This window comes from Volucribacter psittacicida (assembly GCF_004339025.1).
GTDB classification, from domain to species: domain Bacteria; phylum Pseudomonadota; class Gammaproteobacteria; order Enterobacterales; family Pasteurellaceae; genus Volucribacter; species Volucribacter psittacicida.
Window position 1 is genome coordinate 1 of the sequence record NZ_SMFT01000005.1, and the last position, 57,671, is coordinate 57,671.

49 protein-coding genes and 1 pseudogene (1 of these 50 running past the window's edge) are annotated in these 57,671 nt (G+C 39.4%); 20 read left to right on the top strand and 30 right to left on the bottom strand.

Annotation, left to right across the window (positions count from 1 at the left end; all coding sequences use genetic code 11):
* Positions 1 to 169: 169 nt before the first annotated feature.
* From serA to metN, 7 genes are all read right to left on the bottom strand, one after another.
* The gene (serA, locus tag EV694_RS08845) at positions 170 to 1,402 is read right to left on the bottom strand and encodes a phosphoglycerate dehydrogenase (RefSeq protein ID WP_132691650.1); all 1,233 of its coding nucleotides are present in this window, start codon (positions 1,400 to 1,402) and stop codon (positions 170 to 172) included.
* Positions 1,403 to 1,420: 18 nt separating this feature from the next.
* A complete protein-coding gene (rpiA, locus tag EV694_RS08850; protein WP_132691652.1) occupies positions 1,421 to 2,080 on the bottom strand; it encodes a ribose-5-phosphate isomerase RpiA in 660 nt (219 codons plus the stop codon).
* Between the two features lie 325 nt (positions 2,081 to 2,405).
* Entirely contained in the window at positions 2,406 to 2,987 is a 582-nt protein-coding gene (gene nfuA, locus EV694_RS08855) for a Fe-S biogenesis protein NfuA (protein WP_132691654.1), read from the bottom strand.
* Positions 2,988 to 3,127: 140 nt separating this feature from the next.
* Positions 3,128 to 3,814 (bottom strand): amidophosphoribosyltransferase, encoded by a 687-nt coding sequence (locus EV694_RS08860; protein WP_132691656.1) that lies wholly within the window; start codon positions 3,812 to 3,814, stop codon positions 3,128 to 3,130.
* Between the two features lie 224 nt (positions 3,815 to 4,038).
* Complete coding sequence (locus EV694_RS08865; protein WP_132691658.1) at positions 4,039 to 4,824, bottom strand: MetQ/NlpA family lipoprotein; 786 nt, start codon at positions 4,822 to 4,824, stop codon at positions 4,039 to 4,041.
* A gap of 24 nt (positions 4,825 to 4,848) precedes the next feature.
* Complete coding sequence (locus tag EV694_RS08870) at positions 4,849 to 5,526, bottom strand: methionine ABC transporter permease (protein ID WP_132691660.1); 678 nt, start codon at positions 5,524 to 5,526, stop codon at positions 4,849 to 4,851.
* Entirely contained in the window at positions 5,516 to 6,553 is a 1,038-nt protein-coding gene (gene metN, locus EV694_RS08875; RefSeq protein ID WP_132691662.1) for a methionine ABC transporter ATP-binding protein MetN, read from the bottom strand. Before metN ends, EV694_RS08870 begins: the two co-directional genes overlap by 11 nt.
* Positions 6,554 to 6,755: 202 nt before the next feature.
* Here metN and gmhB point away from each other — a divergent pair, with 202 nt between their 5' ends.
* A complete protein-coding gene (gmhB, locus tag EV694_RS08880; RefSeq protein WP_132691664.1) occupies positions 6,756 to 7,313 on the top strand; it encodes a D-glycero-beta-D-manno-heptose 1,7-bisphosphate 7-phosphatase in 558 nt (185 codons plus the stop codon).
* Positions 7,314 to 7,434: 121 nt separating this feature from the next.
* On the opposite strand, the gene cysI is transcribed toward gmhB, so the two are convergent.
* The 7 genes and pseudogenes from cysI to EV694_RS08915 form a co-directional block, all read right to left on the bottom strand.
* Positions 7,435 to 9,195: an assimilatory sulfite reductase (NADPH) hemoprotein subunit gene (gene cysI / locus EV694_RS08885; RefSeq protein ID WP_132691666.1), complete on the bottom strand. Its 1,761-nt coding sequence runs from the start codon at positions 9,193 to 9,195 to the stop codon at positions 7,435 to 7,437.
* A 213-nt stretch (positions 9,196 to 9,408) separates the two neighbouring features.
* Positions 9,409 to 11,223, bottom strand: coding sequence for an NADPH-dependent assimilatory sulfite reductase flavoprotein subunit (gene cysJ, locus EV694_RS08890; RefSeq protein ID WP_132691668.1), 1,815 nt, complete (start codon positions 11,221 to 11,223; stop codon positions 9,409 to 9,411).
* A 3-nt stretch (positions 11,224 to 11,226) separates the two neighbouring features.
* Complete coding sequence (locus tag EV694_RS08895) at positions 11,227 to 12,516, bottom strand: sulfate adenylyltransferase subunit 1 (RefSeq protein ID WP_132691670.1); 1,290 nt, start codon at positions 12,514 to 12,516, stop codon at positions 11,227 to 11,229.
* An 11-nt stretch (positions 12,517 to 12,527) separates the two neighbouring features.
* Positions 12,528 to 13,452, bottom strand: a pseudogene (cysD, locus tag EV694_RS08900) (sulfate adenylyltransferase subunit CysD).
* A gap of 548 nt (positions 13,453 to 14,000) precedes the next feature.
* A complete protein-coding gene (locus tag EV694_RS08905; protein ID WP_132691672.1) occupies positions 14,001 to 14,735 on the bottom strand; it encodes a phosphoadenylyl-sulfate reductase in 735 nt (244 codons plus the stop codon).
* Between the two features lie 8 nt (positions 14,736 to 14,743).
* On the bottom strand, positions 14,744 to 16,174 hold the full coding sequence (cysG, locus tag EV694_RS08910; RefSeq protein ID WP_132691674.1) for a siroheme synthase CysG: 1,431 nt from the start codon (positions 16,172 to 16,174) through the stop codon (positions 14,744 to 14,746).
* Positions 16,175 to 16,197: 23 nt separating this feature from the next.
* Positions 16,198 to 17,217, bottom strand: a complete 1,020-nt coding sequence (locus EV694_RS08915; protein WP_132691676.1) for a sulfate ABC transporter substrate-binding protein — start codon at positions 17,215 to 17,217, stop codon at positions 16,198 to 16,200.
* An 861-nt stretch (positions 17,218 to 18,078) separates the two neighbouring features.
* On the opposite strand from EV694_RS08915, the gene cysT reads away from it, so the two are divergent.
* The 4 genes from cysT to EV694_RS08935 all read left to right on the top strand — a co-directional run bounded on the left by cysT (position 18,079) and on the right by EV694_RS08935 (position 21,863).
* Positions 18,079 to 18,906 carry a sulfate ABC transporter permease subunit CysT gene (gene cysT / locus EV694_RS08920; protein ID WP_207859824.1) on the top strand — a complete coding sequence of 276 codons (828 nt, stop codon included), beginning with the start codon at positions 18,079 to 18,081 and terminating at the stop codon, positions 18,904 to 18,906.
* A 13-nt stretch (positions 18,907 to 18,919) separates the two neighbouring features.
* On the top strand, positions 18,920 to 19,762 hold the full coding sequence (gene cysW / locus EV694_RS08925; protein ID WP_132691680.1) for a sulfate ABC transporter permease subunit CysW: 843 nt from the start codon (positions 18,920 to 18,922) through the stop codon (positions 19,760 to 19,762).
* A gap of 264 nt (positions 19,763 to 20,026) precedes the next feature.
* On the top strand, positions 20,027 to 20,380 hold the full coding sequence (locus tag EV694_RS08930) for a hypothetical protein (protein WP_132691682.1): 354 nt from the start codon (positions 20,027 to 20,029) through the stop codon (positions 20,378 to 20,380).
* A gap of 415 nt (positions 20,381 to 20,795) precedes the next feature.
* A complete protein-coding gene (locus tag EV694_RS08935; RefSeq protein ID WP_132691684.1) occupies positions 20,796 to 21,863 on the top strand; it encodes a sulfate/molybdate ABC transporter ATP-binding protein in 1,068 nt (355 codons plus the stop codon).
* A gap of 107 nt (positions 21,864 to 21,970) precedes the next feature.
* On the opposite strand, the gene tal is transcribed toward EV694_RS08935, so the two are convergent.
* Positions 21,971 to 22,921, bottom strand: a complete 951-nt coding sequence (gene tal, locus EV694_RS08940; RefSeq protein ID WP_132691686.1) for a transaldolase — start codon at positions 22,919 to 22,921, stop codon at positions 21,971 to 21,973.
* Between the two features lie 164 nt (positions 22,922 to 23,085).
* Between tal and EV694_RS08945 the strand changes: the two genes are divergently transcribed.
* The 4 genes from EV694_RS08945 (at position 23,086) to EV694_RS10955 (ending at position 26,780) form a co-directional block, all read left to right on the top strand.
* Complete coding sequence (locus tag EV694_RS08945; protein WP_132691688.1) at positions 23,086 to 23,637, top strand: DNA-3-methyladenine glycosylase I; 552 nt, start codon at positions 23,086 to 23,088, stop codon at positions 23,635 to 23,637.
* A gap of 82 nt (positions 23,638 to 23,719) precedes the next feature.
* Complete coding sequence (lptD, locus tag EV694_RS08950) at positions 23,720 to 26,068, top strand: LPS assembly protein LptD (protein ID WP_132691690.1); 2,349 nt, start codon at positions 23,720 to 23,722, stop codon at positions 26,066 to 26,068.
* Positions 26,069 to 26,144: 76 nt separating this feature from the next.
* The gene (locus EV694_RS10950) at positions 26,145 to 26,315 is read left to right on the top strand and encodes an NAD(P)-binding domain-containing protein (RefSeq protein ID WP_207859817.1); all 171 of its coding nucleotides are present in this window, start codon (positions 26,145 to 26,147) and stop codon (positions 26,313 to 26,315) included.
* Between the two features lie 90 nt (positions 26,316 to 26,405).
* Entirely contained in the window at positions 26,406 to 26,780 is a 375-nt protein-coding gene (locus tag EV694_RS10955; protein ID WP_207859818.1) for a hypothetical protein, read from the top strand.
* Positions 26,781 to 26,871: 91 nt separating this feature from the next.
* Here EV694_RS10955 and EV694_RS08960 read toward each other — a convergent pair whose 3' ends face one another.
* The 5 genes from EV694_RS08960 to EV694_RS08980 all read right to left on the bottom strand — a co-directional run bounded on the left by EV694_RS08960 (position 26,872) and on the right by EV694_RS08980 (position 30,170).
* Entirely contained in the window at positions 26,872 to 27,648 is a 777-nt protein-coding gene (locus tag EV694_RS08960; RefSeq protein WP_132691692.1) for a class I SAM-dependent methyltransferase, read from the bottom strand.
* Positions 27,630 to 28,727, bottom strand: a complete 1,098-nt coding sequence (gene trmA, locus EV694_RS08965; protein WP_207859819.1) for a tRNA (uridine(54)-C5)-methyltransferase TrmA — start codon at positions 28,725 to 28,727, stop codon at positions 27,630 to 27,632. The genes EV694_RS08960 and trmA overlap by 19 nt, the downstream gene beginning before the upstream one ends.
* Positions 28,728 to 28,875: 148 nt before the next feature.
* The gene (locus tag EV694_RS08970) at positions 28,876 to 29,202 is read right to left on the bottom strand and encodes a MaoP family protein (protein ID WP_132691694.1); all 327 of its coding nucleotides are present in this window, start codon (positions 29,200 to 29,202) and stop codon (positions 28,876 to 28,878) included.
* A gap of 68 nt (positions 29,203 to 29,270) precedes the next feature.
* The gene (dsbA, locus tag EV694_RS08975; protein ID WP_132691696.1) at positions 29,271 to 29,894 is read right to left on the bottom strand and encodes a thiol:disulfide interchange protein DsbA; all 624 of its coding nucleotides are present in this window, start codon (positions 29,892 to 29,894) and stop codon (positions 29,271 to 29,273) included.
* A 9-nt stretch (positions 29,895 to 29,903) separates the two neighbouring features.
* The gene (locus tag EV694_RS08980; RefSeq protein ID WP_132691698.1) at positions 29,904 to 30,170 is read right to left on the bottom strand and encodes a YihD family protein; all 267 of its coding nucleotides are present in this window, start codon (positions 30,168 to 30,170) and stop codon (positions 29,904 to 29,906) included.
* Between the two features lie 117 nt (positions 30,171 to 30,287).
* Between EV694_RS08980 and mobA the strand changes: the two genes are divergently transcribed.
* Positions 30,288 to 30,866 carry a molybdenum cofactor guanylyltransferase MobA gene (mobA, locus tag EV694_RS08985; protein ID WP_132691700.1) on the top strand — a complete coding sequence of 193 codons (579 nt, stop codon included), beginning with the start codon at positions 30,288 to 30,290 and terminating at the stop codon, positions 30,864 to 30,866.
* 42 nt (positions 30,867 to 30,908) lie between these two features.
* On the opposite strand, the gene EV694_RS08990 is transcribed toward mobA, so the two are convergent.
* Complete coding sequence (locus tag EV694_RS08990) at positions 30,909 to 31,331, bottom strand: PNPOx family protein (protein WP_132691702.1); 423 nt, start codon at positions 31,329 to 31,331, stop codon at positions 30,909 to 30,911.
* A gap of 73 nt (positions 31,332 to 31,404) precedes the next feature.
* Here EV694_RS08990 and glpE point away from each other — a divergent pair, with 73 nt between their 5' ends.
* Positions 31,405 to 31,731, top strand: coding sequence for a thiosulfate sulfurtransferase GlpE (gene glpE / locus EV694_RS08995; RefSeq protein WP_132691704.1), 327 nt, complete (start codon positions 31,405 to 31,407; stop codon positions 31,729 to 31,731).
* A 112-nt stretch (positions 31,732 to 31,843) separates the two neighbouring features.
* On the opposite strand, the gene tpx is transcribed toward glpE, so the two are convergent.
* From tpx to EV694_RS09010, 3 genes are all read right to left on the bottom strand, one after another.
* Positions 31,844 to 32,338, bottom strand: coding sequence for a thiol peroxidase (tpx, locus tag EV694_RS09000; protein WP_132691706.1), 495 nt, complete (start codon positions 32,336 to 32,338; stop codon positions 31,844 to 31,846).
* A gap of 119 nt (positions 32,339 to 32,457) precedes the next feature.
* Positions 32,458 to 35,196: a M16 family metallopeptidase gene (locus EV694_RS09005; protein ID WP_132691708.1), complete on the bottom strand. Its 2,739-nt coding sequence runs from the start codon at positions 35,194 to 35,196 to the stop codon at positions 32,458 to 32,460.
* A 198-nt stretch (positions 35,197 to 35,394) separates the two neighbouring features.
* A complete protein-coding gene (locus tag EV694_RS09010) occupies positions 35,395 to 37,914 on the bottom strand; it encodes a TonB-dependent receptor plug domain-containing protein (protein WP_132691710.1) in 2,520 nt (839 codons plus the stop codon).
* Positions 37,915 to 38,259: 345 nt separating this feature from the next.
* On the opposite strand from EV694_RS09010, the gene EV694_RS09015 reads away from it, so the two are divergent.
* Together EV694_RS09015 and rraB are read left to right on the top strand one after the other, a co-directional pair.
* On the top strand, positions 38,260 to 38,865 hold the full coding sequence (locus EV694_RS09015) for a YagU family protein (protein WP_132691712.1): 606 nt from the start codon (positions 38,260 to 38,262) through the stop codon (positions 38,863 to 38,865).
* A gap of 260 nt (positions 38,866 to 39,125) precedes the next feature.
* Positions 39,126 to 39,527 carry a ribonuclease E inhibitor RraB gene (gene rraB, locus EV694_RS09020; RefSeq protein ID WP_132691714.1) on the top strand — a complete coding sequence of 134 codons (402 nt, stop codon included), beginning with the start codon at positions 39,126 to 39,128 and terminating at the stop codon, positions 39,525 to 39,527.
* Positions 39,528 to 39,648: 121 nt separating this feature from the next.
* On the opposite strand, the gene cpdB is transcribed toward rraB, so the two are convergent.
* Positions 39,649 to 41,622 carry a 2',3'-cyclic-nucleotide 2'-phosphodiesterase gene (cpdB, locus tag EV694_RS09025; RefSeq protein ID WP_132691969.1) on the bottom strand — a complete coding sequence of 658 codons (1,974 nt, stop codon included), beginning with the start codon at positions 41,620 to 41,622 and terminating at the stop codon, positions 39,649 to 39,651.
* 60 nt (positions 41,623 to 41,682) lie between these two features.
* The gene (gene recA, locus EV694_RS09030) at positions 41,683 to 42,810 is read right to left on the bottom strand and encodes a recombinase RecA (protein ID WP_132691716.1); all 1,128 of its coding nucleotides are present in this window, start codon (positions 42,808 to 42,810) and stop codon (positions 41,683 to 41,685) included.
* 154 nt (positions 42,811 to 42,964) lie between these two features.
* On the opposite strand from recA, the gene mutS reads away from it, so the two are divergent.
* The 5 genes from mutS to EV694_RS09055 all read left to right on the top strand — a co-directional run bounded on the left by mutS (position 42,965) and on the right by EV694_RS09055 (position 49,328).
* The gene (gene mutS, locus EV694_RS09035) at positions 42,965 to 45,541 is read left to right on the top strand and encodes a DNA mismatch repair protein MutS (RefSeq protein ID WP_132691718.1); all 2,577 of its coding nucleotides are present in this window, start codon (positions 42,965 to 42,967) and stop codon (positions 45,539 to 45,541) included.
* Positions 45,542 to 45,822: 281 nt separating this feature from the next.
* Positions 45,823 to 46,473: a 5-oxoprolinase subunit PxpB gene (pxpB, locus tag EV694_RS09040; protein ID WP_132691725.1), complete on the top strand. Its 651-nt coding sequence runs from the start codon at positions 45,823 to 45,825 to the stop codon at positions 46,471 to 46,473.
* Positions 46,470 to 47,399 (top strand): 5-oxoprolinase subunit C family protein, encoded by a 930-nt coding sequence (locus tag EV694_RS09045; RefSeq protein ID WP_132691728.1) that lies wholly within the window; start codon positions 46,470 to 46,472, stop codon positions 47,397 to 47,399. Before pxpB ends, EV694_RS09045 begins: the two co-directional genes overlap by 4 nt.
* Entirely contained in the window at positions 47,386 to 48,129 is a 744-nt protein-coding gene (pxpA, locus tag EV694_RS09050; RefSeq protein WP_132691730.1) for a 5-oxoprolinase subunit PxpA, read from the top strand. Before EV694_RS09045 ends, pxpA begins: the two co-directional genes overlap by 14 nt.
* A gap of 11 nt (positions 48,130 to 48,140) precedes the next feature.
* Positions 48,141 to 49,328 (top strand): NRAMP family divalent metal transporter, encoded by a 1,188-nt coding sequence (locus EV694_RS09055; RefSeq protein ID WP_132691732.1) that lies wholly within the window; start codon positions 48,141 to 48,143, stop codon positions 49,326 to 49,328.
* Positions 49,329 to 49,609: 281 nt separating this feature from the next.
* Here EV694_RS09055 and EV694_RS09060 read toward each other — a convergent pair whose 3' ends face one another.
* The 4 genes from EV694_RS09060 to EV694_RS09075 all read right to left on the bottom strand — a co-directional run bounded on the left by EV694_RS09060 (position 49,610) and on the right by EV694_RS09075 (position 54,458).
* Complete coding sequence (locus tag EV694_RS09060) at positions 49,610 to 51,283, bottom strand: fructose-specific PTS transporter subunit EIIC (RefSeq protein ID WP_132691734.1); 1,674 nt, start codon at positions 51,281 to 51,283, stop codon at positions 49,610 to 49,612.
* A 6-nt stretch (positions 51,284 to 51,289) separates the two neighbouring features.
* Positions 51,290 to 52,231, bottom strand: coding sequence for a 1-phosphofructokinase (fruK, locus tag EV694_RS09065; RefSeq protein ID WP_132691736.1), 942 nt, complete (start codon positions 52,229 to 52,231; stop codon positions 51,290 to 51,292).
* A 1-nt stretch (position 52,232) separates the two neighbouring features.
* Positions 52,233 to 53,765 (bottom strand): fused PTS fructose transporter subunit IIA/HPr protein, encoded by a 1,533-nt coding sequence (gene fruB / locus EV694_RS09070; protein ID WP_132691738.1) that lies wholly within the window; start codon positions 53,763 to 53,765, stop codon positions 52,233 to 52,235.
* Between the two features lie 174 nt (positions 53,766 to 53,939).
* The gene (locus tag EV694_RS09075) at positions 53,940 to 54,458 is read right to left on the bottom strand and encodes a hypothetical protein (RefSeq protein WP_132691740.1); all 519 of its coding nucleotides are present in this window, start codon (positions 54,456 to 54,458) and stop codon (positions 53,940 to 53,942) included.
* 231 nt (positions 54,459 to 54,689) lie between these two features.
* On the opposite strand from EV694_RS09075, the gene EV694_RS09080 reads away from it, so the two are divergent.
* Together EV694_RS09080 and EV694_RS09085 are read left to right on the top strand one after the other, a co-directional pair.
* Positions 54,690 to 55,646 carry an outer membrane beta-barrel protein gene (locus tag EV694_RS09080; RefSeq protein WP_132691742.1) on the top strand — a complete coding sequence of 319 codons (957 nt, stop codon included), beginning with the start codon at positions 54,690 to 54,692 and terminating at the stop codon, positions 55,644 to 55,646.
* A gap of 24 nt (positions 55,647 to 55,670) precedes the next feature.
* Positions 55,671 to 57,671, top strand: the 5' portion of a protein-coding gene (locus tag EV694_RS09085; RefSeq protein ID WP_132691744.1) for an autotransporter outer membrane beta-barrel domain-containing protein. It continues 156 nt past the right edge of the window; the window shows 2,001 of its 2,157 coding nt (coding positions 1-2,001); the start codon lies at positions 55,671 to 55,673; the stop codon falls past the right edge of the window.

Genomic DNA, 57,671 nt, shown 5'->3' on the forward strand with positions numbered 1-57,671 from the left:
AAGAAAAACGACGCTGATTTTTCATCTTATCAACTACAGCGTCGTTGTGTGGGGCGTATTATAGTGATTTCATTTTTCCTTGCAAGTGCTTTTTTAACTCTTTAAGTTCAAGAGAGTATTTTTTAAACACAAATTTACTATAGATTCATCAAATTACTTTAATTGAATACTAAAACAACACTCTCGCCCTAATAGTTCCCTCAATTTGGCGTAGTTTTTGTAAAATCGCATCGGTATTAGTCGTTTCAATATCAATTACCACATAACCAATGGTTGGATCGGTTTGCAAATATTGTGCGGCAATATTAATCCCTGCTTCTACAAAAATTTGGTTAATTTGATTTAAAATGCCTGGGCGATTGTGGTGAATATGCAATAAACGTTTTGTGCCGTGATGTTCAGGTAGCGACACTTCAGGGAAGTTTACTGCCGATAAGGTTGAACCATTATCCGAATATTTGACAAATTTTCCTGCCACTTCTGCCCCAATATTTTCCTGTGCCTCTGCGGTTGAGCCGCCAATGTGTGGGGTAAGAATCACATTATCAAAACAGCATAGTGGCGATTCAAAAGGTTCATTGCTAGAGGCAGGTTCTTTCGGGAATACATCAATCGCCGCACCACGCAATTTTCCTTGCTCTAAGGCTTGTGCTAACGCCTCGATGTCTACTACTGTGCCTCGTGCCGCATTGATCAAAATAGAGCCTTGTTTTAATTGTGCAATACGTTCAGCACTCATTAAATTTTTAGTGGATTGATTTTCTGGTACATGTAAAGACACCACATCACTGATAGACAACAATTCTTCAAGGGTGCGTACCTGTTGGGCATTACCTAATGGCAATTTATTTTCCACATCATAGAAATAAACCTGTAAACCAAGGCTTTCAGCAATCACACTTAATTGTGAGCCAATATGCCCATAACCAATAATGCCCAATTTTTTACCTCGCACTTCATTTGCTCCCACCGCAGATTTATTCCAAATACCACGATGTACTTCTGCGTTAGATTGCGGGATATTACGCATCAATAAGAGCATTTCGCCTAATACTAATTCAGCCACTGAACGCGTGTTAGAAAAAGGGGCATTAAATACAGGGATACCACGTTGCTTAGCGGCAGTTAAATCCACTTGATTTGTGCCAATACAAAAACAACCAATAGCAATTAATTTTTGTGCATGTTGTAACACGTCTTCGGTTAAATGAGTGCGTGAGCGAATACCCACAAAATGAGCGTCTTTGATTGCCTCTTTTAACTCTTCGGCATCTAAGGCTTTTTTATGATACTCAATATTGGAATAGCCCGCAGATTGCAGAACCTCTAAGGCACTTTGATGTACCCCCTCCAATAATAAAAACTTAATTTTGGCTTTATCTAATGAAACTTTTACCGTCATAAATTGCTCTCCGCGTTGTTATTCAATAATCTTTACACCTTCTGGGCTACCAACAATCACAATATTGGCAGGATTTAAAGCAAAAATACCATTGGTAACCACACCTGCAATATTGTTTAAGGTTTTTTCTGTTTCCACTGGATTAAGAATTTTGAAATTATAAATATCTAAAATCACATTGCCATTGTCGGTCACCACACCCTCACGATATTCTGGACTACCGCCTAATTCCACTAATTTGCGTGCCACTTGTGAACGTGCCATAGGAATAACTTCAATGGGCAGCGGAAAGGTTGATCCTAATACATCCACCTGTTTACTTTGATCCACTATACAAATAAATTTTTTGGCTAAAGAGGCGACAATTTTTTCTCTAGTCAATGCCGCACCACCGCCTTTAATCATAGCTTTATGAGGAGTAATTTCGTCTGCACCATCCACATAAATATCTAAATTGCTAACATCATTGGCATTCAACACCTCAATGCCTTGCTCACGCAATAATTGCTCAGAATGTTTTGAGGCCGCTACCGCCCCTTTCACTTTTTCTTTTATACTGCCTAATAATTCAATAAAACAATTTACCGTAGAGCCACTTCCCACCCCAATAATACTATCCTCTTGCACATAATTTAACGCCGCCTGTGCCGCTTGTTTCTTCATTGCGAGTTGATCCATTTTCTTTCCTTACTTTAACAAAGGTTTACAAATTGGCTAAGATGTTTAATTTATAACTATTCATATTAAGTTACAAGGGGAGAAAGGAGATATTTGGTAATAAGGTATAACTTTATTGACTATTAAAGAGCAACATAATAAATATGCCCCTAAAAATATTCTATTCAAAAATAAAATAAAACTAACGAAATAAAAAAGATAAGTTTTTATAGTCAAAAAAGCTGAACTTTGTAAAAAATTCAGCCTCTACATATTTGAGCTACCTAGAAGTCAGCCTAAGATTTATAATTTATATCAACAAAGGAGTTTTTTATTAACTGCTATATTAATAATAAGAATGCTCACCACGTTGATGTTCTGTAACATCTTTAGCGCCAGTGAGTTCGCCTGGGAATAGGTTTACTAATTGTTTCTCTACCCCATCTTTTAAGGTTACATCAACCATTGAACAACCATTACAACCACCGCCAAATTGTAGAATAGCTTCGCCCTTATCCGTAATTTCAATGAGGGTAATATGTCCGCCATGACTGGCTAATTGGGGGTTAATTTGGGTTTGAATAACATATTCTACTCGTTCAATGAGTGGAGCATCATCTGCCACTTTACGCATTTTTGCATTAGGGGCTTTTAAGGTTAGTTGTGTGCCTAATTCTTCGGTCACATAATCAATTTCTGCGTCTTCTAAAAACGGTAAGCTCACTTCATCAACAAACGCTGAAAATCCATTGTATTTCATTTCAGTATCAGTATCTTCAATAGCGTCAGCTGGGCAATAAGACACTCCACATTCCGCATGAGGTGTTCCTGGATTTACGACAAAAATACGAATATTTGTACCTTCCGCTTGTTGTTCTAATAACTTTCTAAAATGCGCTTGTGCTGCATCTGAAATCATAATTTGCATAATCACGTCCTAAATAGTTAAATCTCATAATACTTGACTTATTAACTCAAGTAATAATACGCCGAGTAAGATATTTTTTCTAGTCATATCTTGACGATCATCGGCTGATTTGCCTATTTTACACAGCTATACAACAAAAGCTAGGTTTTACATAGCCCCCATACTTGAATATGGGTTATTCCCTGTTTTCTTAATAAATCAATAATCGCATTTAATGTGGCACCTGTGGTGATAACATCATCAACTAAAGCCACCGATTGACAATGTTTGGGCTGAAAGCGGGGATCTAATTGAAACGCATTTTGCATATTTTGACGCCTTGCTGAGGCATTAAGTCCTCGTTGGCTTATTGTTCGTTTATGTCGTTTTATCCAACGATTTGAATAAGGAATATTTAAATATTTAGCCAATAAACGACCTAATAAATCCGCTTGATTATATCCTCGCCACCATTGTCGCCAATGATGTAAAGGCACAGGCATAATTAAATCAGGTAATATAAGCCCATGGGTTCGCCGTGCTTGCCAAATAGCGAGTAATAATAATCTTGCTAAGGTGCGATCAAGCCAAAATTTACCTCTAAATTTAAATTGGTGAATATATTGAGCCAAAGGTTTTTGATAACGGCTTACGACAACTAAATGATCCCAAGCAAAGTCCAATTTTAGGCAATGCCCACAAAAGTGGCTATTTTCCACTAAATGATGACCACAACCACTGCAATAAGCAGTGTAAGGAATCGATTTATAACAATGGCTACAAATGCCATGATGCCCAATATGTAGTAAACGCTGGCATTGAATGCAACGAAATCCCCAAATATTCATAAAAAACTCTGTCAAAACTCACCGCACTTTGACAATATAATGGCAATTAGAGGGCGTTAAAATCAGGGTATTTATTTTTTGCGATCTTATACGAAAAAATAAAATTTTTATTGCTTATTTTAGAGGGGGAAATCATTTCAATTTAAAATAAACGATAAATTTGAAATAAAGCCCTATATTACCATCGCAATATAGGGCTTATTCATTTTAAGATAATGGGGTTATTACCAACCTTTTACCACACCGTCTTTAAAGTGTTTTTTCGCTTCAGCTTCTACTTCATCAGTTTGATAGGCTTTGACGAAATTTTGTATTGCCTTGCTATCTTTATTATCTTCACGAGCAACAATGATATTCACATAAGGAGAGTCTTTGTCTTCAACAAAAACACCATCTTCAATGGTTAAGCCAACTTGTCCTGCATAGGTATTATTAACCACCGCTAAGGTTACATCATCTAAAGCACGAGCAGCCACAGAAGTATCTACTTCTTTAATTTTTAGATTTTTTGGATTTTCAACAATATCTAATGTGGTTGAGAAAAGATTCGTATTGTCTTTTAATTTTATTAAGCCTTGTTTTTCCAATAAAATTAATGCACGTGCGAGATTACTTGGATCATTAGGTACTGCAACAACATCCCCGTCTTTAAGCTCATCAACATGTTTAATTTTTTTAGAATAACCAGCTAATGGGTAAACAAAGGTATTACCAACAATAACCAGATTTTTTAGGCCTTTTTCTTGGCTATCTTTATCTAAATAAGGTTTATGTTGCATAGCGTTAGCATCAAGATCTTTACTCGCAACTGCTGAATTTGGTAACGCATAGTCATTGAATAATACATATTCAACATCTAAGCCATATTTTTCTTTTGCGACTTTAGCCGCGACTTCTGCGACTTCGTGCTCAGGGCCTGCCATAACACCAACTTTGATTTTTTCTGCTAAAGCATTGGTTGAAACAAGGGTGGCAAGTGCGGTTAATGCAAATACTTTAGTTAATTTCATAGGTAAACCTCTTTTATTAAGTCATTAACGATGATCGACTTTTTTTGCCAGATCATCACCGATTTTTTGGCTGATCATCACGATCAACACAATGATTATGGTTGAAAGCCATTTAACATAGCCCATATTACGATATTCGCCATAGTTAATGGCTAGACTACCTAGACCGCCACCACCGACAATCCCTGCCATAGCGGAATAGCCGATTAATGTGACCAGCGTCAGCGTAATACCATTGACTAAGGCAGGCAATGCCTCAGCAAGGTAAAATTTGCGGATAATTTGCCAATTTGTTGCCCCCATGGCTTTGCCTGTTTCCGTTAAACCCACAGGAATTTCCATAAAAGCATTTGCGGTAAGTCGAGCAACAAAAGGCATTGCCGCGACACTAAGTGGCACAATAGCAGCGGTCGTGCCGAGCTTAGTACCGACAATAAATTTCGTTACAGGTAATAAAATAATTAACAAAATAATAAAGGGAACAGAGCGTCCAATATTAATGATAGCGTCAAGAATACGATGCAAGGTTAAATTTTGTAGGATTTGTCCTTTACCACAAGTAAAGGTATAAATACCAAGAGGAACGCCGACCAAAACAGCAAAAAAGGTCGCCACAAAGCTCATATAAACAGTTTCCCAGGTTGAGCTGGCGACTAACTCCCACATTTTTGGGGTTAATTGGTTTAAAAAATCATTCCACATAACCTAACACCTCGACTCGAACATTATTTTCCATTAAATAAATTTTGGTTTGAGTAATGGCATCTTCATCGCCTTCCACTTCCGCAATGGTATAACCAAATTTCACGCCACCTGCATAATCAATTTGTGAAGTAAGAATACTCAGCTCAACCCCATATTTTTTAGAGGCTTGAGAAAGTAACGGCGCATCAACAGAACGCCCTGTAAATTCAAATTTAATAATCGGATAAGATTTCTCGTGTTTTGGGCTTTCAGATAATTTTTCCAAATATTCTTCAGGTAAATTAATATGAAATGTAGAACGGATAAATTCTTGTGCCAATTCTGTTTTGGGATTAGAAAAGATCTCACTGACAGAACCTTGCTCAATTAATTGCCCTTTATCAATCACCGCCACTTGATCACAAATACGTTTAACCACATCCATTTCGTGGGTAATTAATAAAATAGTAATGCCTAAAGTGCGGTTGATTTCTTTTAATAATTTTAAAATAGATTGCGTTGTGGCAGGATCTAACGCACTCGTAGCTTCATCACAAAGTAAAACTTTAGGATCGAGCGCTAAAGCACGTGCAATAGCAACACGTTGTTTTTGCCCACCTGAAAGGTTTGCGGGATAAGCATCTTTCTTCTCCGTTAATCCCACTAAAGCTAAAAGTGCGGTAACTTTTTGCTCAATTTTTTCTTTAGGTTGATGTGCTAACTCTAAAGGGAGTGCAATATTACCATAGACTGTGCGTGAACTCAGTAAATTGAAATGCTGAAAAATCATACCAATATTACGGCGTTCATGAACAAGCTGTTGCTGATTAAGTTGAGTAAGATCTTGATTATCAATAATCACAGCACCAAAAGTCGGTGTTTCTAATAAATTAACACAGCGAATTAACGTACTTTTACCCGCACCAGAGGCACCAATAACGCCAAAAATCTCGCCTTTAGGTACAGTTAAGTTAATATTGTCCAAAGCGGTTAATTTCTTGCCTGCTACATCGAAAATCTTACTAACATTCTTTAATTGGATCATAGAGAAAGTGATTTCCTGAATAAATTATGTCAACAAAGGTTAAACTGCCATTTTAGACGTCTAGATCGCTATGTCAATAAATATTACGGATATTTTTAGACAATATGGCTATTTCTTTGTTCTGTTTCTTATAAGGCGATAATATTTGCTATCGCCATTTTACTTTGAAATAATAAGCCTAAATTTTTGACAGGATTGATATATGAATAAAGCGGTTTTTTTAGATCGAGATGGAACCTTAAATATTGATTATGGTTATGTGCATGACATCGACAAATTTCATTTTATTGAAGGATGTATTGAAGCCCTAAAACAATTAAAACAAGCAGGTTACTTATTGGTACTGGTTACCAATCAATCGGGCATTGCAAGAGGCTATTTTAGTGAACAGCAATTTTTACAACTCACAGAATGGATGGATTGGTCATTAGCAGATCGAGGTGTCGATCTTGATGGTATTTATTATTGTCCACATCACCCTGAGGGGAAAGGCGAATTTAAACAAGTTTGTGATTGCCGCAAACCCAAAGCAGGTATGCTATTACAAGCCATACAAGAATTACACATTGATCCCGCCCAATCAATTATGGTTGGCGATAAACTTATTGATATTATGGCAGGAAAAGAAGCCAATATTGCAACGAATATTTTAGTCAAATCAGGACAATCCGTTGATAGCGATGCTGAAAAAGTTGCAGATATGGTGCTTGATTCTATTGCAGCATTGCCAGAATTTATTAAGAATAAATGGGGCAAATAATTAAAATACACTTCTATTCTATAGCCATTTCAACTTAACACAGACAAAAGGCACGCCGAATACAGTACAAAGAGTATGACGAGGCGTGCCAAGGTTGTATTATTTTAAATAAAAACAAATATCAAGCTACCTTACTCACATCCCAAAAATCAATCGGGGCGTTGATCACTGGTTTAATAATGCCTGTGCGGATAACGAAGTCGCCAAAACCTTCATTTTCTTGGCGTTGGGTTGCCCAGTTGCCGATAAGTTGGTCTAAAATGGCGAGGATTTCTGGTTCTGTGATATTTTCCTTGAATAAACGAGGAATGCGTGTGCCTGCTCGGTTGCCGCCGAGATGAAGATTATAGCGTCCTACCGCTTTTCCCACTAACCCCACTTCGGCAAGCATTGCACGTCCGCAACCATTTGGGCAGCCTGTTACTCGTAACACAATATGCTCTTGGCTCACTTGATGTTTTGCCATTAACTCATCAATGTGATCGATAAATTCAGGTAAAAAGCGTTCCGCTTCTGCCATTGCCAATGGGCAAGTGGGCAGTGAAACGCAAGCCATACTATGTTCACGTTGAGGGCTCACTCGGTCGTCAATTAATTTATGTTCACGAGCAATGCGTTCAATTTTGGCTTTATCACGACTACTTACCCCAGCCACAATCAAATTTTGATTAGCGGTTAGGCGAAAATCCCCCTTATGCACCTTGGCGATTTCTCGCATACCCGTTTTTAATGGGCGGTCGGGATAGTCAAGCAAACGTCCATTCTCAATAAATAGGGTTAAATGCCATTTATTATCTTCGCCTTTAATCCAACCAATGCGATCGCCACGTTCAGTAAACTGGTAAGGGCGAATAGGTTCAAAAGCCACCCCCATACGCTGCTCTACTTCTTGTTTCACGCGATCTAAGCCCACACGTTGAATGGTATAGCGTAATTTTGCATTTTTTCGATCGCTACGGTTACCCCAATCACGTTGGGTCGTAACTACCGCCTCGGCACAAGCCAATACGTGGTCTAGTCCAATAAAGCCCAGCTCTAAAGCGGTATTGGGGTAAGTTTTGTGGTTGCCGTGTTCCATTGATAACCCACCGCCGATTAACACGTTAAAGCCCACTAATTTGCCCTGTTCGCCAATGGCGACAAAGTTTAGGTCGTTGGCGTGTAAATCCACATCATTGTGTGGCGGAATGACGACGGTGGTTTTAAATTTACGAGGTAAATAGGTTTTGCCTAGCACAGGCTCAATTTTATCGCTGGACTCTTTCAATAAAGGTTTGCTGATTTCTGTGCTAAACACTTTCTCGCCGTCAAGCCAAATATCCGCATAAGCGGTGGTTCGTGGCAATAAATGTTCAGAGATTTTTTTCGCCCATTCATAGGCTTCTTTGTGCAGTTGGCTTTCTACGGGGTTAGAAGTACAAAGCACATTACGGTTCACATCGCCTGCGGTGGCAATGGAATCTAGCCCAAGTTGATGTAGCCATTGGTGCATTGCTTTAATATTGCGTTTTAATACGCCGTGATATTGGAACGTTTGGCGATTGGTTAAGCGGATACTGCCGTAAATAGTTTGTTCGCTAGCAAATTGATCAATCCCTAGCCATTGTTGCGGCGAAATAATGCCACCGGGTAAACGACAACGCAACATTACATTTTTATTAGGCTCAAGTTTTTGCTCAATGCGTTCGGCACGAATATCCCGATCATCTTGTTCATACATACCGTGAAAGCGGATTAATTGGAAATTGTCTTTGCTAAATCCGCCTGTGAGTTGTTCATTGAGATCTTGGGCAATGGTGCCGTGTAGGTAATCACTTTGATCTTTAAGCCGTTCATTATCGGCGAGAGGTTTGCTTTTCCATTCGGTTGTTTTGTCGGTCATATTTTCACTCCATTTCAGAGGACAGAAGACAGAGTACAGCGGACAGTTTTAGTCGAACAAATAGCGAATACTAATTTTCACGCCTGAATACTTATCCTTTTGTCTTTTGCCTACTTCCTCTATAACATTTTATATTAAATTATCAGTATTTCAGATAAAGGAAGACCGAATAAACTATCTTCAGTCTTCAGTCCTCTGTCTTCCGTCCTCAGATCAATACACATCCCTCTGATAACGTTTATCTTCTCGCAGTTGTTCAATATAGTCTTCAGCTTGTTCAAGGCTCATTGCCCCTGCTTGAGCGACGGCTTGAATTAAGGCATTTTCCACATCTTTCGCCATTTTGGAGGCATCGCCACACACATAAATATAGGCTCCTTGTTGTAGCCATTGCCAAAGTGCGGTGGCTTCTTGCAAAATTTTATGTTGAACATAGACCTTTTCTTGTTGCTCTCTTGACCAAGCAAAGCTGTATTTATGCAAATAACCTTGTTTCGCCGCCTCTTGCCACTCTAATTGATAAAGGAAATCATCGGTAGAACGTTGGTTACCAAAGATCAACCAGTTTTGTCCCTCCGCTTCTTCGGCGATGCGTTGCTGAATAAAGGCTCTAAAAGGAGCGATACCTGTGCCTGAACCAATCATAATAATAGGCTTGCTGTTATCTTGCGGTAAGCGGAAATGGGCATTAGGTTCAATAAAGACCTTCACTTCGCCATCTTCCTCCACGCGATCCGCTAAATAGCCTGATGCGCCGCCTGTTCTGGCTTTATCATCATATTGATAACGCACAACGCCAACGGTTAAATGTACTTCCTCGCCTACTTCCGCTTGTGCCGAGGCAATGGAGTACAATCTTGGTGTGAGCGGACGCAATAAACTGACTAATTGCTCGCCTGTCAATGCCGTTGGGTAATGCTGTAATACGCCAATTAACGGGGTTTGTTGTACATAATCATTTAATTTTTGCGGATCCGCCACTAAGTCTTGTAACGCATTATATTGACTTAATTCCGCATATTTTTTCACAAAAACCGTTGTATTTTGGGTCAATTCAAGCTGACTAATTAAGGCTTGTCGCAAGGTAACAGGGGCGTTGTTAATACTCACTTGTTCATCGCCATTGAGCTGTACCGCTTGCAACACTTCTGCCACCAAATTCGGATCATTTTCAAACCATACCCCTAAGGCATCGCCTGCTTGATATTGCAAGCCTGATCCTGCGAGATCAATCTCCAAATGGCGCACATCTTTTTCCGCTTGGCGACTGGTAATTTTTTGATTAACCGATAAGCTGGCGGTAAAAGGATTTTGTTTGTTATAAGGGCTAACTTGAGTGGTGGCGACCGTTTCATTGCTCACATTCACCGCTTGTAATTGTTGAGTTTGCCCCTGTTTTTGCTGGCAAAGGGTAACCACTTGGGCAATCCATTGCTCCGCTTGTTCATTAAAATCTAAATCACAGTCCACACGTTCCAGTAAAGGAGTCGCTCCTAATTCCGTTAAACGTCGGTCAAAATCCTTGCCCGCTTGGCAAAAATCAGGATAAGAGGAATCGCCCAAGCCCAATACCGCAAAACTCAGTTGGGCAAGTTGAGGGGCTTTTTTGCCAAATAAATATTTATAAAGGCTTACCGCTTCTTCTGGTGGTTCGCCGTCCCCTTGCGTAGAACTCACTAATAATAACAAGGTTTCATCGGCAATTTGCTTGGCTTTATAATCGCCTGCATTTTTGCGTTGCACCTCAATCCCCACCGCCTGTAAGGCTTGGGCTAATTGATCTGCCACCCCTTTGGCATTGCCTGTTTGTGAGGCAGATAACACCGTAACCTTTAAGGGTTCGGCTTGAAGTGCGGTCTGATTTGGCGATAAATTTTGTGCAATCTCTTGCGTTGCATTACCCTGTTGAGCGGATAACGCCCAACAATAGCCCGAAAGCCAAGCTAATTGGCGAGCATCGCTCTGTTGTAAGCATTGCTGTAATAATTGTAATTGTTCTGGTTGAAAGGGTAGGTCAATCTTGCTCATAGATTATGCCTCCACCGCACGAATCATACCAGCAGCCACCGTATGATAAGTGGCTTCATCAATTAAAATAAAGGCACCAATGGCTTGATTTTGCTCATAAGTTGTCGCCAAAATCGGTTTTTGCAAACTCAACTCCACCTCGCCTAAATCATTCATTTGTAAGCTCGTTGCCCCTGTTTCTTGGGTTAGGGTTTGCACATTAAGCACATTATTCACTTGACGCACTTTAGCAAATAGGGTTTGTGTGCTATGTTTTAGCAAATATTTGCGAGCGGTATTTAACGGACGTTGATCAAACCAACATAGGGTTGCCACCAAATTTTTAGTGGGTTGCAATGGCGAATCCAATGCCACTAACACATCGCCACGAGAAATATCAATATCATCGGTTAAACGCAAGGTAACCACTTGCCCACTTTGAGCCTGCTCAACTTCGCCCTTTGGCGTGATAATTTCTGCTACGGTGGATTGCAAACCTGAGGGCTCAATACGTACCTGTTGCCCCACCTTGATTTGCCCAGCCTCAATCCGCCCTTGATAACCACGAAAATCATCTTGTTTATCCGCATCTTGACGAATCACAAATTGCACAGGGAAATAAAAATCCTGTTGTTGATATTGGTTATCCACCGTTGGCAAATTTTCTAATAAGCTCAATAATGGCTCGCCTTGATACCAAGGCATTTGGCCACTTTTATGCACAATGTTATCGCCCAATAAGGCAGAAACAGGAATAAAATGCACCTGAGGAATGGCTAATTGTTGGGCAAGTTGTTGATAAGCCTGACAAATTGCCTCAAATTTTTGTTGGTCATAGCCCAATAAATCCATTTTATTAATGGCAACCACAATATGCGGACAATTTAGCTCACGCAAAATGGCGGAATGGCGTTTGGTTTGAGGTAATAATGCAAGGGGTTGCTGACTAAAATCAATTTGTGAGGCATCAAGCAACACCACAGCGGCTGAGGCGGTAGATGCCCCTGTTACCATATTGCGAGTATATTGTTCGTGTCCTGGTGTATCAGCAATAATAAATTTGCGTGTGGCAGTAGAAAAATAACGATAGGCAACATCAATGGTAATGCCTTGTTCACGTTCCGCCTCTAAGCCATCGGTTAATAAAGAAAAATCAATGGCTTGCTGATTATTTTGTTGTGATTGAGTTAATAAACTGAGCTGATCGTTTAATAGGGCTTTGCTATCGTATAACAGGCGACCAATCAGGGTACTTTTACCATCATCAACACTGCCTGCGGTAATAAAACGTAATGGGGTAGTAAAGGTTGTCATCGCTCTGCTCCTTAAAAGTAACCTTGTTTTTTGCGTTGTTCCATCGCCGCTGCACTGGCTTGGTCATCTAAACGGGTGGCACTGCGTTCGGAAATATCCGTTAATGCGGTTTCACGAATAATGTCAAATGGCGTACTCGCCTCGCTTGCCACAGGGCAGGTACAACTAATATCGCCCACAGTACGAAAACGCACCGATAATACCTCGCTGGTTTCTTGCGGTGCTTTTGGTGTTAATGGCGTTACTGGTACAAGCAAGCCTTTACGGCGTACCACTTCACGTTGATGAGCATAATAAATGGAAGGCAAGGCAAGATTTTCTCTGGCGATATATTGCCAAATATCCAACTCCGTCCAGTTAGAAATAGGGAAAACACGCATATTTTCGCCTTTATGCAATTTAGCATTGTAAAGTTCCCATAATTCAGGGCGTTGTGCTTTTGGATCCCATTGCCCAAATTCATCACGAAAAGAGAAAATTCGCTCTTTAGCTCGAGCTTTTTCTTCATCACGTCTTGCCCCGCCCATTAAGGCATCAAACTTGTTCTGCGATGGTTTCCAAGAGGGTTACCGCTTGAGCGGCGTTGCGTGAGTCCGTTTCTTTGCGTAACACCACTGTACCCTTAGCAATGGATTGCTCTACCGAGCCAACCACCAATTTTGCCCCTAACTCTGCCACCACTTGATCACGAAAGGCGATCACTTCAGGATAGTTATGCCCTGTGTCAATATGCACAAGGGGAAAGGGTAATTGTACAGGGCGATTGCCAAGCTGAAAGGCTTTGCGAGCTAATGCTAATAAGACGACAGAATCTTTACCGCCAGAAAATAATAAAGCGGGATTTTCACATTCTGCCACCACTTCACGGATAATATAAATGGACTCAGCCTCTAGCCAATCAAGGTGTCCGTTGTTGAGCTGTGGTTGTGTTGTCATTGTTATCACTCCTTAAAAAAGTGCGGTTAATTTTTAAATTATTTTTCTATATTTATTGATCGTTTCGCTATTGGCTATTTGCATTTCTTTCTTTGTATTTGCTAACGGGTTTCGCCGTTGGCGACTTACTTTCTTTGCTTGCACAAAGAAAGTAAGCAAAGAAATGCACCCCTAGAAAAACCTTAATCTTCACTTCGGCAAGAACCATTACGACTTATTTCTGAACTTGCCTTGCTTTGCAAGGCTTCGAACAACAGAAATAAGTCTATGGTTCTAAGCCTTGTTCAGCGGTTTTTAAGGGGAAAGGGAGCATTATTCCCTTTTCTCTTAGTTTTATTTATTTTTTACTCCCCCCCTTAAAAAGCCCCTTGCTAAGGCTTACAACGATAGAATAATTTTGGCTGTTTGAGCGTAGCGAGTTCCAAAATTATTCGTATATCGTTGTTGCCGAAAGCAAGGATTAGGCTTTTTCTAGGGGGCGTGTTTCTTTGCCTACTTTCTTTACATGAGTAAAGAAAGTAGGTCGCACAAAGTGCGAAACACTCTTCCTACTTATGCAACCCACATTCCTTACTATCCTTATTTTCCCACCACCAGCGACCGGCACGAATGTCTTCGCCTTCTTTTACGGGGCGGGTGCAAGGATCACAGCCAATGCTAGGAAAACCTTGTAAATACAATGGGTTATAAGGCACTTGATAATGCAAAATGTATGCCCATACTTGCTGTTCTGACCAATCAAAAATCGGATTATATTTCGCCATTGCACGAGCTTCATCTTGTTCCGCAAAGGCTAATTCAGTACGGGTTACGGATTGTTCACGCCGTTGCCCGGTTAGCCAAGCGTCCGCACCCTCTAAGGCTCGGTTAAGGGGTTCAATTTTGCGGATATAACAACATTGTTTGCGTAACGCCACGCTTTCATAGTAAGCCTGCTTGCCAAACTCTTGCACAAATTGTTCCGCTTTATCTGCCTGTGGCTGAAAAATCTGAAAAGCCAAATGTGGATAAATATGAGGAATTTGTTGTAACAAATCCAAGGTTTCGGAATGTAATAAACCTGTATCTAGGGTAAACACCTGAATGGGAAGATGTTGTTTCGCAATAATATCGGTAATCAACATATCTTCCACCGCTAAACTGCTGGCAAAACGGGCTTGTTGATGTTGTTGAGCAATCTGTTGTAGGCGTTCAGTTAGGGTTTGCACCTTGTCCTCTAAACTTGCTATTACCTCATTATTTGGCGTAGGAATTTGCCATAATTTTGGTTTAATAAAACTCATCATTCCCCCTATGCCACTTGACTAATGCGTAAATTATCAATGGTAAAGTGCGGTGCTTTTTGTGCCTGTTTTTGCTCGCCAAACCAAGCTAATTGATGATGTAATTGCACCACTTCGCCAATCACAATTAAAGCTGGGGTTGGCACTTGCTCACTGAGTTCCGCTAACTGTTGTAGCTCACCGATAAGGGTTTGTTGGCTCAGTTGAGTGCCTTGGCTAATTATCGCCACTGGCGTGGTCGCCGCTCGTCCAAATTGGATTAATTTGTCAGCAATGTCTTTGGCTTTAATCGTTCCCATATAAATCACCAAGGTTTGTTGCGAACGAGCAAGGCTTTGCCATTCGAGTTGTTCTGCCTGATCTTTGCGGTGTCCTGTAACAAAAATCGCACTTTGTGCATAATCTCGATGAGTCAAAGGAATACCAGCATAAGCGGTTGCGCCAATGCCAGCGGTAATGCCCGGTACAACGGCGAAAGGAATATTTTCCGCTTTTAAGGTTTCCAATTCTTCGCCGCCACGCCCAAACACAAAGGGATCGCCGCCTTTTAGCCGTACCACACGTTTTCCTTGTTGGGCATATTGCACTAATAATTGGTTAATTTTCTGCTGGCTGGTTTGCTCGCCTTTGCCTCGTTTGCCCACAAATACCAAGTCCGCATCACGTCTAACTAACTCTAATACGTCTTTGGATACTAAGGCATCGTATAACACCACGTCCGCTTGCTGAATTTCCTGCAAGCCTTTTAAGGTTAATAAACCAGCATCGCCAGGCCCTGCCCCCACCAAAGACACAAAACCACCTTGATCATCTTGTTCAAGCTGTTGTGCCAATTCCTGTTCTGCTTGGGCTAATTGCTGATTGGTTACTAACTGGGCAAACTTGCCATTAAATAATTGCTCCCAAAAACGTCTTCTTGCAGTTAAGCCTTTGATTTTTTGTTTAATTTTATCTCGCCAACGCCCAGCAATGGTTGCCATTGTGCCAAGATGCTGTGGCAATAACGCTTCTAATTTTTCTCGTAATAAACGCGCTAATACAGGGGCTGTTCCGCCACTGGAAATCGCAATTTGAATGGGATTACGATCAATAATGGACGGAAAAATAAAATTACAATGGGGCTGATCATCAACGGTATTAATCAATTTATGTTGTTGCTGAGCAATGTGGTAAACCCGTTGATTAAACTCGCTATCATTGGTGGCACAAATAATTAAAAAAACCGACCGCACTTGCTCCGCATTAAAGGTTTTAGCCAGCCAAATCACTTTACCTTGCTCCACCAATTCGCTTAATTTTGCCGACAATTTGGGGGCAACTAAGCGAATTTCGGCGTTGGCTTTAAGTAATAAAGACACTTTGCGTGTTGCTACGGAACCGCCACCAATCACTAATACAGGGCGATGATTGAGATCGGCAAAAATCGGAAAATAATTCATTTTTCACTCCCACAAAGACAAAATTACCGCGTTTTTTCTGCTTGAGCGGCAATATACAAACGATCGAATAATCCATTATCGGCAAAATGCTCAGCATTAATTTGTTGCCAGCTACCAAAGGTTTGATTGGCATCAAGTTGCTCAATGGCTGGAAAACTGGCTTGGTATTGCTTCGCCACTTGTTGATCCACTGGGCGAAAATAATGCTTGGCAGCCAACTGCTGTGCCGCTGGCGACCAAAGGGTCTGCAAATATTGTTGAGCATAAAGGGCGGTATGATTATGTTGAGTATTTTTTACCACTTCCGCCACAAATACTGGGGTATAAAGGGTAATACTCGGATAAACCACATCAAAACTATCGCCTAAGGCTTTGCTCGCTAACATTGCTTCATTTTCAGGAGCAATTAAAACATCGCCCATTTGTCGCTGAGTAAAGCTAATGGTTGCCCCTCTTGCGCCTGCCTCTAAAATCGGCACATTGGCTAGCACTTGTTGTAAGAATTGCTGTTGTTGAGGAGCATCGGCAAAGTGGCGTTGGGCATAAGCTAAAAGTGCCAAATAAGCAAAGCGTCCATTAGCAGAGGTTTTGGGATTAGGCAAAATGACTTTTACATCAGGTCTGGCTAAGTCCGCCCAATCTTGAATATGCTTTGGGTTGCCTTTTTTCACCAGTAACACCATTACACTACCAAAAGGCGAGGCATTATTGGGATATTGTTGTTGCCAATCTGCCGCCACTAAACCTTTGTGGACGAGGAGATCAATATCGCTACTTTGGGTGAGGGTAACTACGTCCGCAGGTAAACCACTTGCCACTGCAATGGCTTGTTTACTGGCGCCGCCGTGTGATTGGGAAAGGCTGAGTTGATCTTGTAAACCTGTTTGTTGTAAAAACCAAGGGTTATAGTCTTGGTAAAAATCACGAATCACATCATAAGCCACGTTGAGTAAGAGGGTTTTATGATTGGGCTTATGGTTTAGGGTAAAGGCAATAAGAGCAATCAAAATGATCAAACATACTGCGGATAAATATTTTTTCATTGTTTGCTCCTAGTTTGGTTGGTTTTGGTTTACTAACGTAAGTGCGGTTGTTTTTTTATTTATTTTTGTTTTGCCAATGATTTTTATTGTTAGCGATTTACTTTTTTATGTATTTGCTAACGGGTTTCGCCGTTGGCGACTTACTTTCTTTGCTTGCACAAAGAAAGTAAGCAAAGAAATGCACCCCTAGAAAAACCTTAATCTTCACTTCGGCAAGAACCATTACGACTTATTTCTGAACTTGCCTTGCTTTGCAAGGCTTCGGACAACAGAAATAAGTCTATGGTTCTAAGCCTTGTTCAGCGGTTTTTAAGGGGAAAGGGAACTTTATTCCTTTTTCTCTTAGTTTTATTTATTTTTTACTCCCCCTTAAAAAGCCCCTTGCTAAGGCTTACAACGATAGAATAATTTTGGCTGTTTGAGCGTAGCGAGTTCCAAAATTATTCGTATATCGTTGTTGCCGAAAGCAAGGATTAGGCTTTTTCTAGGGGGCGTGTTTCTTTGCCTACTTTCTTTACACGAGTAAAGAAAGTAGGTCGCCAGCGGCGAAATCCGTTATTTGATAACTTTCTAAAAATGAATAACGTGAAAAAACATCTTTCTTACTCACTTGCCCTAAATTTATAAGTGAAAATCCCTCATTAAAGAAATAATTAAAAAGCATTTATTATTCAATTTTGAAATAAACAAAGATCGATAAGATCGTTTCTTATAACTAAAATAGATAAAAAATAATTTTATGTTCTTTGCAAGTTAAAAAAATATTCGGCAAAGTTAGCCTTATTTTTTCGTCTATTTCATCTATGCTGGTTTTAATTCGTGGGGGTTGCTGTGGCGGTAATAAAAAAGAACAACTGGCAAATCAGCCAATTTTCGGTGCTACCTGGCTTTAAATGTGGGTTAAGCATAACCTTATTATGGCTCGCTGCTATGGTGGTTTTGCCGTTAATTTTATTGATCCTCTCCGTCCAACAAATGCACTGGAATGAGTTTCTCCAAACGATCACTAGCCAACGTGTTACCGCCTCTTTATTACTTTCGTTTAAAATGGCAGCTATCGCCACATTAGTAAATATTTTATTCGGCTTATTATTGGCTTGGGTGCTGGTACGTTATGATTTTTATGGCAAGAAATTATTGAATGCCTTAATTGATTTACCCTTTGCCCTACCCACCGCTGTGGCAGGCATTGCACTCGCTACCCTTTATGCTCCAACAGGCTTATTTGGGCAGGCCCTTGCCCATTTGGGGATTCAAGTGGCTTATACCCCCACAGGGATCACAATGGCATTAATTTTTGTCAGCTTGCCCTTTGTGGTGCGAGCTATTCAGCCTGTATTAGCCAATTTTGATCCGAGTTATGAAGAAGCCGCCGCCATTTTAGGAGCATCAAAATGGACAACCTTACGCAAAGTGATTTTGCCTAGCTTATTGCCAGCCATCATTGGCGGAGCAGGTATGGGCTTTGCTCGTTGTCTAGGCGAATATGGTTCAGTGATTTTTATTGCTGGTAATGTGCCGTTAGTGTCGGAAATTGCCCCTTTGATTATTATGTCTAAATTGGATTTATATGATGTACAGGGAGCCTCCGCTATCGCCTTATTGATGTTATCCATTTCCTTTGTATTTATTTTGTTGATTAACATTGCTCAATGGTCAGTGAGTAAAAAAATGCAGCCTAAAACCTAAAAGGACGAAAAAAATGAGCCAATTATCACAAAAATCATTCACTTGGCAGCAAATAAGCCTCATTTTAGTCGCTGTTATTTTCTTTGCGATAATTATTTTAATGCCTTTATTGACTATTTTTTATGCGGCATTAGACGAGGGCTGGCAACAATTTTGGTTAGCATTGAATAATGAAGAAAGCCTTGCCGCCATTTATTTAACCTTAAAAGTGGCATTCATTACCTTGCCGATTAATTTGGTGCTGGGAATTATTATTGCTTGGACTATTGCTTACTTTAACTTTAAAGGCAAAAGCGTACTCACTGCCATATTAGACTTGCCTTTTTCTATTTCGCCAGTGGTGGTAGGCTTGATGTTCCTGCTGTTATTTGGTTTAGACGGCTTGTTTGGTGCTTGGTTACAGGATCAAAATATTCGTGTGATTTTCGCCTTGCCGGGCATTGTGTTAGCCACTTTATTTGTTACTTTTCCGCTTATTGCTAAATCGCTGATCCCCTCAATGACCGCTCAAGGCAGTAGCGAGGAACAAGCAGGCTTAATTCTTGGGGCGTCGCCTTGGCAATTATTTTATAAAATTACCTTACCCAAAATAAAATGGCCGCTGATTTATGGGGTGATTTTGAGTAATGCACGAGCAATGGGTGAATTTGGTGCAGTTAGCGTGGTATCAGGGCATATTCGTGGCTTAACCAATACTATTCCTTTATATGTAGAAATAACCTATAACGAGTATCAATTTATCGCGGCTTTCGCTTGTGCCAGTTTATTGGCGTTATTGGCAATTTTGACCTTGGTAGTGCAACAAGTAGTAATGTTTATTCAACAGCGAAAATTAGCGAAGGTAAGTCGCCAGTAATGAAAAACATTGGTAAAAACAGAAAAAATAAATGAAAAACTGACCGCACTTTAGGGGGGTAGATCAGACTAAGGTTTAGAACGATAGAATAATTTTGCTTTTCAGATGACAGTATCACTTTAAAGCCTTTGATTTGTTTCACTATGTTAACTATAGCTTGGTCTAGTGAGTATACTTTTCAAAACAGTACCAAAAAGTTTTTTAAGTATTATAATATTGATTTACTTACATTGATTTTTTTTAACAAACCACAGAGGAATAATGATGAATAAAGAAGACTTACGCGGTGCTTACCATCAAGCTAAACATGACGAAAAATCCTCCAATATCTTGTTTTTAGAAGTATTTATTATTTCTTTTGCGCTAGGGTTTTATTTTCAATCTTGGTATGTTGGCTTAGTGTCATTTTTACTTTTATGTCTATCTCTCGCTTTCAAAAGGCTTAACATATTTTTGTGTGTTATCTTTACGTTGATATGGACTTTTATTGGTTGGTATATTGGATATGCTATAGATGGAATGCTTGCAGGTATATTGGGGGGTGTATTTGCATTTGTGATTGGCTGTGGTATTCACATCTCGGCATTTACTTATATGATGGATTTTTTAAAAGATTAAAAGAGTTGGGTATTAGTTTAAAAAGTATATTTACTAGAGCATGCTCCACTCTGGAAAAATATTATGATAATCATGAATGAAGTAAAAAAAACGAAAGGAAAACAAAATAGCAAGAACAGTTATAATTCCTAAAAGCCCCTGACTAAGGCTTAGAACGATAGAATAATTTTGCTTTTCAGATGACAGAGGACAGAAAACAGAAGACAGTATTACTTTTAATATCTAACTGATTAATGTTTTAACTCTGTCCTCTGTCTTCCGTCATCTGTCTTCTGAAAGTCGCCAACGGCAAAATCCGTTAGTGAATACAAAGAAAAAAATGTAAATAGCCAACAATAAAAACTGTTGGCAAAACAAAAAATAAATAAAAAACCAACCGCACTTTTACATAAATCATCGGCAAAGGAATTACATAATGTCCATAAAAATTACCCAACTGGAAAAATACTTTGGCAATTTTCACGCCCTAAAAAATATCAACCTACAATTCGATCAAAATAAACTCACTGCCTTGCTCGGCCCGAGTGGCTGTGGCAAAACCACCTTATTACGCATTATTGCAGGGCTTGAGTTCGCCGACAGTGGGCAAATTTGGTTTGGCGATAAAGAGGTAACCCAACTTTCCGCCGCTAAACGTGGCGTAGGCTTTGTGTTTCAACATTATGCCTTGTTTCAAAATATGACGGTTTTTGACAATGTTGCCTTTGGTTTACAGGTAAAACCTCGCCGAGAACGCTTGCCAAAAGAACACATTGAACAACAAGTGATGGATCTATTACGCCTCGTCAAACTGGATTGGCTGGCGCAATCTTACCCCAATCAATTATCAGGCGGACAACGGCAAAGAGTGGCATTGGCACGATCTTTAGCAGTTCAACCCAAAGTTTTGTTATTAGATGAACCCTTTGGGGCATTAGATGCACAGGTGCGTAAAGAGCTTCGCCGTTGGCTAAGGGATTTACATCAACAATTAAATGTCACCAGCATTTTTGTTACCCACGATCAAGATGAAGCCCTTGATGTTTCCGACCGTATTATGGTGATGAACAAGGGGCAAGTGGAACAAATTGACGACCCAAGCCAAATTTATTACGCCCCACAAACCCCTTTCGTTACTCAATTTGTGGGCGATGTAAATGTGTTTCACGGGCATATTGAGCAAGGTAATCTTATTGTGGGCGAGTTTTCTCATAAATTAAATCAACCACATTCTAACCAAGAGGATAGTGCCACCACCGCCTATATCCGCCCCTATGAACTTACCCTTTCTCGAGAATCAACCAATGCCTTAGCCTCTGGTAAAATTACCCATATCAATGCTATCGGCTTTATTGTCAGAATTGAAATCGCCAGCCCACAAAGCGAGCAACCCATTGAGGTTATTTTAACTAAGGATAATTATCAGCAAGCCCAATATAAAGTGGCGGAACAGGTCTATTTAGTACCAGATCGGTTAAATTTATTCCAGCAGATGAATATTTGAACCTCTTGTCTTATTTTTAATTGAAACGACTATAAAATGGCTATAAATTGCAATGGAGATAAAAAAACCCCCTATTTTCGTAGGGGGTTATTCACATTAATATTTTATTACAATTTTTCCGCTAACATCGCTTCTAACTTTTCAATATCTGCGGCGAATTTACGGATACCGTCCGCTAATTTATCCACAGCCATTGGATCGAGATTATGTTGCCAGTAGAATTCTTCCTCAGTCATTGGTGTTGGACGAGGCTTGATTTCCCCTTGATAATCTAATTTACGGGTTAAACTTCCACTTGTTTCTTGTAATTCTTTCAGCAATGCTGGGGAGATAGTTAAACGATCGCAACCTGCTAACTCTACGATTTCGCCCACATTGCGGAAACTTGCGCCCATGACAATGGTTTCATAGCCGTATTGTTTATAGTAATGATAAATGTTGGTCACTGACACCACACCCGGATCTTCTGCTGGGGCGTAGTCTTTTTTATCGGTATTGGCTTTGTACCAGTCTAAAATACGTCCCACAAATGGCGAGATAAGATACACGCCTGCCTCAGCACAGGCTCTAGCCTGAGCTTCAGAGAATAATAAAGTGAGGTTACAATTTATTCCTTCTTTTTCTAGTAATTCTGCGGCACGAATACCTTGCCAAGTGGAAGCAATTTTAATGAGGATACGATCGTTGCTAATTCCTGCTTCATTATAGAGTGCCATTAATCTTTTGGCTTTTTCCACCGTTGCTTTAGTGTCATAAGATAGGCGAGCATCGACTTCAGTAGAAATGCGTCCCGGTACAATTTTTAAAATTTCTAAACCGATATTGACGGCTAATTTATCTTCAGCATCAATTAATTGTTGTGCTTTATCATTGCTTTGTGCTTTAGCATAAGCAATAGCATCATCAATTAATGAGGCATATTGTGGTAACGATGAAGCGCTTAGAATCAGAGATGGGTTAGTGGTTGCATCTTGTGGTTGATATTGTTTAATGGCTTCAATGTCGCCAGTATCCGCAACCACAACGGTCATATTGCGTAAGGATTCTAATTGAGACATTTTATTTTCCTTTTTGGTGATTAAAGATAAGCGGTGTTTAATGCTAATTAAGTTGAGTGATATATAAGTTAGCCATTATCACTACTTGACAATCCTACCATATAAATTAGTGTAATCAAGAGCACAATTTGAGAAGTTATTTATTAAATGAATAAGGAAAAACAATGAAACAACGTTGTGATTGGGTCACAGAAGATCCTTTATACCTTGATTATCATGATAAAGAATGGGGTAAACCGCAATTTGATAGCCTCAAATTATTTGAAAAACTCTGTTTAGAGGGGCAACAAGCGGGGTTATCTTGGATAACTGTATTGAAAAAACGTGAAAATTATCGGCGTGCATTTTTTCATTTTCAACCTGATAAAATCGTGCAAATGACCTCGCAAGATATAGATAGGCTTATGCAAGACAAAGGGTTAATTCGTCATCGTGGTAAATTAGAGGCTATTGTCAAAAATGCACAAGCCTATTTGGCGATGGAAAAGGGCGGTGAGAATTTTAGTGATTTTATTTGGTCTTTTGTACAAGGGAAACCGCAATGCCATCAGATAAAAACCTTGGCTGACGTGCCGAGTAAAACCCCAACCTCACAAGCGATGTCAAACGCACTGAAAAAACGTGGATTTGTTTTTGTTGGGGCAACCACTTGTTACGCTTTTATGCAATCTATGGGATTGGTAAATGATCATCTTGATCACTGTGCTTTTAAATAGTCCATTTGTAAAAACACAATGCGTTAACGGCGTTTTTTCAGTATAATCTGAACAATTTTGTACTTGGTAAGAATAGTAATTTATGAAGAAAACCTGTTATAAGCTCATTTCTGCTTCAATTATCACCGCACTTTATGCTAGCCCTGCGTTAGCAAATTTAACTCAACAATGTTTATTAGGTGTACCGCAATTCCGTGGCGAGATAGTACAAGGTAATATTAATGATTTACCTGTCTATATTGAGGCAGACAATGCCCAGCTTAATCAGCCAACAATGGCAAAATATACGGGCGATGTACAAGTGCAACAAGGTAATCGCACCCTATTAGCTCAAGCCATTGAAATTAAGCAAACAGACAATGAACAGGATCCTCAACGTTTTGCTTATATTCGCCAAGGGCTGAATTACCAAGATAATTTAATTCATTTAACAGGATCTCATGCCAATATTAATTTGAATAATCGTGATGCCGATATTCAAGGGGCAAATTATCAACTCGTTGGTCGTCAAGGACGGGGTGAAGCTCAGGATATTCATTTACGCGAACGTTATCGCACCTTAAAAAATGCCTCTTTTACCTCTTGCTTACCTAATGATAATGCTTGGATGATTTATGCCAGTGAAATGCGTCAAGATTTACAAGATGAAGTCGCAGAAATGTGGCATGCACGTTTTCATATTTTAGGCGTACCTGTTTTCTATACCCCTTATTTCCAATTACCCATCGGAGATAGACGGCGTTCCGGTCTATTACTTCCCGATTTTGGTATCTCGAGCCGAGATGGTTATTTTTATGCTCAACCTATTTATTGGAATATCGCCCCAAATTATGATGTCACCTTTACCCCGAAATATATGTCTCATCGTGGTTGGCAATTAAACGGAGAATTTCGTTATCTCACACCGATTGGGGAAGGAAAACTTGCTGGCGAATACCTTGCTGATGATCGATATACAGATTACACCGCTGAAAACCGCTCACGCCATTTATTTTATTGGTCCCATCATTCTTCATTTTTACAAGATTGGCGATTAAATGTTAATTATACCCGGGTAAGTGATAAGCGTTATTTTAACGACTTTACCTCTGATTATGGTAGCAGTACAGATGGTTATGCGGATCAAACAGCACGTATTAGCTATTATCAACCGCATTATAATTTCTCGCTTTCTGCCAAACAATTTCAAATTTTTGATGATGTGGATATTGGACCTTACCGCGCCTTACCACAACTTGATTTTAATTATTACGCCAATAATCTTGCTCAAAGCAGATTAGATTTCCGTTTATTTTCTCAGGCAGTACGCTTTGATAATGACAGTAAATTAATGCCAAAGGCTTGGCGTTTTCATCTTGAGCCTAGTTTAAATTTACCACTTGCCAACAACTATGGCAGTATCAATATTGAAACCAAGGCTTATGCGACCCATTATCAACAAACTAAAGGCAGTGCCGAGGGAGCAGAAGAGGTTCAACGCCGAGTTAATCGTTTCATTCCACAAATTAAAGTGGATTTACAAACCGTATTAGCGAGCCAACAAACCTTTATTAAGGATTATACGCAAACCCTTGAGCCTCATATTCAATACCTTTATCGCCCTTATCGCGATCAAAGAAACATAGGTTCAAGTTTAAATTCTGATTATTTAGGTTTTGGTTATGACTCAACCTTATTACAACAGGATTATTTCTCCCTATTCCGAGATCGCCGTTATAGTGGTTTAGACCGCATAGCCTCTGCCAATCAAGTTACTTTAGGGGGAACAACCCGTTTCTTTGACGCCAATGCGAACGAACGTTTTAACCTTTCTCTAGGACAAATTTATTATATTACCCCATCTCGGATTGATAATAACCCCGACAACAGCACAGGCTCCTCTTCTTCTTGGGCATTGGAAACTAATTGGAAAATAAATTCACAATGGCGCTGGCGTGCGAGTTACCAATATGATACCAGCTTAAGCCAAACCTCACTGGCTAATAGTAGCTTAGAATATCATCCTCAAGGCAATAATTTAGTGCAATTAAATTATCGTTACGCGAGTGAGGCTTACATTAACCAAAATCTCACACAAGGTGCTAACCGCTATAATCAAGATATTAACCAACTTGGTATTACCGTCGGTTGGGAAATGGACACGAATTGGGCAATAGTAGGACGCTATTACCATGATATTGCATTGAATAAGCCCGTAGAACAATATGCTGGCGTGCAATATAACACCTGTTGTTGGAGTGCTGGTATCGGTTACCGCCGTTATGTTACCAGCAAAGAAAATCAAGAATATCAAAATGATAAAGACGTCTTTTATGATAATAGCGTCATTTTTAACGTAGAATTACGAGGGTTAGGCGGCAGCCATAATAGCGGAATTAGCCGTATGTTAGGCAAAGGCTTAATTCCTTATGCTGATCCTTTTGATTTATAACGTTTAATACTTTTCATCATTCCCCACTGAGATCAGTGGGGATTTTTTTACTCACTACATAAAAAAGGAAAGCAATATGAACAAAACTATTTTTATCGCTGGTACAAGTGGCGTTATTGGTAAACCTTTATGTGCCATGTTATTAGAAGCAGGATGGACAGTTTATGGTACCACTCGTAGCCAAGAAAAAGTAGAAAAATTGGCTCAAATGGGGGTTAAACCTATTATCTTAGATATCTTTGATTGAAATGCTGTCATCGATGCCATTGTTAAGGCAAAGCCAAGTGTCCTTAGCCATCAATTAACAGATTTACCTGATGGATTAACCGCAGATCAAATGGAACAAACCTTAGTGCGTAATGCACGAATTCGTGAAGAAGGCACTGCCAATCTTGTTGCCGCCACAGAACAAGCTGGCGTCCAAGCCTTTATTGCACAAAGTATCGCCTTTGTCTATGAACCTAGCAAGCAAATATTAACGAAACAATCACCATTATTAAATTTTGCCGATCCTGTTTATGGCAAAGACACTGGATTTGAACAACCTTTTGCGAATATGCCTTCAGTCAATGTTGATGCCGCAGTAAATGCCGCTTTTCTTGCGGTGAAACAAACACAATCTGCCATTTTCAATATTACGGATGATAGTGCAATGATTAGCAACCAAAAAGCGAAAACAGAATTAGCCTGGTCGCCAGATTTTCGTTTTTAAAAGTCTTGATATAGTCGTTTCAATTTAAAATGAGGCGAGGAGTACCAACACCGTATTATTTTAAAAATGGGACGAGTATAAATTAAAACGACTATAAATGAACAAGATAAACATCAAACCGATGATTTTTGGTTTCTCGGCTAAAGTGCGGTGCTTTTTCCGCGAGAAATTGGGCGTAGTCGGGGCGTTTTACGACTACACGCTGACGAGCTAATTGTAAGGCAGGGGGGAGGAGTAAATCGGCATCTAAATCGGCACCGACAAGTTGTTGAAATACACGCATTTCTTTTTTAACTAATGCACTTTTTTGTTTATGTGGATACATTGGATCGAGGTAAACCACATCAGCATAATCTAAATTAACATTAAGTTGCGTCAAGTGAGTTTGGGGTAGTAGTTGTAAATTTTGTTGTAGTAACTCGCCGATTTCAGGATCTTGATAGGCCCGTTGTAAACCGTCTTGCAACAATAAACGCACCACAGGGTGGCGTTCAATTAAACGCACTTGGCAGCCCAATACCGCTAATACGAAAGCATCTCGCCCTAATCCTGCTGTGGCATCAATAACGGTGGGAAGGCTATCTTTTTTGATACCCACTGCTTTTGCAATGGCTTCACCTCGCCCACCACCGAATTTACGCCGATGTGCCATTGTACCGCCAACAAAATCCACGTAAACCGCTCCCAGTTTGGGTTCATCAAGTTTGCGTAATTCTAACCTTGTTTGCGCGGCTTGATGATAAGTCTTGACTAAGGCTAACGGATGATCAGTTTCCGCCCTTATGCCGTTGTCGCCACAAAATTGATAAAATACCTCGTTATTTTCGGTTTCATCAAGTAATTGCAATGCTACTTGCGAGTTAGCCATACGCCTGTTTCCATATGTTCAGTGTAAGGGAATTGATCAAATAGGGCAGCCTTGGCAATGCGATGGGTTTGACAAAGTTGCTGTAAATTGTCGCATAAGGTTTGCGGATTACAGGAAATATATAAAATTTGATCATATTGTTGAATTAAAGTGAGGGTGTTTTGATCCAAACCTGCTCGTGGTGGATCCACCAATACCGTATGGCAATCATATTCCGTTAAATCAATACCTTTTAAGCGGTTAAATTGACGTACGCCATTGATTGCTTGAGTAAATTCTTCCGCAGACATTCTAATAATTTGTAAATTCTCAATGTGATTAGCTTGAATATTATATTGGGCGGCATTCACCGAAGATTTTGCGATTTCTGTGGCTAACACTTTGCGGAAATTTTGTGCTAAAGGGATAGAGAAATTACCGTTACCACAATAAAGTTCGAGCAAATCCCCTTGACTGTGGCGAGTGCAATCCAACGCCCATTCGAGCATTTTGCTATTGATCTTGGCATTCGGCTGGGTAAAGCTATTTTCTACTTGACGATAATAATAATCACGCCCATAAACAGGCAATACTTCCTGTACAAAATCCTGATCGAAACAGAGCTTTTGTTTATTGGCTCGCCCAATAATATGCACCTTAAAACCTTGCTCGATCAGCTTTTGTTTTAGATTTAATGCCGCCTGTTGCCATTGTTCATCCAATTTTTTGTGATAGAGCAAGCTCACAATAATCTCGCCACTGAGGCTACTTAAATAATCAATTTGAAATAATTTTTGCTTTAATAGTGGCGAGACTTTAAGCAGCGGTATTATCGCTGACATCATTTGATTGATAAGCTGACTGGCAACAGGAAATTGTTGTACGGCATAACGTTGTTTGCTAACAGGATCAAACATAATATGAAACAAATCTTGTTGTTCATGCCAGATCCTAAATTCTGCGCGCATACGATAATGTTGTGGCTCAGAAGCAAATACCGCAAATTCTGGCGGTTCAAAAGGAGCAAGAAGTGCGGTCAGTTTTTGGATTTTTTCTTGTAATAAATGTTGATATTGTTCAATAGGAAGTTTCTGCATCATATCGGATTTATTGATTAAAGGGTAATGGGCTGAATTCACGTTAAAAATAATACGGTGTTGGTACGCCTTGTTTTATTTTAAATTGAAATTACTATAGCATAAAAAAAGGCTTGGGATCACAAGCCTTTACGAATAGTCATAGAATACATTATTCTGTAAATTCTTCGCCTGCCTCTGGTGCCACATTACCTGATAGGGTATAAAGGCGTTTGGTGTTAGAGGTCAAAGTGCGATATTTATACCAAACTTTTTCAAAAGCAGTTTCCGCAGGACGTTCGCCACGACAAAATGCCACAAAGGCTTTTTCTTCTTTTGTTGCAGGCTCTTGTTCGCCCGTATCTAAGGCTTTAAAGGCTTGTCCATATTGCTCTAAAATTTGTGATTCACGAATGGTATAATCGCCATGGCGAGAAAAACCTCGTGGGTAATTTTTATCATCAAAAAAACGGCGTTCTACACGAAAACTTTCAGCCATAATATCCTCTTATTATCTCAGTGAATAAAAATGCGTTTGCATTAAAACAGCTTATAAAAATAAGTCAATTATTTTTTCAATAATTGTTGTACTGTTTGCACATATTCGCTGACAAAGGTGTCTACATTATCATTGGATAAACCTTCTGGATTAACACGGAATTTGCCATTGACATAAAAATCAGGCACACCACGCACTTTAAAGGTTTCGGCTAATTTTGCTTGGCGATTCACTAAATTATTCACCGCAAAGCTATTAATTGAACCATCAAATTGTTCGGCAGAAATACCATTATCAATAAAGACTTGGCGAATATCCGCCATAGATTTAAAGGTATTACGTTGCGCACCAACGAATAACCCGTCTTTTACCTTATCCTCTACGCCCATTGCCATTGCTAATGCCCAAGCACGAGAAAGGTTTTCCGATTGTCCACCTAAAAAGTCAACATGGTATTGTTTAAAGCTCACGCCCTCTGGCAAATTCTGTTTAATTTGTTGTGGGATTTTGTAATCCATATCAAAGTGATAACAATGTGGGCAATAAAAAGAGAAAAACTCAATCACTTCGGGCTGAGCCGAGCGAGGTTGGTCAATGACTTGGTATTGCTTGCCTTCTGTAAGGTTAAGTTCGCCAGCATACACCGATGTGGCAGTAAAAAGTGCGGTCAAAATTGCAAAAATTTTTTTCATAATCTTTCCTTATTTAGTGATACCACGTGCTTTTAACAACGCAGATTTAAAATCTTCTTCATAATCTTTTTTAATGCCCGGGATAGGCTCAAATTTATCCTTATCCGCCATTTTCAAATGATAAATAATCACTTCATCGGATAATTCCGCTAAGGGTTTATCAAAACCTGCCTCTTGGGCAATTTTTTGTAAGATTTGAGTCAGATGTAAGTCAGGATCTTTAGACCAATAAGGTTGCAAAAGTTCCAATACTTCATTTAAACGATGGCATTTCATACGCTTTCCTCTTATTAGGCTTATTAAACTTAAGCTAATTATGTCATTTTAGTTCGGCTCAAAGTAGCAATATGTTACACTTTCAAGCCAATATTGCAATGAAATCAGGAAGAAAATATGCCAATGACAATCAGTGCAGTGATTTTAGCTGGTGGACAAGGTAAACGTATGGGCGGTGTAGATAAAGGGTTACAACTGCTACAAGGAAAACCGCTGGTGGAACATATTTTGCAACGCCTAAAACCTCAACTTACTCACATTGCCATTAACGCCAATCGGCATTTACCTCAATATGCTCAATATGGTTACCCTGTGTTTAATGATGAACTGACAGGCTTTCAAGGCCCGTTAAGCGGTATGCTGACAGGCTTAAAGCGAGCCACTAGCGATTATGTGCTATTTGTTCCCTGTGATTGTCCTTATTTACCCCTTAATTTAGTGGAAAAGTTCTCTCAAGCAATCCACCAACAGGCTCCCGTTGCTTATGCTGATGACGGAGAACGTAGCCACCCTACCTTTTGTCTCTTATCAAAAAAACTGATTACCCCATTAAGCACCTATCTTGCCCAAGGTGAACGTAAAGTCTTAACCTTTTTCCAGCAACAACAAGCTCTCGTTATTGATTTTAGTGAGCAAAAACAAGGTTTTATCAATATTAACTGGCGAGAGGGGTTGGATAAAAATAACCAAAAGTGAAAATAAGACCGTTTTGGCAAGCCTCTCCTTACTTTTTAAGACTTAACTTTCCCGTTTCCACAAAGTCTTTTTACCAAATCCCAAGGTGTTATCGGTGAATTTAATTTCATTAAAGCAAATTTCCCATAAGGATGATTTCATTGCCCGTGCATAGGGAAAACGCTCATAATAAAAAGCTAATGCACTTTTCTTCATTTCGCCACATAATTCATGAATGGTTCCTGTAAATTGAATACCCTGCAATTTCGCCACCGTTGTGGTGTCGTGGATAATGGTGCCTGTTATTTGAGGGTGGGTTTGCATAATGATACCGTGGCGAGTATCTGGGCTGGTGCGAATTAATAAGCTGTTATTGAGGGGGTTAAAGGCATAAAAACAAATGCTTGACCACATATCTTGCTGGTTAAACACGCTTAAACTCACAATATGCTTACGTTGGAGGAATTTAATGATATTTTCTTGCATAAGATTTACCCGATAAAAAAACAATGCTATATTTCACCGCAATTTTTACCAGAAATAAAGATTGATCGGATAAATTATGGAACAATTTGTTGAAATTACCCCAGAAGAGGCATGGCAATTATTACAGCAAGAAGAAGCGGTATTAGTGGATATTCGTGATTTACCTCGTTTTAGTTATAGCCGTCCACAAGGTGCATTTCATTTAACCAACCAAAGCTATGGGCAATTTCAAGATGAATACGATTTTGATCAACCTGTCATTGTAAGCTGTTATCATGGTGTCAGCAGCCGCAATGTAGCACAATTCTTGCTTGAACAAGGCTATGAGCAAGTTTATAGTGTGAAAGGCGGTTTTGATGCTTGGGTTAGAGCAGAATTACCTATTGAAACGGGGTATTGATCCTTTATAGCTCCAGTTTAAAATAATACAGAGTTGGCACGCCTCGGCGTACTTATTATACTGTCTTCGGCGTGCTATCTTGTCTTATTTTAAATTGAAAGGACTATAATATTTAAAGCACAGCCAAAGCTTTTTCATAATCTGGTTCTTGTTTGATTTCAGGCACTAATTCACTGTACAAAACTTGATTATGTTCATCTAAAACGATCACAGCACGTGCGGTTAAGCCTGCAAGTGGGCTTGAATTGATTGCCACGCCGAGCTGTTGATGTACTTCTTTATGTCTAAAAGTCGATAATACTTCTACATTTTCAATACCTTCCGCACCACAAAAACGTGCTTGTGCAAAAGGTAAATCCGCTGAAATACAAAGTACGATGGTATTTGCTAAGTTTGCGGATTGCTGATTAAATTTGTGTACGGATGTGGCGCAAATTCCAGTATCAATACTTGGGAAAATATTTAAGACTTTGCGTTTACCTGAAAACTCACTGAGGTTGACGTCTTTGAGTTCTTTATTGGTTAAGCAAAACTCTTCAATTTTTTCTCCTACTTGTGGAAAATGGCCACCAATATCAATGGGATTGCCTGCTAAAGTTACTGTCATAGGTTTTCTCCTGAATTTGTTGTTATACATTTCGCTTTTGATATTAACATTCTTTTAAATGTATTGTGTATAAACTTATCTATTTCAGTAATTATTGTCGTCCTACTTTAATACCGTTTTCAGGGCTGCACGATGAATATTTTTACCTCATTCCAATTAAATTGGGAAAGGATGTGTTTTACATTTTCTAATGAAATAAAATCCGTTAATTGTTGCATTTCCGTTAAATAGCGGGGATCGGCATATTGTTGTTCACTCAAAATGAGCCTTGTTAACCATGTATTTATTTGTTCTAGTCTATTTTTTTCTTGTTGTTGAAAAAGTATTTTAACTTGCTTAATGTCCTGTTCTGTGATGGCCTCAGCGAGTTGTTGTAATACTTGTTTCGCTTGTTTGATTAATTTTTCGCTATTTTCAGGGCTTGCTGTAAATTTTAATTCGCTTTCAATTTGTTGTGTTTGCGGATTAAGTTTGCTTGTAAAACTTAAACTGTATATGCCAAGCTGTTGATCTCTTAAAGTTAATTTTAATTTGTCGCTTGCAATCTGCTGTATTAGCGATACCAACATTGCCTCTTTCCCTTGCCAAGTATAAGGGGCTGCCCACCACATTGTAATATCCCGTTTTGGCTGCTGTCCCAAGGATAATTGAGAGGTTTGCGCTCCTTTTGTCATCAATAACGGGGTAAAAGTTAAGGGTTTGCCACGAGGAATGGTAGCTAAATAGGTGCTAACAAGTTGTTGCATTTCATCTTCGCTGAGATTATTGGCAATATAATAAGTAGTCGGCGTTTGTTGTATAATTTGCCATTGCTGATTAAGTTGTTTTTCATCAAGTTGTGCCAATGCTTGGGCGTTTGGCGGAAGATGATGAATGCTAATATTTTTACCATATTTGAGTAATTCTGTGGCGGCGATTAATTTTTGTTGACGAGGTTGGCGAGATTGGCGTTCAAGTTGTTGTTCAATGCTTTGTTTGATGTCATCAATCGCTTCTGCTTTTATCTTAGTTTCTTGTTGTATTGCATAGAATAAACGTAATAATTGAGCAAAATTAGGGTTATCTGCTTGCCCATTAAAAGTCAGTTCTTTGTCCGTTTGATTTAAGGATAAATTCAGTTTTAGGTGTTTTTTCCATTGTGCTAGCTGTTCTTGTTGCCAATCAAGGGGAGCGGATTGGGCAATAATTTGACTTGCAATTTGGCTTTGCCAATTAATTAATTCTTTGGCTTGAAAACCTGCTTGGCTAATTGCACGAAAATAACTTTTATCATCGGCTAAATTGGTTTTTAACCACACCACTTTATCGCCATTAGCAAGATACCAATGGATCACATTTTGTTCTTTAAAATCTTGTTGTTTAATAATCTTGCCTTGTTTTTTTAATGGTGCAAATTCCATTGGCTCAAGTTGAGGAGGGCGATAGGGAGCGACTATTTTTTGTTGCGCCACTTGTTCCTTTAGTTGTGTTAATTGCGATTGGTTAAGGGAAAAACTAGGTATTGCATTAGGTAATTGATATTGCACAATCTGATCTGGCGAGGATAGCCATTGATTAAGCCGTTGTTGCACATCTGCTAGCTGGATTTCCGCTAATAATGGCGAGAGGATTTCGGCTATTTTGGCTTGCGAAAGATAGCTTTTATCCATTAATAATGTATTACTTAAGCGTTGTACCCACTGGTTAAAATCTGCACTTTTATTATTGTTACGAGCAAAATCAATTTGTTCTTCAATCAGTGTTTTTTGTTGTTCAAATTCAGCTTGTGTAAAAGGATAACGTTTTAAGCGTTCAATTTCTTGTAAAATTTGTTGTAAACCCTGTTGATGAGAACGTTTTTCTACCCCAGCAAAAATGCCTAATGCCACCGTATTTTTACCAATTTCGGATTTACGCACCACCAAAGAATTAACCCCTTGAGCTAATTGTGATTGTTGGTTGCGTAAACGTTGATTAAGCATTGCAAGGGTTAAGCGATCAATTAATCTTGCTTTGCGTGCTTGTTTATCATCACCACGACTTTGGCTTTCATCAAATCGCCAAATATAAGCGATTTGACTTACCGCACTTTGTGGATCTTGCAGTTGATGAATACGAATTTGATTGCTAAGTTTTGGTTCATAATAATCTCGTTCAGGTAAGGCTTTAGGTCTCGCTTGAGCAAAGTATTGTTGTATGTGGTTTATGGTATCTTGTGGATCCACATCGCCAACAATGAGTAATGTCATATTATTGGGGACATACCATTGCTGATAAAATTGTTTTAAATGTTCAGGGGTAATGTGTTCAATATCTTCTGCTGTGCCTAGCACGGATCCACGAGCATAACGTGAATTGACGCGGACTGATTGCGTACGTTGCAAATTCATTCTGGCAGCCACACCTTGTTTGCTACGCCATTCTTCCAAGACAATTAAACGTTCTTTGGCTAAATCCTGCTCAGTTAATTGAGCGGAAAAAACCATTTGACTCAGTATTTGCAAGCTATCCGCAAGGGTTTGCTTGGCTGGTGGGAGCAACATATAGGTAGTGCTATCCGCATTGGTTACTGCATTATAATGGCGACCTCGTTGCCAGCCCTGTTGATGTAAATAGCTCATTACCCCTTGTGGATAACCTTCACTGGCACGAAATACCATATGTTCCAACATATGGGCGACACCATTTTGCTGATCGGTTTGATCGATTGCTCCCGCTTTTACTTTAAGCCGAATTTCTATTCTTCCTTTATCCTGCTTTAGGGGCAAAATAAAATAGTTTAAGCCATTTGTTAATTGTCCCTCAATCAGTTGAGGTTCTGTTTCAGCATAGCTAAGGGTGGCAAACAAGAGGGTAAATAATAGAAAAATTACTCGCATTTTTACTCCTAATAACAAAAGTGCGGTCTATTTTTAAAAATTTTTATTAATATAGTCGTTTCAATTTAAAATGAGACAAGGCGGTACGCCGAAGACAGTACAAGTCGTACGGCGAGGCGTACCAACGCTGTATCATTTTAAAGTGGAACGACTATAACGCAAGGACAGCCAAAACCGCTGTCCATTATTAATGATAATTTACCAGTTATAACTTACCCCAAACCAGAAGTTTCTGCCCATTTTATAGGTGCGATTATTACCGCTATTATCGGTAGCAGAGGCCACAATTTTGCGATTTAGCACATTATTAATATCAAGGGTAAATTCAATATATTGGTTTTGATAAGTGGGTTGTTGATAAGCAAAACGCCAATCCCACATAAAGTAACTGCCTTGTTTTTTCTCCTCATAAACAATCACATTACCCTCATAGTCGCCACAAATGGTGCCATAGCTTGGGCAAGCGGTTCTGCTTGAGGAAAAGTGGCGATAGCCTGAGTTATAACTTAAACGATGCCCCCAATCTAAACGAATAGCAGGGAAATGCAAATCAATATTAAGGAATGTTGACCAAGGGGAATTGTAATCTGTGGCTGGCAAACCATCGGTAATATCCATTAATTTGCCATTTAAGATCATTTTGTCATAGCCCTCGTCAAGCGCAGTGGCATCATATTGGTTAAAATTAGTGCGAGTTTTACTGATCCTTGCCCCTAAATCCCAATTTAATTGAGCATAGTGTAAGTCATAGCTTGAAATCGGTTTGAGGGTAAGGGTAAATGTATTGGTTTTACTGCGTCCATCATTGGTTTGTTGATAAGTGCGTGTGGTGCTGTCATAAAGTGAAGTAAATTGATCTCTGCCACGACGTTGTACCCATTTAAACGTCCATAAAGTATCCCAAATATTTTGGCTAATACCTAACGTATACTCATCGTTATAAGGGGTTTTGAGTCCCTCAACATTATAATCTCTCAATGTCAATGTTGATTGTCGCCATTCGCCTGTGGCAGAAGAACGGGTATATTGCTCACGATAGGTAATGCCATTGCGTAATTTATAAGCCAAAATATTACTTGCATAATAACGGTTTATCCCACCAAATAATTGCGTTTTTTGATTACCAAAAACATCATAAGAAGCAGAAAAACGAGGGGCTAAATCGGTATTTCCTAGGGATTGAGAACGATCCATACGCAAGCCTAATACCGCATTCACATTACGCCAACTGATACTATCCTGTAAGTAGAAAGAATAGACATTATCATTGGCTTTAACTGTACGAGCAGGATAATAGCTCATCGTCCGAGCATATTGTTCATTTGGGATACATAAACTACAATCAGTTCCCGTATTGCTGGATTTTGCATAAATATAGCTATAAACATCTTGCATACGCTGATATTTTGCTCGTGCAAAATCCACTTCCCAACCAAAGCTGATTTTATGCTCTAGCTGTGCGGTATCAAAGGCTTTGATCTCAAAATTTTGTTTTAAGGTGTAAGTCTCTTTTTCCGTTTTAAATTTACCATATCCCCCTTCGGCAGCATAAGTGCAACTACCCGTACGAGAATAAGAAGAACACCAATCAATGCTGGCAGTGCTTTGATAATAGTTATAAGTATTACTTTCGTGTTTAATCTTATTGCCCGATTGGTTATAAGCAATTTGGCTGGTCATTTTTAACCAATCAAACTCTTTTTGCCATTCTAAATTAAAGCGAAAACCGCCGCCTGTATTGGTAAAAGCCCCCTCTTTAATATTGCGTTTCAAATATTTTGATTGATGAGGAGAATACATTAATGTCGCTCGCCATAAATCGCCATTATCAGGCAAATAAACCCCTCTTAACAAAAAGGTTTCATTTAAACGGCGTTGATTTTCCCAAATATCTAAGCTTGAATGATGATAAGGCATTTTAGATTGCGTACGAGAATAGCTAAATAACAGCCCTGCTTTATCATTAATCGGCTGATTTAATACAATGCCAAATTGCTGTTTAGTAAATTGGGGCTGATCGCCTAAGGTTTCGGCGGCCTCAAAACTTTCTCGATCATCAACATGAAATTTCGCCCATTCATCACGTGTAATCCGATAAAACACTTTACCACTGGCTTTTGATAAATCAGGATCGTTCAATTCCGCATTAATCACACCACCAGAAAATTGCCCATATTTGGCAGAAATATTGCTATCAAAGACTTCTACATTTTTTAATAAACTGCTATCAATCCAAAAACTTTGTGTACCGCCACCGGGTAAATCAGTGGGACTATAACCGTCCACATCAGTACCATTAATCACGCTATTATTCCCTGCAGGATTGAGGTTGTCATTATTGGAGATACCGTCAATGGTATAGTTATTGTTATAGAATTTCTCGCCGTGAATAGATACTTCATTTGGTGCAATTTCACCGCCTAATTCCGAGCGATCCGCATCATTGGAAAAAATAACATTAGGATTGCCTTTCAATAGTTCGGTAATGTTGCCATTTCCTGTTGGACGGCGAGCGATTTGTTGTTCAGTGATTTTTTGTGTGCCGACTTGTTGGCTAAAAGGTGTGTCAGAAACGATAATGGTATCAAGTGTAGAATTGGCTAAATTTTCGTCACGGGGGGGGGTAATTCCATTTTCTACCGCATTGCTTTCAACAGCATAAAGATGCACACTAAAGGCGTTAGCAATCAATAATGTCAACAGGTGTTTTTTAAACATAAAGACTCCTCGTGTTAATAGAAATATTGCTATTTGCAAAACACAATAGCAAATTGAAATCAAGCTAAAAGGTTTCAGTTGAAAATTAAAATAAGAGTAATTCTCACTCAATAAAGCGGAAAATGTTATTTTTTTCTTGATTTGTTGTCAAGATTTAATCAATTTATGCACCAAATTAATCATTTGGTGTGATATTTCGACCATAAAACCTTGACCTAACCTTATTAAGGTATAAAATATGCGCAATTTATTTTTATCTAAAAAATAAATTGAATAAATATCATACCTATCTCTATTAATCGTATATTCAATAGAGATTTAGTTTCTTTTTATCTCGGAGTTCATATGTCAGGATTATTTGTACAAACCGATCCTAGCCGCCGTCGCTATGGAATCGCTATTTTTGTTGGTATTGTAGCAGGATTAATTTCTGCTTTCGTAAAATGGGGAGCGGAACACCCATTCCCACCGCGTAGCCCTTTTGATTTCTTTGCTGCAGCTTGTCAAGATCCAAGCCAAGCAATCGAAGTTTGCTCACGCGCCTTTTTAAATCCGCCTCACGTATTTTTACGTGACTATATTGGTATTGACCCTACTGCGGCAGTATTTACCTTTGCAGATCATGGTTTTAACTGGATTGGGGTTACGCATATTACCTTTTCTCTCGTTTTTGCCATTGGTTACTGCCTTGTGGCAGAGCGTTTTCCAAAAATTAAATTTTGGCAAGGGATTGGAGCAGGGATTATCGCCAATATTTGTGTGCATTATATTTCTTTCCCTTTATTAGGCTTAGTGCCACCTGTTTGGGAATGGCCAGCTTATGAACATATTTCTGAATTAGTTGGGCATATTTTCTGGTTCTGGACTATTGAGGTTATTCGCCGTGATTTGCGTAACCGCATTACCAAAGAACCTGATCCAGAAGTACCTTTAACTTCGCCTTATCGTTAATTCAACCAGCCGAGCTTTGCTCGGCTTTATTTTTTACTTAAATATAGTTGTTTCAATTTAAAATAAAACAATGTGTGCCAACAGGATATTATTTTAAAGTGGAATGATGATAAAATTTTTGAAAAATACACCGCACTTTATAATATAGCCGTTTCATTTTAAAATAAGACAAGGCGACAGGCTGAAGACAGTACAAAGCGTACGACAAGGCGTGTCAAGGCGGTATTTAAAGTGGACGATTATAATTGGGGGAAACAACCATGCAACTAACAACATCTGACTATGAACAAACTCGCCAAATTATTGCGGATCTACTCAAGGATGGTAGCGATCCCGATGCACTCTATATTATTGAACATCATGTTACTCATAACAATTTTGACCAACTAGAGAAAATTGCCGTTGACGCTTTTAAAGCAGGCTATGAGGTTTCTGAGGCTGAGGAATTTGAAGATCCTCAAGGTAAACTCCTTTATTGTTTTGATATTATTACTGAAATCCCTTTGAAAGCAGAATTAATTGATGCCCAACAACAAGAAATTTTACCTATTATTGAAAAACATCAAGGTATTTATGATGGTTGGGGAACCTATTTTGAAGATCCTAATAGTGATGAAGATGAATATGGCGATGATGGTGAGTTTTTTGATGAGCAGGATTGATGTTATAGATATATAGTCGTTTTAATTTAAAATAAGGTAAATCGTACTAACGCGTATTATTTTAAAGTGGAGCGACTATAAACTAAGTCAGTTCAATGCCCCTTTTATCGGGGCATTGTCATTATTGAGTTAAATCAACTTGATAAACCGCAAAGCCTGTTTCATCTTGCATTTTAAACTGCATTGGATATTGTGCTTGTTGGGCAATAAAGGCTCTGGCTTTCTCTGTTGGTGAGGTTTCAAAGCGAATATCTAAGAGGGTTTTCGTGTGAATAGGAGCTATTTGCCAATTTCGGCTTGCTTTTAATTGAATACCATCTTTTGCTTGGCTTACTTTATTAATGTAATTAATCAATATTTGGCGATTTTCATCAGGCGAAGCGTAAACAATATGTTGTTCGCCAGTACCTGGGAATTTGTTACCATAAGCTCGATAATTATTGGTAGCGATTAAAAACTCATCATTTGGGTTTACTGCTTTGCCGTTAAAAGTTAAATGAATAACACGTTGAGCATTCGGATTAATAAGTTTACATTCGCCATCATAACGTGCTGGCTGAGTCAGATCATATTGATAATTTACGCCATAAATCACATCAAAATTATAGGTACGAAACCCTTGCCAATTTAGTAAATATTGTGGTTTGTTAGTATTAGGATCTATTTGATTAAACATACCTGCACTACATTCAAGCCATTCTTTTAATTGTTCGCTATTTACTTTAACAACGACAAGGGTGTTCGGATATAAATATAAATCCGAAGCATTTCGCACACTTAATTGCCCTTTTTCAACCTCGGTGTAACCCGTAGGATCATTTTTACGTCCACCAGCTTTAAAAGGTGCTGCCGCACTTAATACAGGAATATCAGCTAAATCAGGTAAATTTTTAATGACATTTTGTACATAATCTTGTTGAGCAAGATTAACAATTTGTACCGTAGGATCATCTTGTAACAAAGCTAAATAGCTATACATATCTTGCTGAGAAAAACCAATAGGTTGGGCAACAAAATCTCGGGTTGCTTGATGAATAGGTTGAAGTAAAGCAGTAATTTCAGGGTGATTTTCAACTTTCGCTTTATTTTGAGCGTTATCATAAATTGGACGTAATTCTGCTTTCCCGTGAGTTACAACCCATTGATTATTATGTTGACTAATTTCTAAATCAATTACACTAATATTATTTGCCCAATAGCCCGCCATACTCGCTGGTATGTGGTTCACTGTACCTTGCTCAATATTCACGTTTTGATGATGAGCAAATTCAGTATGAGGAAATAAACGATGAGAATGCCCAAAAATCACAGCATCAATGCCTTCTACATCGGCAAGATAGAAGGCTGAATTTTCTGCTCCCTGTTGATAAGGTTCATTAGAGGGACCTGTATGAGCAAGTGCAATAACAATATCTGCCCCTTGTTGCTTAATTTGTGGAATATATTTTTTAGCAGTTTGCACAATATCAAGAGCCTCTACTTTGCCAGTTAAATGTGCTTTGTCCCATACCATAATTTGTGGTGGTACAAAACCGATATAAGCTACTTTGATAACTTGCAGTTGCCCCTGCTCATCAACAACTGATTTGCTTTGAATGACATAAGGGGTAAAAAATGGTTCATCACTTCCCGCTTTTACCACATTCGCATTAACAATGGGAAAATTAGCTTGTTCAATACTATTTTGCAGAAAATCTAAACCATAATTAAATTCGTGATTGCCTAATGTACCCGCATCATATTGCATTTGGTTTAATACGGTCATTGCGGGGTTTTTCTCTTTAGCTGGATAGCCTTTAGCCGCATAATAATCAGCAATAGGATTACCTTGAATTAAATCCCCATTATCCACTAATAAGCTATTTTTTACTTCTTTTCTCGCTTGCTCAATCAAGCTCGCTGCTCTGCTAAAACCAAATTTATTTGTTGGGGTGTCTTTATAATAATCAAAATCTGTCAAAAAACCGTGAATATCCGTTGTCGCGATAATGCGTAAATGAACGTGGTTTAGTGAATCTGCTAAAGCAAATCGAGAGGTATTTAATGCCAGTAATGCCCCTGCTCCCATTTTTATAAAGTGTCTTCTATTCATAATCTTATCTCTACTATAATAAAAAAGTGCGGTCAAAATCACCGCACTTTTCCTTTATTAAAATTAAAACTCTAACGCATCTTGTTCGTTATTGTTTTCATCTTCGTTATTTTCTATATCCTTTGGGGGATCCATTAGCATTTTTTCAGGGTGAGCAAGTAATTCTTCTCTTAACTTGGTTTCTAGCTCTTGTGCTTTTTCAGGATTTTCTGCTAACCATTTCAAGGCATTATTTTTACCTTGCCCAATTTTCTCGCCTTGATAAGAATACCAAGCCCCTGCTTTATCCACCAATTTATGTTGCACGCCAAGGTCTAATAATTCACCGCCTTTAGAAATCCCTTCGCCATAAAGAATTTGGAAGTCAACTTGGCGGAATGGCGCAGCTAATTTGTTTTTTACCACTTTGACACGAGTTTCATTACCAATGACTTCATCGCCCTCTTTGACGGATCCTACACGACGAATATCTAAACGTACAGAGGCATAGAATTTTAGTGCATTCCCCCCTGTTGTGGTTTCAGGATTACCAAACATAACCCCAATTTTCATACGAATTTGGTTGATAAAAACGACCAAACAATTCGCGGCTTTGATATTTCCCGTTAATTTACGCAGGGCTTGCGACATTAAACGGGCTTGTAAACCCACGTGAGAATCGCCCATATCGCCTTCAATTTCTGCTTTTGGTGTTAAGGCAGCAACGGAGTCAACAATAATCACATCAACGGCACCAGAACGCACCAAAGCATCACAGATTTCTAAGGCTTGTTCGCCGTGGTCTGGTTGTGAAATCAATAAATCTTTGGTATTTACGCCTAATTTCGCCGCATAAATGGGATCTAAAGCGTGCTCCGCATCAATAAAGGCACAGGTTTTCCCTGCTTTTTGTGCTTGAGCAATAAGTTCTAAGGTCAACGTGGTTTTCCCTGAGGATTCTGGCCCAAAGATTTCCACAATTCGCCCCATTGGTAATCCACCTATCCCTAAAGCAACGTCCAAACTAATTGATCCTGTGGAGATGGACTCAACATCCATAGCTTGGCTATCGCCCAATTTCATAATAGAGCCTTTACCAAATTGCTTTTCAATTTGCCCCAAGGCGGCGGCGAGGGCTTTTGCTTTTTCTTCTTCTGTTGTTGGTTTTTCTTTGTTGACGGTTTTATTTTTGCTATTGTCATTTTTTGCCATAGTTAAACAGACCTCTTGTTCTTTGTTTATCATCAAATTGCTATTATTTTATACTGTATAACAATACAGTATCAAGCAAATTTTTATTTTTTCTTCAAAATTTTTGTTAAAATGAGAGACGTATCGAATTTTATAACAATTTCTCTATCTTATTATGACCACAAATAATCAATCTCAACACACCCCAATGATGCAACAATATCTTAAAATTAAAGCAGAAAATCCAGATATTTTGTTGTTTTATCGTATGGGCGATTTTTATGAGCTTTTTTATGATGATGCAAAAAAAGCGGCAGAATTATTAGATATTTCTTTAACAAAACGTGGGCAATCTGGCGGTAATAATATTCCTATGGCAGGTGTGCCTTATCACGCAGTGGAGGGCTATTTAGCCAAACTGGTGCAATTAGGCGAATCTGTTGCCATTTGTGAACAGGTGGGCGATCCTGCTACCAGTAAAGGCCCTGTTGAACGCAAAATTGTGCGTATTGTAACACCAGGCACAGTGAGTGATGAAGCCCTGTTGCCAGAACGAAAAGATAATTTGATTGCCGCCATTTATCAGGAAAAAGATCGTTTTGGTTTAGCCACCTTGGATATGACATCTGGGCGTTTTCAATTAAGTGAGCAAGAAAGTGCGGTCAGTTTACAAGCAGAATTACAACGCATTGCCCCTGTTGAATTATTATACAGCGAAGATTTTGCCGATATGGCTTTAATCAACCATATTAAAGGCCTACGCCGCCGTCCAGCTTGGGAATTTGAATTAGCCACAGCCATACAATTATTAAACCGTCAGTTTGGTACAAAAGATTTGGCGGGATTTGGTGTTGAAAAGGCGATATTAGGGCTTTGTGCGGCAGGCTGTTTATTGCATTATGCCAAGGAAACACAACGTACCGCATTGCCGCATATTCATAGCATTAGTTTATTACAAAATAGCGATAATATTTTGTTAGATGCTGCCACAAGACGAAATTTAGAATTAACCCAAAATCTTGCGGGGGGAACCGAAAATACCTTAGCGTCCGTATTAGATAAATGCGTTACCCCGATGGGAAGCCGTTTACTGAAACGCTGGATTCATCAACCTATTCGTCAGATTGCGGAATTAGAACAACGGCAACAAACCATTCGCACCTTAATTGAACAAGATTTAATCGACGAGTTACAACCTTTATTGCGTCAAGTTGGTGATATGGAGCGTATTTTAGCACGCATTGCGTTACGTTCAGCCCGTCCACGAGATTTAACCCGTTTACGCAATGCGTTACAACAGCTCCCTTTTATTCAACAAATTTTACAACTTTCGCCGGTTTTTGCCCCACGTTCACAGCAAATTAGTGAATTTCCGCAATTAGTGGATTTATTGGTGCGTGCTATTGTGGAAAATCCTCCGCTGATCATTCGTGACGGTGGCGTGATTGCCGCAGGCTATCATCAAGAATTGGACGAATGGCGAGAACTTTCGCTGGGGGCAACACGTTACTTAGAAGAATTAGAGCAACGAGAACGAGAAGCCACTGGCATTGATACCCTTAAAATAGGCTTTAATGCGGTGCATGGTTATTATATCCAAATTAGCCAAGGACAAGCCCACAAAGCCCCAATCCATTATGTACGCCGACAAACCTTAAAGAATGCGGAACGTTATATTATTCCTGAATTAAAAACCTATGAAGATAAAGTGTTGAAAGCCAAAGGAGCAAGCCTTGCCTTGGAAAAACAGCTTTATGAAGAAATTTTTGACCAATTATTACCGCACTTAGCCGCATTACAACAAGCAAGTTTAGCACTGGCAGAACTTGATGTACTGACTAACCTTGCTGAACGTGCAGAAACCTTGAATTATGTGCAACCACGTTTTAGTGACAATATTGAACTTGATATTCAAGAAGGTCGCCACCCTGTGGTAGAGCAAGTGATTTCAGAGCCTTTTATTGCCAACCCTTTGCAACTGAATGAACAACGCCATTTATTGATTATTACTGGCCCCAATATGGGCGGTAAAAGTACCTATATGCGACAAACTGCACTGATTACCTTAATGGCTTATATAGGCAGTTTTGTGCCGGCGGAGCAAGCGGTAATTGGTAAAATTGACCGTATTTTTACGCGTATTGGTGCTTCTGATGATTTGGCTTCTGGGCGTTCTACCTTTATGGTGGAAATGACGGAAATGGCAAATATTCTTCATCAAGCCACCGAACAAAGTTTGGTGCTTATTGATGAAATTGGACGAGGTACATCCACCTATGACGGGCTGGCGTTAGCTTGGGCTTGTGCTGAATGGTTAGTGCAAAAATTGCGTTGTCTTACCTTATTTGCCACCCATTATTTTGAGCTGACCGTATTACCTGATCAACTGGCTGGTGCTGTCAATGTTCATTTAGACGCATTAGAACATAATAATAGTATTGCCTTTATGCACCAAGTGCAGGAAGGGGCAGCCAGTAAAAGCTATGGGCTTGCGGTGGCAAGTTTAGCGGGCGTACCGCCAACGGTGATCAAATTGGCAAAACAAAAATTACAACATTTGGAAAACCTCTCTGCTCAGAAAAATCAAGGGATGCCTTTGCGTGAGGCAATGCAACATCAAGTGGAATTGCCTTTAATTGATGAGCAAGAAAGTAAGCAAGTTATTTGGGATATGGTAGAAAAACTCGATCCCGATGAGTTAACGCCAAAACAAGCATTGGCTTATTTATATCAATTAAAATCCTTACTTTAAGATATCGTTGCCCCACTTTAAAATAATACGGCGTTGGTACGCCTCGCCGTACTCTTTGTTTTGTATTCAGCGTACCACTCTGTCTTATTTTGAACTGAAATAACTATAAAATTTCATAATAATAAGGAATAATATTAAAATTTTTCTAAAAACAACCGCACTTTTTTAGTAAAAAATATAATTCTCTTATCACTTGCTATCGCCGCCTTAGATATAGATTGACAACCCAAAATTTAAAAGCTAAATATAGTTTTACAATTTGTTTAGATTTGGGGTGTTTTATGTTGACAATTCATTATACAAGTGAATACAGTTTGTTGTGTTCCTTACCACCGCCCGCTGACTTAGAAAAGCAACAACATTTATGGGTATTAGCAAAATTTGCTGAGGATTTTGCTGAAGTTGAGGAAGTGGTAGTAGGCATGAATAATCTCACCTTATTTATTACCGAGCAGGCTCAATTTAGCCTTTTACAACAACAGCTTGAGCAATGTTGGCAACAATTAAGTGAGCAACAGCCCCGCCATCAGGGACGTTTAATTGAAATCCCTGTCAACTACGGCGGATCTCTAGGCGAGGATTTAGTGGCAGTGGCGGAATATCATCAAACGACCCCAAGAGAAATTATTCGCCGCCATACAGAGCCAACCTATACCGTGTTTATGATGGGATTTCAACCGGGCTTTCCTTATTTAGGCGGATTACCTGAAAATTTGCATACGCCTCGCCATAAAACGCCAAGAATGCGTGTGCCAGCAGGTTCTGTTGGCATTGGCGGTAGCCAAACGGGGGTATATCCTTTCGCCTCACCTGGGGGCTGGCAATTATTGGGGCGTACCTCTATCCCTTTATTTGATTTAAACCGAGAAAATCCTGTGCTATTAAGTGCAGGGGATCAGGTTCGTTTTGTGGCTGAAACGGTGGTGTTATGATTTATATTCAGTACATTCAATCTTTTGCCCATTTACAAGACTTAGGACGTTTTGGCTCTCGTGGTTTAGGGGTGGGCAGTGTGGGTGCAATGGATCCCCTTGCATTACAAACAGGAAATTTATTGCTCAATAATGATCCCAATGATACGGCGATTGAAATTGCCTTAGGGAGACTCGCCATTACCTTTGATTGCGATACGCCATTTTGTTTAACAGGGGCATTATTTGAGGCTGAACTTGATGGCAAACCTATTTTCCCTTATTGGCGTTATACCGCCAGAGCAAGGCAAACCTTGCATTTAAAACGTGCAGTGGTAGGGAATTATGCTTATCTTTGTGTTGCTGGGGGCTTTGCGGTTCCTGAGGTGTTAGCCTCCCGTAGTACCGATCTCAAAGCAGGATTTGGCGGTTTTCAGGGGCGGTTATTGCGTGCTGGCGATCATATTGCCACAGGAAAACGAGATTGTTATCTCCATTCCGTTGGGATTGAACCTATTGCGTTTACCAATAAAATCTTCGCCATAGCTTCTTCTGAATATTCCCATTTTAGTCCAGAAAGCCAGCAAGCCTTTTGGCAAACCCCTTGGCGTTTACAATCCAATAGTAGCCGTATGGGGTATCGCTTACAAGGGCAAGCCTTAAGTCTCAATGAGCCATTAGAAATGTTATCCCATGGTGTCCCTGTTGGTACCGTACAAGTTCCGCCAGAAGGGCAACCTATTGTCTTAATGGCAGATGCACAAACCACTGGTGGTTATCCTAAAATCGCCGCGGTTATTCGTGCCGATTTAGGACGATTGGCACAAAACCCTTTTGGGCAAGATATTTACTTTTGCCAAGTTTCCGTCGAGGAAGCCTTGGTACAACAACAAAAAAATCAGCAATATTTAGATTATGTAAGGAGAATGGCAAATGAAACACGTTGATTTAAATGCCGATCTGGCGGAAGGCTGTCAAAATGATGAACAATTACTCCGCTTAGTCAGCTCAGCTAATATTGCCTGTGGCTTACATGCAGGGGATTATGAGCAAATGCGTAACGCTATTGCTTGGGCAAAACAAAACAAGGTAGCCATTGGGGCTCACCCAAGTTTCCCTGATCGTGAAAACTTTGGACGCACCAATATGCAACTTGCACCAGAACAATTAAAAGCCTGTTTATTATATCAACTCGGTGCGTTACAAGCCTTGTGCGATGAACAACAAGTTACCTTAATCTATGTAAAACCCCATGGGGCATTATATAACCAAGCCGCTAAGGATATGGCACTAGCACAGTTAATTGCCTCAACCATTAAAGGCTTTAATCCCAAGCTCAAACTGATGGGATTATCGGGGAGCTTATTGATTAAAGCGGCACAACAACAAGGTTTATCGGTAATTTCCGAAGTCTTTGCCGATCGCCATTATTTAGCGGACGGCTCACTTGTTCCCCGTAGCCGAGCGGACGCATTAGTGGAAAGTGATGAAGAAGCCATTGAACAAGTGTTACAAATGGTATTAAAGGGGACAGTGAAATCCGTTGAGGGCGAGTTAGTCCCCGTACAAGCTGATAGTATTTGCTTACATGGCGATGGTGCACACGCCTTAGCCTTCGCCCAACGTATTCGCCAACAATTACAACAACACAACATCATAATCAAAGCAACAGAATAAGGATCTACAGTATGCAAAAAAACAACCGTAATGTGTTGCTCGGTGCCGCTTTTTTAATGGCAACCTCTGCCATTGGACCGGGCTTTCTAACCCAAACCGCCACCTTTACACAAACCTTGTTAGCCAGCTTTGGCTTTGTGATTTTATTATCCATTCTCTTGGATATTGGTGCACAACTTAACATTTGGCGGATTATTGCCGTATCCGAGAAAAAGGCACAGGATATTGCCAATAATGTATTACCCGGCGCAGGTTATTTTCTCGCCTTACTGATTGTGATGGGCGGGCTTGCATTTAATATTGGTAATGTCGGCGGTGCTGGACTTGGGCTTAACATTCTCACTGGCGTATCCGCTGAAACAGGCGCAATAATTAGTGGTGCCATAGCGGTAGGAATTTTCCTATTTAAAGAGGCAGGCAAAGCTATGGATCGCTTTGCACAAATTATGGGCTTTATTATGATCGCCTTAACCATTTATGTGGCAGTCAAAGCCGATCCCCCACTAGGCGATGCGGTAGTGCATACCTTTGTGCCAGAAAAACTTGACGTGATTGCGATTGTTACCTTAGTGGGTGGCACCGTAGGGGGATATATTACTTTTGCTGGAGCACATCGCTTATTAGACGCAGGAGTAAAAGGAAAACAAGCTATCAATGAAGTGAGTAAAAGCTCGATCTCCGCCATTTTAATTGCTTCTATTATGCGTATCGTTTTATTCTTAGCGGTGCTTGGTGTGGTATCGCAAGGGGTAAGCCTTGATCCTAAAAACCCAGCCTCTACGGCATTTTCCCATGTAGCAGGCGAAGTAGGATTAATGATTTTTGGTATGGTAATTTGGGCGGCGTCTATTACATCTGTAATCGGAGCAGCTTATACCTCAGTGTCATTTATTACCAGTTTCTCGCCGAAAATTGAACAGCATAAAAATCGCTGGATTGTCGCATTTATTGTTATATCTACAGCAGTACTCGCTACCATTGGTCGCCCAGCTCAAGTGTTAGTCTTTGTTGGTACCCTAAACGGACTCATTCTCCCTATTTCACTCGGATTAATTTTATTAGCCGCCCACAAGCCAAGCATTGTCGGCGATTATAAACACCCAATTTGGATGACAATCTGTGGTTTTGTGGTGGTTATTGCTATGGCGGTAATGAGTTTAATGACGTTAAGTAAATATTTTGGGGGATTATTGGGGTAAAGTGCGGTTGAATTTTAGGATTTTTTTACGGTTATTTCTCCGACTTTACAGAGGACAGAATAATGGATAGGCTAATTTATTGATATTTAAGATTAATACTGTCTTCTATCCTCAGTTCTCTGTATTCTGAATTTCACAGGGAGTTTTTAAGGGGAAATGATCGGGAAATTAAGATTATTGGAAAATTTTTCTAAAATTGACCGCACTTTAATCCCAAACATTGAAATATAAAAAATGCCATAGCAATCACTATGGCATTTCTCATTGATTTTTGACGATTATTAAGCCAGACTTTTTGGTTTAATTACCGCATATAATACCCCTGTAATCACTGCCCCTACTGCAATCGCCAATAGATACATTAATGGCTGTGAAACAAATGGGATCACAAATAAACCGCCGTGTGGAGCGTTGAGGGTAATGCCGAGACTAGCAGAAATTGCCCCTGCTGTTGCTCCGCCTAACACGCTACTCACAATCACACGCAACGGATCAGCGGCAACAAATGGTAATGCCCCTTCGGAAATAAAGCATAAACCTAATACAAAAGAAGCATTACCTGCGTTACGTTGGTTGGTGTTAAATTTATTTTTCGCTAACCAAGTCGCAATCGCCATACCTAGCGGTGGCACCATACCGCCCGCCATTGCGGCTGCCATTGGTACGGTGACATTTGAGGCAATCATACCCACTGAGAACGCATAAGCGGCTTTATTTACTGGGCCGCCCATATCCACGCACATCATACCGCCAATAATCACGCCCAATAGAATAGCGTTAGTACCGCTCATGCTGTTTAACCAATTAGACAAACTTTGCATAATGCTCGCCACAGGTGGGTTGACCACATAAACCATTGCTAAGCCAACAATTAATGTGCCTAATAATGGCAAAATCAAAATTGGCTTGAGGGAGGCGAAAGTGGTTGGTAATTTGATTTTATCGTTAAGCCATTTCACCACATAACCTGCAAGGAAACCTGCGATAATACCGCCTAAAATCCCAGCATTGCTATTTGCCGCTAACATCCCAGCGGTTAAACCCACTGCCAACCCCGGGCGGTCAGCAATGGAAAATGCCACATAGCCCGCAAATACCGCAATCATTAAATGGAATGCCGCACCGCCACCAATATCCATTAAGGCTTTTGGTAATCCCCAAGCGAGATCAGGATCTTGGAAGGCATCAAAACCAAACATAAAGGAAATAGCAATCAACAAGCCCCCTGCGACCACCAATGGCAACATATGAGAGACCCCTGTCATTAGGTGTTTATAGATGCCTTTTTTCTCTTGGTCAGCGGTATTTGTTTGTGCTTTATCCCCATTATCAGCTTGATAAATTTTAGCTTCCACAAAGGCTTTATCAAATTCTTGTGCAGTTTTTTTGAGGGCTAATCCTGTTGAAGTGCGATACATGGGTTTGCCTGCGAATTTCGCCAAATCCACATCAATATCTGCCGCCACAAAAACAAGATCTGCCGCTGCAATTTCTTCCGCACTGATAGGATTGCCAGCCCCCACTTGCCCACGTGTTTCAACCTTAATTTGCCAACCTTGTTGTTTGGCATAATTTTCAATGGCTTCCGCTGACATAAAGGTATGGGCAACCCCTGTTGGACAAGCGGTTACCGCCACGATATTTTTGCTGGTTTTGCTACTTAAATGAGTCGCACTTTCTGTTGGCTCAACATAATCACTTGCTTGTTGTAACGCATTGTGAAAACTTTGTTCAGGGTTAATAAAAGCCTGTTCCGCGTCCACTAATGCCACTTTTTTTCCCACAAGTGCGGTCAGTTTTGGTAATATTTTGCCAAACACAATAGCGAAGTCCGCTTGCTCCGCTTGGCTTACTATTTGATGTTGTTGCTGTTGGGCAATTTGGCTAAATTGCTGACGTAATAAATAAGCCGTCGCATAAGCGAGCTCGGCAGATTGAGTAATAAAAATCTTCATTCCACATTATCCTTCAATGATATTAATATTGACCTTGGCAAGAATTGGATCTAACTGACTGCGATCAGGAATTCCTACATTACTTTGTGATACGGCAAATGCCGATACGGCACTGGCAAAAGCGAGGGTTTGCTGTTGCGATAAACCTTGGCTTAAACCATAAATTAAGCCCGCCACCATTGAGTCGCCAGCACCAACAGTACTTACCACATTTTCACATTTTGGCGGTTGAGCTTGAATAATGGCATCATCACTTAACCATAAGGATCCCTCTGCCCCCATAGAAATAATCACATTGGCAATGCCTTGGGCTTTGAGCTGTTTGGCAGCATCAACGATTTCGCTTAGGCTATTGAGTTTATGCCCAATCCACGCCTCAAGTTCACGATGATTTGGTTTGACTAACCAAGGATTTGCCATTAAGCCCGCGGTTAAGGCGGCATTACTGCTATCTAGCACCACGTTTACTCCATTCTCCGCAAGGGCTTTTAACCAAGCACTAAATTGCTCAGGCGTTACCCCACGAGGCAAACTGCCGCACACCGCCACAATATCAAATTGTTTAGCGTAAGCTAAGGATTGTTGGGTAAATTGTTGCCAATCTTGTGGCGAGATCTGATAGCCTAAAAAATTAAGATCGGTAACGTCCGCTTCCGTTTCGGTAATTTTTACGTTAATACGGGTTTTTCCTGCCACTCGTTGGAATTTATCTTCAAGGTTAAGCTGTTGAAATAATTGAACAAAATCCCCTTGATTGTCTTCGCCCAGAAAACCACCTACGGCAACCTCAAGTCCTAAATCTTTTAGCACTTTCGCCACATTAATCCCTTTACCTGCTGGGAAAAGCCCTAGGGTTTCTACCGTATTTACCTCGCCAAGTTCAATACGTTTTAAACGCCCCACTAAATCATAAGCGGTATTTAAGGTTATAGTTGCAATCTTGCTCATCTTATTCCCCCAATCCATTGGCAATAGCTTGTCCAATGCCATCAATGGCTTGTTGAGCTTGTTCGCCTGTGGCAACAAAACGTAAACGTTGTCCTTTGGTTACCCCTAATGCCACCACTTTCATCAAACTTTTGGCACTGACTAAAGCAGAATTGCGATCCAGATTTTGTACACTGACTGTGGCATTATATTTTTTCACTTCATTTACCAACACTGCACTTGGACGTGCGTGTAAACCGTGTTCATTCTGTACGGTAAAAATACCTTCTACTTCATCGCCAGCTGGGGCTGCGGTGTTTTGGTTCGCTTGTGGTGAGGTTGAGCCTGCCACTTCAATGCTATCAGCTTCAGCAGGCGGCACAGCGGAAACACTTTCGCCTAAACCATTAGCGATTTCTTTACCAATGGCTTCAATGGCTTGTTGTGCGTCATCGCCCTCTGCGACAAAACGTAAACGATGCCCTTGTGTTACCCCTAAAGCAACAATTTTCATCAAACTTTTAGCACTGACTTCCGCGCTATTGCGTGTTAAGTTTTGTACGCTAATTTTGGCATTAAATTGCTTAACTGTATTGACTAAAACCGCACTTGGGCGAGCGTGTAAACCGTGTTCGTTACGAATGGTAAACGTACCAATTACCGCACCAGCTGAGGCAGTGGTTGTGCTTTCACTCGTATTTTCACTGGCTTGGCGTTGTTCTTGAGCAGGAATTTCTTTGCCATTTAACCCAGCCACAATTTGGTTAAGCTCGCCATTGAGTAATAACTGCTGTACTTGAGGATCTAATAAACGTGCCAATAATTCATCAATTTGCTCATCTGCCGCCGCAATGGTTAGCACACCACGCACCGCTTTGCCATTGTTACTAAAGGTATTTTTAGCACGACTAAAAGCAAGGGCATTTTTTACATTACCATTTAAGCTATCGGTTACCCATAATCCCTCTGCCAAAGGCAAGGCAGGATTAGCGATCACTTCCGCCACAAATTGCTCATTAACCGCTCCTTGTTGTTGTAATTTTCCTGCATTAATGGCTGTCAGGGTTAATAAACTTTCGCTGTCAATATCAAGGCTAATGCTTTCCTGTTTAATCTGCAACGCTTCGCCTTCGCCCATTAAAATGGCACGGAATTTTTTGCGGTCAGCAAGGTTAGCTAAAGAGGCAGCCACTTCTTCATCGCCAAGTACGTGGGTTAATTGACGTAACAATGCCAAATGTTCATCAGATTTGGCAGCAATCCCAATTACCACATAAGCTAAATTACCCTCGCCCCATTCAATCCCTTGCGGAAATTGAAACACCTGCACGCCCGTATTTTTCACCATATTACGGGTATCTAGCGTACCATGAGGGATCGCAATACCATTCCCCAAAAAGGTAGAGGTTTGTTGTTCACGAGCAAGCATACCTTGCAAATAGCCCGCTTCAACATAACCTGCTTGCTCCAATGCTTGTGCCACTTGCTCAATGGCCTGTTGTTTATTATCGGCTTTCGCCGCTAAATGAATGTTATCTTCGGGTAAATTAAACATTCCACTTTCCTCTTGTTGATTTTAGAAAAAACGTTTTAGCTTTTTTGATATAGTCGTTTCAATTTAAAATAAGACAAGGTAGTAAAGCGTACCAATGCGGTATTATTTTAAAGTGGAACAGCTATAAAAATAAAAGGACGGTTTTAACACCCTCCTTTGCTAATAAATCCTGACTTATTTTCCTTGGCAAGTCTGTAACAATTGTTCGCTACCTTGCGTTAAAAATTCATCATTTTCCGACCGCACTTGATTTTTTTGCAAATCACGCATAGCATCATAAATTCCTTGCGTCATACTTGGGCGATCAATATTATCCCAGCAAGTAGCACTTAAACGGCTAAAATTCGCTTGCAAATCAGCGGCAAAGATCACACCACTATAATAAGCATATACACTATTATCATTCATACCCTGATTGAGATTTTGCTTAATTTGCTCAACAGGCACTAAAATCCGCCCTAAATACCAGTCATTCACACCACTGGTAAAAGAATTCACATCATAATCTTGTCCTACTCGATCTGTATAACTTTGCACAGTGGTTTCATACGCCACAGCATAAGATTTTTGATCAATCGCCGTTTTATCCAATTCAATCACTGCTTTTTCTTTATTAACAAAAGGAATATAAGAAGAAAGAGAACAAGCGGACAACAACAGGGCAATCGCACATAAAGAGAATTTTTTTAACATAGCTTTCCTTGATTAATAACCGAAATATGACGCTGTATTATACATAAGTCTTGCTTAGTAACAAAGAGTACGTTTTGTACATTCTACGAATACTTAGTTTATTTTGTGATCTACCTCTAAATTCTTAACTTTCATTATATCTTTCTTAATTAAATTATTTTAATATTGATAATATTTCATTTGTCTTCATTTTGTTTTTTATTCTTACGACTTTATTCTGGAGGTTTCAATATGAAAACAAACGTTAGAAAATTAGCATTATATTCTCTGGCTATTTTTTGTACTCTCTGGGGGGGGGTAACACAGGCTGCTACTGTTGATGCAACGGTTAGCTGGGAAGATTATCAATATAACGATTTAAAATATCGTAATTACAAAGGTCCCAGAGTTGATGCGACTATTAACCTGGACAATTCACAATGGCGAATTTATTTTCGTTGGAATCAAAATCGATCACAGGGCTATTTAAATAATGATGGTGCTTTAACGGCTCAGCGTGATTATCAACGTATTAATTTAGGGGTTGGTTATCGCTATCTCTTTAATGACGGTTGGTTTGAACCGCGTTTTTATATTCGTCAAGATAAAACTATTAATATTAATGGTCATAATACAACTCAAGACTATTATTATTTAGATTTCTATTATCAATATAACCTCACAGATCAACTTTTCTATAAAGGAAAAATTAACCCAGAAGTTGCTAAATTTGAAGGAAGTCGAGCTTATTTATCAAATTCTAATGCAACACAACGAGAAAGACATCAGCGTAATACCCGTGTTGGTTGGGAAATAGAGCAAGGGTTACGTTATGCTCTTCGTTCAGATTTCAGTGTAGAAGTTGCTTATAATGATAATCGTAATAGACGAGAAGATTATGGGATTTGGGACAACACTAGTTATACAGTTAGCCATCCTCAATTACGTTTATATACCACTTATCGCGCTCCATTTGGAATTACCTTATCAACACAATTCCGTAAATCTATTTTTGGTAAACAAAAAATAAAGAATGAACTTTCTAATACAAGGGAGACGAGAGATTTTACGCGTTATCAACTCAATGCCAGTTATCAAGTAACCAATAATGTCTATATTACCAGCGAATTTTACCGAGAAATTATCAAAACACCAGAAACTAAACAAAAACAAGATTATGTGCGTTTAGGTATGCGTTTTGTTTTCTAAGATAGCCAATAGGAGCATAAGATTATGAAAAAATTTACGAAAGGAAATTTATTACGTTATTCTGCAATCGCTTTGGCTTTATCTGGAGTAACAACACAGGTGAATGCTGTCTGTAGTTACGATAGTAACACCATTACACTGGATAACCAGACTTGTAATGTTAATAGCACATTAGTAACAGATACAAGTACAAAATTAACCATTGCTTCTCCAAATACAACACTTGCAAATCAAGGACAGATTAGAGTTAATACTGATTTGTCAGGTTCAGATACAGCATTATTACTGGACGACACTTTAGGATTAAAGTTTTCTGTTCAAATCGGTCGGAGTAATGCGGTAAATATAGAAAGCAGTGGAACTGCAATTCAATTTGATGGTACGAATTTACGAGCAAATACAGATGGCTTTAATATTTTGAATGGCAGTACTGTTAAAGGCGGTAATTATGCATTTTATATACCTAATTTAACAGATAAAAATATGAGAATTACTATTACTGATGGTACAGTTGATGGAAATATTTATATTAATTCCTCCACTACCAATACCGCTAATCATCAGATTGTAATTCCAGATTCAGGTAGTGCAACCATTCGTAGCAGTGATATTCAAGGTATTAACACTGTTACAGTGAATAGTAATGCAACATTAACTATTGCATCAGGCACTACAGGTTCAAACTGGAATAGTGCTTCATTGGTAGCTCAAGATGGTTCAACTTTAACTTTTCTTTTAGAAGATATTAATTTAGTAGATTCTACGGCGTTACTTACAACGGCAAATACTACTCTTAATACCGGTTCGACCCTAACACTAACTTTAGCTAATGGAATAAGTGGCGAGGATATTGCCAATAAAGAGCTGGTCTTGATTAATGCTACTACAAAATTAACAAATAATAGTAATAGTGTAATTATCTATGATAGTGATGGTAATAATCTGGTACAAGAAGGAACAGAAGTAAATAATCCTGATGAATGGTTAGTAACACAGCAACAACAAGGAAAAATTACATTTAACACAAGTACTTCAAATCAATTAAGTATTAGTTACGATCCAACTAATGCCATCACTTTGAAAGACTATGACAGTGCCGTTAAGTTTTTAGCGAATACACAATATGAATCTAATTTCGTTACTTATGTTTTGGCAAATTCATTAGGATTAAGTAATGAACGAGAAAGTATTTTAGTCGCCAATCCAAGCAATGCTGCGGCAGCTAAATTATCTCGCCAATTTTTACCTGATTTAAGTGGTGCAGATATTAATGCAGCTTGGGTTTGGGGAGAACAAATGCGGAGCAATATGGAAGATCGTTTATTAGCTTATCAACGACAATCTCCAATTTATAGTTATGAAAATAAATGGAATTTCTGGGTTAACTCTTCTATTGGACGAGGCTCGAATAACAATTTATATGGCTATAATTTAAGTCGTTATGGCGTACATATTGGAGCAGATCGCCAACTTAATAATGAAGGATTGTTAGGATTATCAGTTGGGGTTAATCATAGCCATATCGACGGTAAGTTTTCCGATATAAATAAAAAAATGACGCAACTTTTATTTATGCCTTACTTTGAATGGAACGGCAAACCTTATTTTGCTAGTGCTAATTTATTGGGAGGAGCTTATTCTGTAGAAAGTAAACGAGCAATTGCTGACACTACAGCCAAAGGGGATTACACAGGTTTTCAATTTGGTTATCAACTTACTGGAGGAATTAATACAGAATTTAAGGGGATACATTTCCGTCCATTTGTTAGTCTTAAAGAACAGTGGTTACAAAGTGAAGCTTGGACAGAAGAAAATTCTCCATTTGCCTTAGCCGCTACAACGCAAAAATATAAGGCTCGCCATATTGGCACAGGGCTTTCTATTTGGAAAGAGTTTGAGTTAGAACTAGGGAAATTTGTACCAAGTCTGGATATTCAGTATTACAAACAGATGGGAAATAGAAATTTTCATTCCCAATATAAACTAGCAGATGATAGTAGCCAGTCAGTTGCTTATGGAGATTTT

What these genes read in the sequence shown, in the direction of transcription:
- serA (WP_132691650.1), bottom strand. Translation starts at nt 1,402, where the DNA reads ATGACGGTAAAAGTTTCATTAGATAAAGCCAAAATTAAGTTTTTATTA.
- rpiA (WP_132691652.1), bottom strand. Translation starts at nt 2,080, where the DNA reads ATGGATCAACTCGCAATGAAGAAACAAGCGGCACAGGCGGCGTTAAAT.
- nfuA (WP_132691654.1), bottom strand. Translation starts at nt 2,987, where the DNA reads ATGCAAATTATGATTTCAGATGCAGCACAAGCGCATTTTAGAAAGTTA.
- EV694_RS08860 (WP_132691656.1), bottom strand. Translation starts at nt 3,814, where the DNA reads ATGAATATTTGGGGATTTCGTTGCATTCAATGCCAGCGTTTACTACAT.
- EV694_RS08865 (WP_132691658.1), bottom strand. Translation starts at nt 4,824, where the DNA reads ATGAAATTAACTAAAGTATTTGCATTAACCGCACTTGCCACCCTTGTT.
- EV694_RS08870 (WP_132691660.1), bottom strand. Translation starts at nt 5,526, where the DNA reads ATGTGGAATGATTTTTTAAACCAATTAACCCCAAAAATGTGGGAGTTA.
- metN (WP_132691662.1), bottom strand. Translation starts at nt 6,553, where the DNA reads ATGATCCAATTAAAGAATGTTAGTAAGATTTTCGATGTAGCAGGCAAG.
- gmhB (WP_132691664.1), top strand. Translation starts at nt 6,756, where the DNA reads ATGAATAAAGCGGTTTTTTTAGATCGAGATGGAACCTTAAATATTGAT.
- cysI (WP_132691666.1), bottom strand. Translation starts at nt 9,195, where the DNA reads ATGACCGACAAAACAACCGAATGGAAAAGCAAACCTCTCGCCGATAAT.
- cysJ (WP_132691668.1), bottom strand. Translation starts at nt 11,223, where the DNA reads ATGAGCAAGATTGACCTACCCTTTCAACCAGAACAATTACAATTATTA.
- EV694_RS08895 (WP_132691670.1), bottom strand. Translation starts at nt 12,516, where the DNA reads ATGACAACCTTTACTACCCCATTACGTTTTATTACCGCAGGCAGTGTT.
- EV694_RS08905 (WP_132691672.1), bottom strand. Translation starts at nt 14,735, where the DNA reads ATGAGTTTTATTAAACCAAAATTATGGCAAATTCCTACGCCAAATAAT.
- cysG (WP_132691674.1), bottom strand. Translation starts at nt 16,174, where the DNA reads ATGAATTATTTTCCGATTTTTGCCGATCTCAATCATCGCCCTGTATTA.
- EV694_RS08915 (WP_132691676.1), bottom strand. Translation starts at nt 17,217, where the DNA reads ATGAAAAAATATTTATCCGCAGTATGTTTGATCATTTTGATTGCTCTT.
- cysW (WP_132691680.1), top strand. Translation starts at nt 18,920, where the DNA reads ATGAGCCAATTATCACAAAAATCATTCACTTGGCAGCAAATAAGCCTC.
- EV694_RS08930 (WP_132691682.1), top strand. Translation starts at nt 20,027, where the DNA reads ATGAATAAAGAAGACTTACGCGGTGCTTACCATCAAGCTAAACATGAC.
- EV694_RS08935 (WP_132691684.1), top strand. Translation starts at nt 20,796, where the DNA reads ATGTCCATAAAAATTACCCAACTGGAAAAATACTTTGGCAATTTTCAC.
- tal (WP_132691686.1), bottom strand. Translation starts at nt 22,921, where the DNA reads ATGTCTCAATTAGAATCCTTACGCAATATGACCGTTGTGGTTGCGGAT.
- EV694_RS08945 (WP_132691688.1), top strand. Translation starts at nt 23,086, where the DNA reads ATGAAACAACGTTGTGATTGGGTCACAGAAGATCCTTTATACCTTGAT.
- lptD (WP_132691690.1), top strand. Translation starts at nt 23,720, where the DNA reads ATGAAGAAAACCTGTTATAAGCTCATTTCTGCTTCAATTATCACCGCA.
- EV694_RS10950 (WP_207859817.1), top strand. Translation starts at nt 26,145, where the DNA reads ATGAACAAAACTATTTTTATCGCTGGTACAAGTGGCGTTATTGGTAAA.
- EV694_RS10955 (WP_207859818.1), top strand. Translation starts at nt 26,406, where the DNA reads ATGGAACAAACCTTAGTGCGTAATGCACGAATTCGTGAAGAAGGCACT.
- EV694_RS08960 (WP_132691692.1), bottom strand. Translation starts at nt 27,648, where the DNA reads ATGGCTAACTCGCAAGTAGCATTGCAATTACTTGATGAAACCGAAAAT.
- trmA (WP_207859819.1), bottom strand. Translation starts at nt 28,727, where the DNA reads ATGATGCAGAAACTTCCTATTGAACAATATCAACATTTATTACAAGAA.
- EV694_RS08970 (WP_132691694.1), bottom strand. Translation starts at nt 29,202, where the DNA reads ATGGCTGAAAGTTTTCGTGTAGAACGCCGTTTTTTTGATGATAAAAAT.
- dsbA (WP_132691696.1), bottom strand. Translation starts at nt 29,894, where the DNA reads ATGAAAAAAATTTTTGCAATTTTGACCGCACTTTTTACTGCCACATCG.
- EV694_RS08980 (WP_132691698.1), bottom strand. Translation starts at nt 30,170, where the DNA reads ATGAAATGCCATCGTTTAAATGAAGTATTGGAACTTTTGCAACCTTAT.
- mobA (WP_132691700.1), top strand. Translation starts at nt 30,288, where the DNA reads ATGCCAATGACAATCAGTGCAGTGATTTTAGCTGGTGGACAAGGTAAA.
- EV694_RS08990 (WP_132691702.1), bottom strand. Translation starts at nt 31,331, where the DNA reads ATGCAAGAAAATATCATTAAATTCCTCCAACGTAAGCATATTGTGAGT.
- tpx (WP_132691706.1), bottom strand. Translation starts at nt 32,338, where the DNA reads ATGACAGTAACTTTAGCAGGCAATCCCATTGATATTGGTGGCCATTTT.
- EV694_RS09005 (WP_132691708.1), bottom strand. Translation starts at nt 35,196, where the DNA reads ATGCGAGTAATTTTTCTATTATTTACCCTCTTGTTTGCCACCCTTAGC.
- EV694_RS09010 (WP_132691710.1), bottom strand. Translation starts at nt 37,914, where the DNA reads ATGTTTAAAAAACACCTGTTGACATTATTGATTGCTAACGCCTTTAGT.
- EV694_RS09015 (WP_132691712.1), top strand. Translation starts at nt 38,260, where the DNA reads ATGTCAGGATTATTTGTACAAACCGATCCTAGCCGCCGTCGCTATGGA.
- rraB (WP_132691714.1), top strand. Translation starts at nt 39,126, where the DNA reads ATGCAACTAACAACATCTGACTATGAACAAACTCGCCAAATTATTGCG.
- recA (WP_132691716.1), bottom strand. Translation starts at nt 42,810, where the DNA reads ATGGCAAAAAATGACAATAGCAAAAATAAAACCGTCAACAAAGAAAAA.
- mutS (WP_132691718.1), top strand. Translation starts at nt 42,965, where the DNA reads ATGACCACAAATAATCAATCTCAACACACCCCAATGATGCAACAATAT.
- pxpB (WP_132691725.1), top strand. Translation starts at nt 45,823, where the DNA reads ATGTTGACAATTCATTATACAAGTGAATACAGTTTGTTGTGTTCCTTA.
- EV694_RS09045 (WP_132691728.1), top strand. Translation starts at nt 46,470, where the DNA reads ATGATTTATATTCAGTACATTCAATCTTTTGCCCATTTACAAGACTTA.
- pxpA (WP_132691730.1), top strand. Translation starts at nt 47,386, where the DNA reads ATGAAACACGTTGATTTAAATGCCGATCTGGCGGAAGGCTGTCAAAAT.
- EV694_RS09055 (WP_132691732.1), top strand. Translation starts at nt 48,141, where the DNA reads ATGCAAAAAAACAACCGTAATGTGTTGCTCGGTGCCGCTTTTTTAATG.
- EV694_RS09060 (WP_132691734.1), bottom strand. Translation starts at nt 51,283, where the DNA reads ATGAAGATTTTTATTACTCAATCTGCCGAGCTCGCTTATGCGACGGCT.
- fruK (WP_132691736.1), bottom strand. Translation starts at nt 52,231, where the DNA reads ATGAGCAAGATTGCAACTATAACCTTAAATACCGCTTATGATTTAGTG.
- fruB (WP_132691738.1), bottom strand. Translation starts at nt 53,765, where the DNA reads ATGTTTAATTTACCCGAAGATAACATTCATTTAGCGGCGAAAGCCGAT.
- EV694_RS09075 (WP_132691740.1), bottom strand. Translation starts at nt 54,458, where the DNA reads ATGTTAAAAAAATTCTCTTTATGTGCGATTGCCCTGTTGTTGTCCGCT.
- EV694_RS09080 (WP_132691742.1), top strand. Translation starts at nt 54,690, where the DNA reads ATGAAAACAAACGTTAGAAAATTAGCATTATATTCTCTGGCTATTTTT.